The organism is Actinoplanes sp. NPDC049118 (genome assembly GCF_040648555.1).
In the GTDB taxonomy this organism is placed as follows: domain Bacteria; phylum Actinomycetota; class Actinomycetes; order Mycobacteriales; family Micromonosporaceae; genus Actinoplanes.
Genome location: NZ_JBEZDY010000004.1, coordinates 259,807 through 317,477, shown reverse-complemented (window position 1 = coordinate 317,477; position 57,671 = coordinate 259,807). Strand labels below are relative to the sequence as shown.

Annotated in this window: 47 protein-coding genes, 2 tRNA genes and 2 pseudogenes (1 of these 51 running past the window's edge); 30 read left to right on the top strand and 21 right to left on the bottom strand. The window is 71.0% G+C overall.

Features of this window, described 5'->3' with window-relative positions; translation table 11 throughout:
* From rsgA to AB0B58_RS08330, 5 genes are all read left to right on the top strand, one after another.
* Positions 1-418, top strand: partial view of a ribosome small subunit-dependent GTPase A gene (gene rsgA, locus AB0B58_RS08350; RefSeq protein ID WP_360219900.1) — the 3' end only. It extends 635 nt beyond the left edge of the window; 418 of the gene's 1,053 nt are visible here — the last part of the coding sequence; its start codon lies off the left edge, out of view; it ends in the stop codon at positions 416-418.
* 63 nt (positions 419-481) lie between these two features.
* Positions 482-1,285 (top strand): histidinol-phosphatase, encoded by an 804-nt coding sequence (hisN, locus tag AB0B58_RS08345; protein WP_360219563.1) that lies wholly within the window; start codon positions 482-484, stop codon positions 1,283-1,285.
* Between the two features lie 48 nt (positions 1,286-1,333).
* A complete protein-coding gene (locus AB0B58_RS08340) occupies positions 1,334-2,233 on the top strand; it encodes a hypothetical protein (RefSeq protein ID WP_360219560.1) in 900 nt (299 codons plus the stop codon).
* 142 nt (positions 2,234-2,375) lie between these two features.
* Entirely contained in the window at positions 2,376-3,149 is a 774-nt protein-coding gene (locus tag AB0B58_RS08335) for an ATP-binding protein (protein WP_360219557.1), read from the top strand.
* Positions 3,150-3,159: 10 nt separating this feature from the next.
* The gene (locus AB0B58_RS08330) at positions 3,160-3,717 is read left to right on the top strand and encodes a DUF5709 domain-containing protein (RefSeq protein ID WP_360219554.1); all 558 of its coding nucleotides are present in this window, start codon (positions 3,160-3,162) and stop codon (positions 3,715-3,717) included.
* An 11-nt stretch (positions 3,718-3,728) separates the two neighbouring features.
* Here AB0B58_RS08330 and AB0B58_RS08325 read toward each other — a convergent pair whose 3' ends face one another.
* Both AB0B58_RS08325 and AB0B58_RS08320 read right to left on the bottom strand, forming a co-directional pair.
* Positions 3,729-4,358 (bottom strand): response regulator transcription factor, encoded by a 630-nt coding sequence (locus AB0B58_RS08325; protein WP_360219897.1) that lies wholly within the window; start codon positions 4,356-4,358, stop codon positions 3,729-3,731.
* Between the two features lie 36 nt (positions 4,359-4,394).
* Complete coding sequence (locus tag AB0B58_RS08320) at positions 4,395-5,516, bottom strand: MacS family sensor histidine kinase (RefSeq protein ID WP_360219551.1); 1,122 nt, start codon at positions 5,514-5,516, stop codon at positions 4,395-4,397.
* Positions 5,517-5,739: 223 nt separating this feature from the next.
* Here AB0B58_RS08320 and AB0B58_RS08315 point away from each other — a divergent pair, with 223 nt between their 5' ends.
* The 3 genes from AB0B58_RS08315 (at position 5,740) to AB0B58_RS08305 (ending at position 10,615) form a co-directional block, all read left to right on the top strand.
* Positions 5,740-6,783 carry a carbohydrate-binding protein gene (locus tag AB0B58_RS08315; RefSeq protein ID WP_360219548.1) on the top strand — a complete coding sequence of 348 codons (1,044 nt, stop codon included), beginning with the start codon at positions 5,740-5,742 and terminating at the stop codon, positions 6,781-6,783.
* 111 nt (positions 6,784-6,894) lie between these two features.
* Positions 6,895-8,130 carry a family 16 glycosylhydrolase gene (locus tag AB0B58_RS08310; protein ID WP_360219545.1) on the top strand — a complete coding sequence of 412 codons (1,236 nt, stop codon included), beginning with the start codon at positions 6,895-6,897 and terminating at the stop codon, positions 8,128-8,130.
* A gap of 127 nt (positions 8,131-8,257) precedes the next feature.
* A complete protein-coding gene (locus AB0B58_RS08305; protein WP_360219542.1) occupies positions 8,258-10,615 on the top strand; it encodes a transglycosylase domain-containing protein in 2,358 nt (785 codons plus the stop codon).
* Here AB0B58_RS08305 and AB0B58_RS08300 read toward each other — a convergent pair.
* Both AB0B58_RS08300 and AB0B58_RS08295 read right to left on the bottom strand, forming a co-directional pair.
* Positions 10,612-11,856, bottom strand: a complete 1,245-nt coding sequence (locus AB0B58_RS08300; protein WP_360219539.1) for a chitosanase — start codon at positions 11,854-11,856, stop codon at positions 10,612-10,614. The two genes, AB0B58_RS08305 and AB0B58_RS08300, sit on opposite strands and share 4 nt — an antisense overlap.
* A gap of 23 nt (positions 11,857-11,879) precedes the next feature.
* Complete coding sequence (locus AB0B58_RS08295) at positions 11,880-12,131, bottom strand: hypothetical protein (protein ID WP_360219536.1); 252 nt, start codon at positions 12,129-12,131, stop codon at positions 11,880-11,882.
* Positions 12,132-12,227: 96 nt separating this feature from the next.
* On the opposite strand from AB0B58_RS08295, the gene malQ reads away from it, so the two are divergent.
* Positions 12,228-14,174, top strand: a complete 1,947-nt coding sequence (malQ, locus tag AB0B58_RS08290) for a 4-alpha-glucanotransferase (RefSeq protein ID WP_360219533.1) — start codon at positions 12,228-12,230, stop codon at positions 14,172-14,174.
* Between the two features lie 15 nt (positions 14,175-14,189).
* Here malQ and AB0B58_RS08285 read toward each other — a convergent pair whose 3' ends face one another.
* Positions 14,190-14,579, bottom strand: coding sequence for a hypothetical protein (locus tag AB0B58_RS08285; RefSeq protein WP_360219530.1), 390 nt, complete (start codon positions 14,577-14,579; stop codon positions 14,190-14,192).
* Positions 14,580-14,923: 344 nt separating this feature from the next.
* On the opposite strand from AB0B58_RS08285, the gene AB0B58_RS08280 reads away from it, so the two are divergent.
* The 3 genes from AB0B58_RS08280 to AB0B58_RS08270 all read left to right on the top strand — a co-directional run bounded on the left by AB0B58_RS08280 (position 14,924) and on the right by AB0B58_RS08270 (position 19,375).
* Positions 14,924-17,293: a polyketide synthase dehydratase domain-containing protein gene (locus AB0B58_RS08280; protein WP_360219527.1), complete on the top strand. Its 2,370-nt coding sequence runs from the start codon at positions 14,924-14,926 to the stop codon at positions 17,291-17,293.
* Between the two features lie 69 nt (positions 17,294-17,362).
* Positions 17,363-18,214: a fused MFS/spermidine synthase gene (locus AB0B58_RS08275; RefSeq protein ID WP_360219524.1), complete on the top strand. Its 852-nt coding sequence runs from the start codon at positions 17,363-17,365 to the stop codon at positions 18,212-18,214.
* 168 nt (positions 18,215-18,382) lie between these two features.
* Complete coding sequence (locus AB0B58_RS08270) at positions 18,383-19,375, top strand: translation initiation factor 2 (RefSeq protein ID WP_360219521.1); 993 nt, start codon at positions 18,383-18,385, stop codon at positions 19,373-19,375.
* Between the two features lie 237 nt (positions 19,376-19,612).
* On the opposite strand, the pseudogene AB0B58_RS08265 reads toward AB0B58_RS08270, so the two are convergent.
* Together AB0B58_RS08265 and AB0B58_RS08260 are read right to left on the bottom strand one after the other, a co-directional pair.
* Positions 19,613-20,593: pseudogene (locus AB0B58_RS08265) on the bottom strand (TerC/Alx family metal homeostasis membrane protein); the annotation flags it as partial.
* A 109-nt stretch (positions 20,594-20,702) separates the two neighbouring features.
* Positions 20,703-21,467 (bottom strand): pentapeptide repeat-containing protein, encoded by a 765-nt coding sequence (locus AB0B58_RS08260; protein WP_360219518.1) that lies wholly within the window; start codon positions 21,465-21,467, stop codon positions 20,703-20,705.
* A 206-nt stretch (positions 21,468-21,673) separates the two neighbouring features.
* Here AB0B58_RS08260 and AB0B58_RS08255 point away from each other — a divergent pair, with 206 nt between their 5' ends.
* The 3 genes from AB0B58_RS08255 to AB0B58_RS08245 all read left to right on the top strand — a co-directional run bounded on the left by AB0B58_RS08255 (position 21,674) and on the right by AB0B58_RS08245 (position 23,876).
* Positions 21,674-22,813 carry a lamin tail domain-containing protein gene (locus AB0B58_RS08255; RefSeq protein ID WP_360219515.1) on the top strand — a complete coding sequence of 380 codons (1,140 nt, stop codon included), beginning with the start codon at positions 21,674-21,676 and terminating at the stop codon, positions 22,811-22,813.
* Positions 22,814-22,879: 66 nt separating this feature from the next.
* Complete coding sequence (locus AB0B58_RS08250) at positions 22,880-23,770, top strand: DUF2199 domain-containing protein (RefSeq protein ID WP_360219512.1); 891 nt, start codon at positions 22,880-22,882, stop codon at positions 23,768-23,770.
* 32 nt (positions 23,771-23,802) lie between these two features.
* Positions 23,803-23,876, top strand: a tRNA-Met gene (locus AB0B58_RS08245).
* A 633-nt stretch (positions 23,877-24,509) separates the two neighbouring features.
* On the opposite strand, the gene AB0B58_RS08240 is transcribed toward AB0B58_RS08245, so the two are convergent.
* Complete coding sequence (locus AB0B58_RS08240; protein WP_360219509.1) at positions 24,510-24,974, bottom strand: LIC_13387 family protein; 465 nt, start codon at positions 24,972-24,974, stop codon at positions 24,510-24,512.
* Positions 24,975-25,053: 79 nt separating this feature from the next.
* On the opposite strand from AB0B58_RS08240, the gene AB0B58_RS08235 reads away from it, so the two are divergent.
* The 7 genes from AB0B58_RS08235 (at position 25,054) to AB0B58_RS08205 (ending at position 34,978) form a co-directional block, all read left to right on the top strand.
* Complete coding sequence (locus AB0B58_RS08235) at positions 25,054-25,695, top strand: TetR family transcriptional regulator (RefSeq protein ID WP_360219506.1); 642 nt, start codon at positions 25,054-25,056, stop codon at positions 25,693-25,695.
* 600 nt (positions 25,696-26,295) lie between these two features.
* Positions 26,296-27,174 carry a glycosyltransferase family 2 protein gene (locus AB0B58_RS08230; protein WP_360219503.1) on the top strand — a complete coding sequence of 293 codons (879 nt, stop codon included), beginning with the start codon at positions 26,296-26,298 and terminating at the stop codon, positions 27,172-27,174.
* Entirely contained in the window at positions 27,171-28,142 is a 972-nt protein-coding gene (locus AB0B58_RS08225; protein ID WP_360219500.1) for a glycosyltransferase family 2 protein, read from the top strand. Before AB0B58_RS08230 ends, AB0B58_RS08225 begins: the two co-directional genes overlap by 4 nt.
* The gene (locus AB0B58_RS08220) at positions 28,139-29,914 is read left to right on the top strand and encodes a glycosyltransferase (RefSeq protein WP_360219497.1); all 1,776 of its coding nucleotides are present in this window, start codon (positions 28,139-28,141) and stop codon (positions 29,912-29,914) included. The genes AB0B58_RS08225 and AB0B58_RS08220 overlap by 4 nt, the downstream gene beginning before the upstream one ends.
* A gap of 2 nt (positions 29,915-29,916) precedes the next feature.
* Positions 29,917-31,185, top strand: a complete 1,269-nt coding sequence (locus AB0B58_RS08215) for a glycosyltransferase (protein WP_360219494.1) — start codon at positions 29,917-29,919, stop codon at positions 31,183-31,185.
* The gene (locus tag AB0B58_RS08210; RefSeq protein WP_360219491.1) at positions 31,182-33,455 is read left to right on the top strand and encodes a hypothetical protein; all 2,274 of its coding nucleotides are present in this window, start codon (positions 31,182-31,184) and stop codon (positions 33,453-33,455) included. Before AB0B58_RS08215 ends, AB0B58_RS08210 begins: the two co-directional genes overlap by 4 nt.
* Positions 33,452-34,978, top strand: coding sequence for an oligosaccharide flippase family protein (locus AB0B58_RS08205; protein ID WP_360219488.1), 1,527 nt, complete (start codon positions 33,452-33,454; stop codon positions 34,976-34,978). Before AB0B58_RS08210 ends, AB0B58_RS08205 begins: the two co-directional genes overlap by 4 nt.
* A gap of 7 nt (positions 34,979-34,985) precedes the next feature.
* Here the strand turns inward: AB0B58_RS08205 and AB0B58_RS08200 are convergent.
* Positions 34,986-35,738, bottom strand: a pseudogene (locus AB0B58_RS08200) (glycoside hydrolase family 16 protein); the annotation flags it as partial.
* A 718-nt stretch (positions 35,739-36,456) separates the two neighbouring features.
* On the opposite strand from AB0B58_RS08200, the gene AB0B58_RS08195 reads away from it, so the two are divergent.
* Entirely contained in the window at positions 36,457-37,023 is a 567-nt protein-coding gene (locus tag AB0B58_RS08195) for a hypothetical protein (protein WP_360219485.1), read from the top strand.
* A gap of 128 nt (positions 37,024-37,151) precedes the next feature.
* Here the strand turns inward: AB0B58_RS08195 and AB0B58_RS08190 are convergent.
* The 3 genes from AB0B58_RS08190 to AB0B58_RS08180 all read right to left on the bottom strand — a co-directional run bounded on the left by AB0B58_RS08190 (position 37,152) and on the right by AB0B58_RS08180 (position 41,447).
* Positions 37,152-37,225, bottom strand: a tRNA-Met gene (locus AB0B58_RS08190).
* Positions 37,226-37,343: 118 nt separating this feature from the next.
* Positions 37,344-40,310, bottom strand: a complete 2,967-nt coding sequence (locus AB0B58_RS08185) for a UPF0182 family protein (protein WP_360219482.1) — start codon at positions 40,308-40,310, stop codon at positions 37,344-37,346.
* A gap of 108 nt (positions 40,311-40,418) precedes the next feature.
* Positions 40,419-41,447, bottom strand: coding sequence for a PDZ domain-containing protein (locus tag AB0B58_RS08180; protein WP_360219479.1), 1,029 nt, complete (start codon positions 41,445-41,447; stop codon positions 40,419-40,421).
* 90 nt (positions 41,448-41,537) lie between these two features.
* Here AB0B58_RS08180 and AB0B58_RS08175 point away from each other — a divergent pair, with 90 nt between their 5' ends.
* The gene (locus AB0B58_RS08175) at positions 41,538-42,764 is read left to right on the top strand and encodes a zinc-dependent metalloprotease (protein ID WP_360219476.1); all 1,227 of its coding nucleotides are present in this window, start codon (positions 41,538-41,540) and stop codon (positions 42,762-42,764) included.
* 194 nt (positions 42,765-42,958) lie between these two features.
* On the opposite strand, the gene AB0B58_RS08170 is transcribed toward AB0B58_RS08175, so the two are convergent.
* Both AB0B58_RS08170 and AB0B58_RS08165 read right to left on the bottom strand, forming a co-directional pair.
* Complete coding sequence (locus AB0B58_RS08170; protein ID WP_360219473.1) at positions 42,959-43,552, bottom strand: hypothetical protein; 594 nt, start codon at positions 43,550-43,552, stop codon at positions 42,959-42,961.
* On the bottom strand, positions 43,549-44,100 hold the full coding sequence (locus tag AB0B58_RS08165) for a M48 family metallopeptidase (protein ID WP_360219470.1): 552 nt from the start codon (positions 44,098-44,100) through the stop codon (positions 43,549-43,551). The genes AB0B58_RS08170 and AB0B58_RS08165 overlap by 4 nt, the downstream gene beginning before the upstream one ends.
* A gap of 465 nt (positions 44,101-44,565) precedes the next feature.
* Here AB0B58_RS08165 and AB0B58_RS08160 point away from each other — a divergent pair, with 465 nt between their 5' ends.
* The 3 genes from AB0B58_RS08160 to AB0B58_RS08150 all read left to right on the top strand — a co-directional run bounded on the left by AB0B58_RS08160 (position 44,566) and on the right by AB0B58_RS08150 (position 47,439).
* Positions 44,566-44,727 (top strand): DUF5679 domain-containing protein, encoded by a 162-nt coding sequence (locus AB0B58_RS08160; RefSeq protein WP_015625326.1) that lies wholly within the window; start codon positions 44,566-44,568, stop codon positions 44,725-44,727.
* Positions 44,728-44,961: 234 nt separating this feature from the next.
* A complete protein-coding gene (locus AB0B58_RS08155) occupies positions 44,962-46,014 on the top strand; it encodes a hypothetical protein (RefSeq protein WP_360219466.1) in 1,053 nt (350 codons plus the stop codon).
* Positions 46,015-46,092: 78 nt separating this feature from the next.
* Positions 46,093-47,439 carry an AarF/ABC1/UbiB kinase family protein gene (locus AB0B58_RS08150; protein WP_360219463.1) on the top strand — a complete coding sequence of 449 codons (1,347 nt, stop codon included), beginning with the start codon at positions 46,093-46,095 and terminating at the stop codon, positions 47,437-47,439.
* 378 nt (positions 47,440-47,817) lie between these two features.
* Here AB0B58_RS08150 and AB0B58_RS08145 read toward each other — a convergent pair whose 3' ends face one another.
* The 3 genes from AB0B58_RS08145 to AB0B58_RS08135 form a co-directional block, all read right to left on the bottom strand.
* A complete protein-coding gene (locus tag AB0B58_RS08145; RefSeq protein WP_125807464.1) occupies positions 47,818-48,180 on the bottom strand; it encodes a WhiB family transcriptional regulator in 363 nt (120 codons plus the stop codon).
* Between the two features lie 141 nt (positions 48,181-48,321).
* On the bottom strand, positions 48,322-48,660 hold the full coding sequence (locus AB0B58_RS08140) for a hypothetical protein (protein ID WP_360219459.1): 339 nt from the start codon (positions 48,658-48,660) through the stop codon (positions 48,322-48,324).
* Between the two features lie 75 nt (positions 48,661-48,735).
* Positions 48,736-50,880: an ATP-dependent DNA helicase UvrD2 gene (locus AB0B58_RS08135; protein ID WP_360219456.1), complete on the bottom strand. Its 2,145-nt coding sequence runs from the start codon at positions 50,878-50,880 to the stop codon at positions 48,736-48,738.
* 81 nt (positions 50,881-50,961) lie between these two features.
* Here AB0B58_RS08135 and AB0B58_RS08130 point away from each other — a divergent pair, with 81 nt between their 5' ends.
* Complete coding sequence (locus tag AB0B58_RS08130; RefSeq protein WP_360219453.1) at positions 50,962-51,204, top strand: mycoredoxin; 243 nt, start codon at positions 50,962-50,964, stop codon at positions 51,202-51,204.
* Between the two features lie 58 nt (positions 51,205-51,262).
* Here AB0B58_RS08130 and AB0B58_RS08125 read toward each other — a convergent pair whose 3' ends face one another.
* The 4 genes from AB0B58_RS08125 to AB0B58_RS08110 all read right to left on the bottom strand — a co-directional run bounded on the left by AB0B58_RS08125 (position 51,263) and on the right by AB0B58_RS08110 (position 55,833).
* Positions 51,263-52,144 carry a phytanoyl-CoA dioxygenase family protein gene (locus AB0B58_RS08125; RefSeq protein WP_360219450.1) on the bottom strand — a complete coding sequence of 294 codons (882 nt, stop codon included), beginning with the start codon at positions 52,142-52,144 and terminating at the stop codon, positions 51,263-51,265.
* Positions 52,145-52,247: 103 nt separating this feature from the next.
* Positions 52,248-53,228: an NAD(+) diphosphatase gene (gene nudC, locus AB0B58_RS08120; protein ID WP_360219447.1), complete on the bottom strand. Its 981-nt coding sequence runs from the start codon at positions 53,226-53,228 to the stop codon at positions 52,248-52,250.
* Complete coding sequence (locus AB0B58_RS08115; protein WP_360219444.1) at positions 53,225-54,541, bottom strand: pitrilysin family protein; 1,317 nt, start codon at positions 54,539-54,541, stop codon at positions 53,225-53,227. The genes nudC and AB0B58_RS08115 overlap by 4 nt, the downstream gene beginning before the upstream one ends.
* Complete coding sequence (locus AB0B58_RS08110; RefSeq protein ID WP_360219894.1) at positions 54,538-55,833, bottom strand: pitrilysin family protein; 1,296 nt, start codon at positions 55,831-55,833, stop codon at positions 54,538-54,540. The genes AB0B58_RS08115 and AB0B58_RS08110 overlap by 4 nt, the downstream gene beginning before the upstream one ends.
* Positions 55,834-56,006: 173 nt before the next feature.
* Here AB0B58_RS08110 and AB0B58_RS08105 point away from each other — a divergent pair, with 173 nt between their 5' ends.
* Both AB0B58_RS08105 and AB0B58_RS08100 read left to right on the top strand, forming a co-directional pair.
* Positions 56,007-56,360 (top strand): hypothetical protein, encoded by a 354-nt coding sequence (locus AB0B58_RS08105; RefSeq protein WP_360219441.1) that lies wholly within the window; start codon positions 56,007-56,009, stop codon positions 56,358-56,360.
* 7 nt (positions 56,361-56,367) lie between these two features.
* Complete coding sequence (locus tag AB0B58_RS08100) at positions 56,368-57,639, top strand: YqgE/AlgH family protein (RefSeq protein WP_360219438.1); 1,272 nt, start codon at positions 56,368-56,370, stop codon at positions 57,637-57,639.
* The last annotated feature ends 32 nt before the right edge of the window (positions 57,640-57,671 follow it).

Here is a 57,671-nt window from a genome sequence, read left to right as displayed (position 1 = left end):
CGGCCACTCGGGCGTCGGCAAGTCCACCCTGGTCAACCGGCTGGTGCCGGACGCGCTGCGGGCGGTGGGCGTGGTCAGCGCGATCGGCAAGGGCCGGCACACCTCGACCAGCGCGGTGGCGCTGCGACTGCCCCGGGTCAGCCGGAAGGGCGACCCCGGCTGGATCATCGACACGCCCGGCATCCGGAGCTTCGGGCTCGCGCACGTGAGCGCGGAGAGCCTGCTGCACGGCTTCCAGGACCTGGTCGAGGGCACGATCGACTGCCCGCCGAACTGCGGGCACGCCGCCAACGACGCGAACTGCGCCCTGGACGCCTGGATCACGGCGGGCAAGGCCGACGCGCGGCGCCTGGCCTCGTATCGGAGGCTGCTGAGCTCGCGCGCCGGCGAGCCGGACCCCCGCGATCAGATCGGGTGACGCCGGCCGGCGTTGAGCCGCCCTTCGGCCGCGGGGCCGACCGGATCGGCTAGCGTGCCCGGCATGGCCGCGTATGCCGATGATCTCGCCCTCGCCCACCTGCTCGCCGACACGGCCGACTCGATCTCCATGGCCCGGTTCCGCGCGCTCGACCTGCACGTCGAGGCCAAGCCCGACCTGACGCCGGTCTCCGACGCGGACACCGCCGTCGAGAAGGCGATCCGCGGGACGCTGTCGCGCGCCCGGCCCCGCGACGGCGTGATCGGCGAGGAGTTCGGCATGTCGACCCCGCCGGCGGGACAGGGCAACCGGCACTGGGTGATCGACCCGATCGACGGTACCAAGAACTTCATCCGGGGCGTGCCGGTCTGGGGCACCCTGATCGCCCTGATGGAGGGCGAGCGCCCGGTCGCCGGACTGGTGTCCGCGCCCGCGCTGGGCCGGCGCTGGTGGGGCGCGGTGGGCCACGGCGCATTCGCCGGCCGGCACCAGCGCGCCGCCGCCAAGATCTCCGTCTCCGCGGTGCGGAAGATCGGCGACGCCAGCTTCTGCTACGCGAGCCTGCCGAGCTGGGAGGAGACCGGCCGGCTCGACCCGATGCTCGGCATCATGCGCGACGCCTGGCGCAGCCGGGCCTACGGCGACTTCTACGGCTACATGCTGCTGGCCGAGGGCGCCCTCGACATCATGGTCGAGCCCGAGCTGTCGCTCTGGGACGTGGCGGCGCTGATCCCGATCGTCACCGAGGCCGGCGGCGCATTCACCGACCTCGGCGGGCAGCGCGCGCCGGGCGACGGAAGCGCCATCGCTACCAACGGTCACCTGCACGAGGAAATCCTCGGACGACTGGCCCGTGGAAAGGCCTGACGCACCGATAGTCCTGAGGGGTTGCCGAAGCTGGTCTATTCTCGCCGGGTGATGTCGTCAGGCTGGTTCTTTCTCGCCGCGATGATCCTCGCGTACGGTGTCGCCAACCTGTTGCAGTCCGTGGCGGCCGCGCGTACGACCGTGCATCACACCTTCGACCCCCAGCTTCTGGTCCGGCTCGCCTGTCACCGCACGTACCTGCTCGGGCTGTTATGCCAGGTCCTGGGCTTCGTGCTGGCCTTCCTCGCGCGCCGGGACCTGCCGCTGTTCCTCGTGCAGGCCAGTGTCGCCGCCGGGCTCGGTGTGACCGCCCTGCTCGGCGTCCTGCTGCTGAAGTGGACCCTGCCGGTGGCGGAGGTCGCGCTGCTCGCCCTGCTGCTGGTCGGGATCACCGCGCTGGTGCTCTCCGCCCAGCCGGCGCCTTCGCGCCCGCTGGGGACGGCGGGGATGATCGGGCTGGCCGTCACGCTCCTGGCCATCGCGGTGCTCGGCTTCTTCGCGGTACGACTACATGGCGTCGTCGGCTCCGTCGTGCTCGGTTCCCTGGCCGGCATCGCGTTCTCGGCGGCGGCCATCGCGGCCCGCCCGCTCGCCGCCGAGACGACGCTCGGCGGCTTCTGCACCCAGCCGCTGCTCTACCTGCTGATCGCCCACTCGATCGTCGGCCAGCTGCTGCTCGGTCTCGCCATGCAGCGGGGCTCGACGACCGCCGCGGTGGCCGCGATGGACGCCGCCGGCGCCGTGCCCGCGGCCATCGTCGGCCTGCTGTGGCTCGGCGACCAGATCCATCCGGGCCGGGAGTGGATGGCCGCGGTCGGCTTCGTGGTCACGCTGGGTTCGGTGATCGCCATGACCCGGTACGCGGAGCCGCAGCACCACCACGCGACGGCGCACCCGCATCCGGACCGGCCGAAGGGCAGTACGCGATTGCACCCCGCGGGTCGCTGAGGTGCATGAGACTCCGGCTACTGGGTACAACCTGCACGGGTCGTTCTGTCCTTAATTGGGCATATAGCCCGAAACCCCGCACAATGGGGCAGCTACGCGCCGGAATGCGGGGGCGACCCGCGTTATGCACAATGGAGCGATCATGCCGAGCGAGGTCGAACACCTGGTGGACGACGGGCAGGCCTATCCGGTCGTCCGGCTGACCGGGGTGCTCGACGCCGCCACCGCCCCGCTCGTGCGATCCATCCTGCTCGACCTGCTGGCCGGCCAGCCGGAGGCGGTCGTCGTCGACGTGGCCGACCTGAGCGTCCGCGATCCGGCCGCCGTCGCCGTGCTGAGCGGCATCGCCGAGGAGATCGTCGACTGGCCGGGCAGCAGCCTGATGATCTGCGCGGTCGCGGAGGGCGAAACCTGGCACGGCACCGGGCTGCCGGTCTGGCCGACCCCGGCGGACGCCTTCGCCGCGCTCGGCCCGCCGGCACCGGGGCACTTCCTCGACCTGGCGATGGAGCCGCTGGTCGGCGCGGCCAGACGCTCGCGCGAACTGGTCACCGAGGCGTGTCGCCGCTGGGACCTGCCGGACCTGGCCGGGCCCGCCTCCACGGTGGTCACCGAGATGGTCAACAACGTGGTCGCGCACGCCCGCACGCCGATGACGGTCCTGCTCGGGCTGCGCGGCGACACGGTGATGGTCGCCGTCCGCGACCACTCGGCACACGTGCCGCGCTTCTCCGGCAACCCGGTGCCGGTCACCTCGTACGGGGGCCGTGGCCTGCTGCTGATCGACTCGGTGGCACGCCGCTGGGGCAGCCTGGCGCTCGCCGACGGGAAGGTCGTCTGGGCCGTGCTCGACGGCGAGCAGGAGCAGCCGACGGAAGTCTCCAGCGTAGGTATGGCCGGGCACGCCCGCGGGTAGATTGCGGAACATGCGAGACAACGACTACCCGACCGAAGTCTCCGACCCGGAGGCGTCCGGCCTGCCCGAGACCGCCGACGACGAATCGAACGCGTACGACTCCGTGAACAGCACCCGGTGGGCCGACGGCCGCGATCCCGCTGCGCTGCCCGGCGTCGGGCCGGGCGGCTCCAACCGCTTCGGCGACACCCCGGCGGAGGCGCGCCAGGGCGAGTCCCTCGCGTACCACCTGCGCCAGGAGGAGCCCGACTTCGGCGCCAAGGACCCGTCCCCAGACGCCGACCACGCGTACGACGTGACCGTCGAGGACTCCGAACAGCTTCGCTTCGACGCGGACGTGTGGGGCGCCGGCCCGACCTCGGACCCGAACTCCGCGGTGTCGCTCTACGACGACGGCCAGCTGGACGAGGAGGCACCGCAGCCGGTGGGGCGCCTGGTCGCCACGGACGAGGGCTACGGCTTCGACGACGAGGCCGACAGCGTCGCCTACGACGCCGGTGCGGCGGGCGGCGGAGCCAGCGCCGAGGAGCTGGCCATGCACGAGACCAACGCGCCCGATTACCGGTAGGCCCGTAGCGGCTAGTCCAGGCCCTGCTCGATCGCGTATCGGGTCAGCTCGACCCGGTTGTGCAACTGCAGCTTGCCGAGCGTGTTCTGGACGTGGTTCTGCACGGTGCGGTGGCTGAGGACGAGCCGCTCGGCGATCTGCCGATAGGACAGACCCTTCGCCACCAGGCGCAGCACCTCGGTCTCGCGCTCGGTCAGCTTCGGCGTCATGGCGTCCGAGGTCTCCGGCTCCACTGCCAGCCGGCGGAACTCGCCGAGCACCAGGCCCGCCAGACCCGGCGTGAACACGGTGTCGCCCGCGGCGGTGCGGCCCACCGCGTCGAGGAACTCGGCCTGTGCGGCGGACTTGAGCAGATAGCCGCTCGCACCCGCCTTGACCGCGTCGAGCACGCTCTGCTGCTCGCCGCTGGCCGAGAGCATCAGCACCCGGACGCCGGGCACCGCCTCGAGCAGGCCGTTGATCACTTCGACCCCGGAGACGTCCGGCAGCTGAAGGTCAAGCACGACGACGTCGGGGCGCGCAGCCGCCGCGATGCGGACCGCCTGCCGGCCCTCGCCCGTCGTGGCCACCACGTCGTAGCCGGCGGCCGTCAGGTCGCGGCTCACGCCCTCGCGCCACATCGGGTGATCGTCGACGACCATGACCCGGGTTCTGGGTGCCTCTGTCACGGGCTCAGCCTATCGGCGCGGCAGCGTGAGCTCGACCTCCGTGCCCTGCCCCGGCGCCGAGGTGATCCGGACCGTGCCGCCGAGATCGGCGATGCGGCCGCGGATCGACTGGGCCACCCCGAGGCGACCCTGCTCCTCGGCCTCGGCGAGCCGCTCGGGCGCGATGCCGCAGCCCTCGTCCCGCACGCTGACCGTCACCTCGGCCGGCTCGTCCTCGACCAGCACCCAGGCCTTCGTGCCGGGCTCGCAGTGCCGCACCACGTTGTCCAGCGCCGCCGCGACGGCCGCGGCGAGCTCCGCGGCGACGCGGGCGGGCAGCCGGACCGCTCCGGCCGGGGCCGCGACCGAGACCGTCGCCGACGCGTACGGCTCCAGCAACGTCATCAGGTCCGCCTCGGCGTGCTCGTCCAGGCGTTCGGCGCCGCGGCCGGTGACCAGGGTGCGCAGCGCCACCTCCTGCTCGCCGGCCAGCCGCGCCAGCTCGCCGGCCTCGCCGTCCAGCCCGGCGCCGCGGCGCTTGACCAGGGCCAGCACCTGGAGCACCGAGTCGTGGATGTCGCGGGCGAGCCGCTCCCGCTCCCTGGTCGTCGCCTCCAGCTGGATGGCGCGCTCGAGCCGCTGCTGCGACACCTCGGCGAGCCCGACCAGGTATCCGACCGCGGTCGCGGCCAGCAGCATCAGCACCGTGCCGGTGAGCGCGGCCTGGTCGTAGTGCGCGCGGACGGTCAGGTCGGTGACGCCCATGGCGAGCGCGGCGGCGATGCCCCAGCGCCGGCCGCCCGCGACAGCCCACGCGATCACCGGGGCCACGTGCCAGGCCACGGCGAGCGTCGGGCGGCCCTCCTCCAGCGCGGCCCGGCCGACCACCCAGATGCTGGCGGCCATCACTGCCATGGTGATGAGCAGGTCGGCGATGAGCAGTGGAGGCCGGCGCCGGGCCGGCACGGCGTAGGCGTACGTCGTGAAGACCGTCCAGCCCGCGACCACCGCGAGCACCGGCCAGGCGAGCATCGGCCGCTCGTACGCGCCGACGTTGCGGACCACCAGGATGGCCACGTAGACGAGCGCGGCGATCCGGAACACCGCGATCGCCCGCCAGAGCGGGGTCTGCAGCCCACTCGATTCCGCCATGCGCCGACGATCCCACACGACGGCTCCCGGGCCGGAAGACCGGTATCGCCGCCAACGCGATCAGAAACGGACTCCCCGGTACGGCCACCCTCATTTCGAGTCGCCCCGACGGCTTGAATTCTGAATCTTCGTTTAATTTCATCGGCGCGCCTTGACGTTTCGACGCAGATCTTCTTAGGTCTCTGCTGACGCATCAGCACCTTTGGCCCCCGGAGGTATCCCCGTGCCGCGACACAGCCTGCCGCAGCAGCCCACCTGGCTGCGCCCCCGACTAGTCGTCGCATTCGTGGTCGCGAGCGCCGGACTGGCCACCGCCATCTGGCTACCGACCCGCAACGACAGCGCGGACGCCTCGGAGCGCAACCGAGACGGGAGGGACCGCAACCGGAACCCGTCGCTGACGGCGTTCGCCGACGAATTCGACGGCAGGCGCGGCAGCACCGTCGACCCGGCGAAGTGGTCGCTGGACACCGACGAGGCCGCCAACGGGGTGGACTTCCGCGAGAGCACCCGCAACGCGCGGCTGGACGGCGACGGCAACCTGACGATCGTCCTGCGCAGGGAGGACGAGGGCGGATTCTCCTCGGCCCGACTGCTCACCAGGGACAGGCTGCGCGGGGCCGCCGGGCACGTCGAGGCCCGGATCAAGACGCCCGAGGGCGGCGACCCGAGGCCTGTTTTCGAGCTGATCGGGGCCGACCGGCAGAGCGTCCGCTCGTTCGACGTGCTGACGGAGCCGCTCTCCGACGACTACCACACATACGCGCTGGACTGGGCGCCCGGCGAGGCGGTCCTGTCGGTGGACGGCGAGGAGGTCGACCGGGTCGACCTCGATGACGATGGCCTGGGCACCGACGAGCCGTTCCGGCTGGCCCTGAGCCTCGCCCTCGAGGACGACCGGACGGGCGACGACTTCCCCGCGCGGATGCACATCGACTCGGTCAGCTTCTCGGCCGCCGACGCCTCCGCGCCGCCGACCACCGCGCCCCCGACGGAGCCGACGACCCCGCCCACGACCGAGCCCACCGCGGAACCCACGACCGCGGCGCCGACCAGCGCACCGACGACGTCCGCGCCGGCCACCACGCCGCCGACGACCCCGCCGACGACCGCACCCCGGGCCACCCCCAACTGGGCGCCATTCGCCGACTACGTGGCCGGCCAGCCCGTAAAGTTCAAGGGTGTCGAGTACCAGGTGCTTGAGACGCACACGTCGTTGCCGGGCTGGGAGCCGACCGCGCTGCCCGGCCTGTTCAAGAAGTTGTAACAAGGGGTGGCCCCCGGGGGTTCCGGAACCAGTCTCCCTTGACTGGTGAAGGTCGATCTGTAAACACTGCTAAAAGTGTTAACAACCTCTTCCCCCGGAGGCCCCATCCCCATGCGTAAAACCCGGATACTCCTCGCCGCGGCGGTGGTCGCGACAACCCTCACCGGCGGCCTCGTCACCGCCTCCCGCAACGACAACGCCCGGGCCGCCATCGGCGGCATCACCTGGCAGGACGAGTTCAACGGCGCCGCCGGCGCCCCCATCGACGCCTCGAAGTGGAAGTTCGACATCGGCGGCGGCGGCTGGGGCAACAACGAGCGGCAGTACTACACGAACTCCACCAGCAACGTCTCGCAGGACGGCCAGGGCCACCTCGCTATCACCGCGCGCAAGGAGAACCCGGGCAACTACCAGTGCCACTACGGCACCTGCCAGTACACGTCGGGCCGGATCCTGACCGCCGACAAGTTCAGCCAGCGGTACGGCCGCTTCGAGGCCGGCATCAAGGTCCCGAAGGGTCAGGGCATCTGGCCCGCGTTCTGGATGCTCGGCGGCAACAACTGGCCCACCACGGGCGAGATCGACATCATGGAGAACGTCGGCAAGGAGCCGAACACGGTCTACGGCACCGTGCACGGACCCGGCTACTCCGGCGGCGAGGGCATCGGCGGCAACCGCAACATCGGCGCCCCGCTCAGCAACGCCTTCCACAACTACTCGGTGGAGTGGTCGCCCAACCTGATCGTCTGGTTCCTGGACGGCAGCGAGTACTTCCGGGTCACCCCGGCCAGCCTCGGCGGCGACCAGTGGGTCTTCGACCACGCGTTCTTCATGATCCTGAACGTGGCGGTCGGCGGAAACTGGCCCGGCTACCCGGACGCCAGCACGGTGTTCCCGCAGACGATGCTCGTCGACTACGTCCGCGTCTCGGCGTGGACCGACGGCCCCACCCCGCCGCCCAGCGGCAGCACCGCGCTGCGGTCGAACTTCAGCAACCGCTGCATCGACATCCCGTCGGGCAACGCGACCGACGGCGCCCGGCTCCAGCTGTGGGACTGCAACGGCACCGCCGCGCAGAAGTGGTCGTTCGCGAGCGACGGCACCGTGCGGGGCCTGGGCAAGTGCATGGACCCGGCCGGCGGCGCCCTCGCCAACGGCACGCCGATCCAGCTGGTCACCTGCAACGGCAACCCGGTGCAGCGCTTCACCCTGTCGGGCTCCGGAGACCTGGTGAACGTCTCCGCCAACAGGTGCGTCGACGTCAAGGACTGGAACAGCGCGAACGGCGCCCAGCTACAGCTCTGGGACTGCGGCGGCACCACGAACCAGAAGTGGACCAAGGCCTGACCCAGGCCGTACGCGAACGAGGACCGGCGGCAGCGACGGCCGCCGGTCCTTCGCTTGCGCATGATCGCTAAAGTCCACCGGGGTCGCCGCCCCCGCGGTGCACCGAAGCCTGCGAACGGACATCCTGATGCGCGGACGCGATCACCACTTCGTCACGAACGTGACCTCGCTGCTGATCTGTGGCCTGTTGGCCGGAATCGCCGTGGCCGCGGCCGCCTTCCCCGCCGTCGCCATGTCCGGGCTCGCGGCCAAGGCCGGCAGCGAGGGCTTCGCGAGCCTGCCCGGCGAGCTCAAGCAGGCGACCGCGCCGCAGCTGACCCGGGTCCTCGCCGCCGACAACAAGACGCCGGTCGCGGTGTTCTACGACGAGTTCCGCAGCGATGTCCCGCTCAAGGACATCTCCGTCAACATGCAGAACGCGATCGTCGCGGCCGAGGACCACGAGTTCTACACGCACAACGGCGTCGACCTCAAGGGCGCCGCCCGCGCGATGGTCAACAACTCCGGCAAGAGCAACTCGAAGCAGGGCGCGTCCACGCTGACGATGCAGCTGGTCCGCATGTCCCTGTCCTACTCGGCGACCTCCCCGCAGGAGGTGGTCGACGCCACCAAGGACACGCCGACCCGCAAGATCGCCGAGATGAAGTACGCGATGCAGATCGAGAAGGAGCTCACCAAGCAGCAGATCCTGGAGCGCTATCTCAACGCGGCGCCCTTCGGCAACGGCGCGTACGGCATCTACGCCGCCAGCCAGGTCTACTACCGCAAGCCGCCCAAGGACCTCACGGTCCCCGAGGCCGCCCTGCTCGCCGGCATGGTCAAGGCCCCGACGGGCTTCGACCCGACCACCACGATCGGCTATCCCAAGGCGCTGGACCGGCGCAACTGGGTCATCGGCAACATGCGCGACCTCGGCTACATCACGCCGCAGGCGGCGACCGACGCCATCAAGGTCAAGCTCGGCCGGACCACCCAGCGCACCGGAAACGGCTGCGCCGCCGTGAAGACCAACAGCTGGGGCTTCTTCTGCGACTACTTCTACCGCTGGTGGCTCAGCCGGCCCGAGTTCGGCCCGACCCCGTACGACCGGGAGCGCCGGCTGAAGAGCGGCGGCTACCGGATCCAGAGCTCGCTGGACATCAAGGCGCAGGCGGCGGCGCGGGAGAACATCGCGGACCAGATCGGCGTCAAGGACCGCGACGCGCTGCTGCTCGCCGCGATCCAGCCGGGCACCGGCCGGGTACGCGCCCTCGCCGCCAACCGCCGGTTCAAGCTGGACGACGGGCACAACAAGCTGTCCTCCGACCCGGCCAAGGCGGCCAAGGACATCCGCGGTAGCTACCCCAACACGACCAACCCGCTGCTCACCGGCGGCGGCGACATCACCGGCTACCAGGCCGGCTCGGTCTTCAAGATGTTCACCATGGTCGCCGCGCTCGAGAACGGCTACCCGCTGGCCTACCCGATCAACACGACGTACCGCTACAAGTCCGGCTACCGCGACTCGCCGGGTTGCGGCGGCGGCTTCTACTGCCCGACGAACGCATCGAAGAGCGAGAAGGGCCCGTACAACATGTGGACGGGCTTCGGCAGCTCGGTCAACACGTACTTCGTACCGCTGGAGGAGCGCGTCGGCGCCGAGAAGGTCGTCGACGTGGCGCAGCGCTTCGGCGTCCAGTTCCGGGCGCCGCAGGACAAGGACCTGGCGACGAAGTACGCGAAGGACTGGGGCGCGTTCACCCTCGGCGTCTCGGCGTCGACCCCGCTGGACATGGCGAACGCGTACGCGACGCTGGCCGCCGACGGCAAGTACTGCCCGCCGACGCCCGTTCAACAGATCACAACGCTGACCGGCGAGAAGCTTGACGTCGGCAAGCCGAACTGCCGGCAGGTCACCAAGCCGGACGTGGCCCGGGCGGCCCTCGACGCGGCCCGCTGCCCGGTCGGCGACTCGGCCCAGCTGGGCAGCTGCCGCGGCTCGACCGCCGGATCCGCGCGCGGCGTCGTCGGCCACCCGATCTTCGGCAAGACCGGCACCACCGACAACGACAAGACTGCGTCGCTGATCGTCGGCACCAGCTCGATGGTCGTCGCCGGGTACCTGGTGAATCCCGACTACCAGAACCACCCGTACCGGCTAAGCCACGACGTGGTGAACCCGGCGGTCGAGAAGACCCTGCGCGACGTCATGAAGGGCAAGCCGAGGGTCCAGTTCAAGAGGCCGTCCGGCGACAAGATCGCCCAGGGTGAGCAGCGCTCGATTCCGGACGTCGACTGCCTCAGCGTGGCGGACGCGACCGCCCGGCTGGAGCGGGCCGGCTTCACGGCGACGCCGGGTGCCGAGGTCGAGTCGAACTGCCCGGAGGGGAGTGCGGCCGGGACGGAACCCTCGGGCCGGACCATCAAGGGCGGCTACGTCAACATCCAGATCAGCAAGGGCGAGCCGGCGAAGCCGGGGCAGAGCACGCCGGCCGCCCCGCGTTAGCGGATCACGAAGTTGTCGCCGTAGACCTGCCAGGTCAGCGGGGTGTTCAGGTCGAGGTTGGAGTCGCGCAGGAAGGTACGCTGCGCGGTCTCGACCCGGGAGACGTCTCGGTGCGCCGGCTCGGTGCGCATCTCGGCGACCCGGGCGTCCATGAACGCGTTCAGCCAGTCGATCTCGTCGCCGGTCGGTTCCTTCGGGATCTGCGCCTTGTGCAGCGCCTCGGCACGGATGCCGCGCAGGCCGGACATGCCGTGCATGACGGCCGCGTCGTAGTAGGCGAACTGCCCGAGCGCCCGCACCCCGTCGGCCGTGGCCAGGGCGACCGCGGGGTCGAAGTACATCCGGTCCCGCTCGTCCTCCTGCGTCTTCTGGAAGACGGGGTCGGCGGCGGCCGCCTTCCAGGCGGCCGGGAATCCCGGGTCGAGGCCGGCGTGCGAGTCCGACCCGTCGACAGCGCGCAGGGCCGGCAGGTACGGCGCCAGCCTGTTGCCCGGCGACCGCTTCGTGTACTCGGTCACCAGCGCCAGCATGTCCGAGGTGCCGGAGGTGAAGCCGACGATGCCACCCGTGTAGCCGCGCCCGTCGTGCAGGTCCTCGATGTAGTCGTACTCGCCGCGCCAGTCCAGCGTCGAGTTCTCCGCGCTGGAGACCAGCGCCAGGGCGGACGCCTTCTTCGCCGGATCGTGCAGCCCCGCGGCCAGCGGCGACACGGTGGCGGATCCGGCGTTCGTCTTGACGACCGGCGCCGCCGGGCCAGGGCCGTAGGCCTGCACCTCGTATATCGAGTAGGCCTGCGGGGTACCCCGCCGGGTCCCGAGCACCCGCAGGTAGCGGCCGGCGCCGTCGAGCTTCCTGAGGTCGTCGGTGCCGCCGTCGCCGTTCGTGGTGGCGTAGAGGTCCCGGTAGGAGGCACCGTCGTCGGAGAGCTGCACCCGGTACGACTTCGCGTACCCGCCCTCCCAGTGCAGCCTCACCCGGGTGACTTCCTGGGCCTTGCCCAGGTCGATGAGCAACCACTGGCTTCCGGCGCCGAGCGTCGCCTCCCACCAGGTGTTCGCGAAGCCGTCGACGGCCTTCACGGCGTCATGGGCCGCGTCGGCCGCGGTCGATGCGACGACCGGGCGTCCCTTCGAGAGCAGCACATCGGGAGCCGCATCGGCGGTGACCGAGATGACCAGCGGCACCGTGCACACCGCGGCGATCCCGGTGCCCAGCGCGATCGCCTTGGCACGGATGCTCACCCCTCAAACCTAGGCGGGCACGATCAGCGACGTTTACGGTTCCGGGAAATCAGGATGACGGCCAGGACTATGCCGCCGACGACCACCAGGCAGCACAGGAGGCTGAGAATGCCGAAGAAGCCGAAGCCGCCGCGCCGCCGGGACCTCGCCGCCTCGAGGGCCACTTCCGAAACGCCGTTGCTCGCGGCCCAGGCGTGCACGGGCACGACCAGGGTCAGTACGGCTCCCGTAACCACCGCGCCGAGCCGGGACCACCACTTCGCTGCTGAAGACATGTCGTCCATCTTGTCGAACCCCCGCAAGACCCGCTTGCCCGAAACACCCCCGGACAGGGCAGGGTAGTAGCAGCGGAGTCGAGCGAAGGGGCCAATATGGACGCAGATCTCACTGCTCTTGCCGAGGCGCACGGGGTGGCCACCTGGTACGAGGACTGGCACCGCGAACGGCGCGAGGTGGCGGCGGAGTCGGTGATCGGCGTGCTGGGCCTGCTCGGCGTCGACGCGACCACGCCGGAGGCGATCGCCGAGGAGCTGGCCGGGATCCGGGCCGCGCGCGAGCAGCACCGGCTGCCCGGCACGGTGATCGTCCGGCAGGGCGCCTCCCGGCCGCTGACCGGGACGATCCACCTGGAGGACGGTTCGGTGGCGGAGGCCGCCGGACGGTTGCCGGAAGACCTGCCGCTGGGCTGGCACCGGCTCGTCACGGCCGACCAGGAGGTGGCGCTGGTCGTGGTGCCCACCGAGCTGCCCGAGCCGCCGGAGGTCTGGGGGTGGATGCTGCAGCTCTATGCCCTGCACTCGGCCGCGTCCTGGGGCGTCGGCGATCTCGGCGATCTGCGGACCTTCGTCGAGGGCAGCCGCGGCGCCGGGCTCATCCTGCTGAACCCGCTGCACGCCATCACCCCGACGCTGCCGGTGCCGCCGTCGCCGTACTCGCCGTCGAGCCGGCGCTTCGCGAACCCGGTCTATCTGCGGGTGGCCGACACCCCCGCGTACCGGCGGGCGGATCCGCCGCTGCGGGAGCAGATCGACGCGCTGCGCCCGGCGCCCGCCGCCGACGGGCTGATCGACTACACCGCCGCCTGGCAGGCCAAGCGCGCCGCCCTGCGGCTGCTCTGGCCGCTGGCCGGCGAGGTGGACCTGGACGCCGATCCCGGCCTCACCGACTTCGCGACGTTCTGCGCCCTCGCCGAGCTGCACGGGCCGAACTGGCGGGAGTGGCCGGCCGAGTTCCGGCGCCCGGACTCGCCGGCGGTGCTGGCGGCCCGCGCCGGTGATCAGGTCGCCTTCCACGTCTGGCTGCAGCGGCTGCTCGACGATCAGCTCGACTCCGCCAACCGGGCCGCGCGGGACGCGGGCATGCCGGTCGGGATCGTGCACGACCTCGCCGTCGGCATCGACCCGAACGGCGCCGACGGCTGGCTGCTGCAGGACGTGCTCGCCGCCGGGGTGCACACGGGCGCGCCGCCGGACGCGTTCAACCAGCTCGGCCAGGACTGGGGTCTCGCCGCCTGGCGGCCCGACCGGTTGATCGAGACCGGCTACGCCGCGTACCGGGACATGCTCCAGCGGATCTTCCGGCGGGCCGGCGGCCTGCGGGTCGACCACGTCGCCGGGCTGTGGCGGCTGTGGTGGGTGCCGCCGGGCCTGGGCCCCGCCGAGGGCACGTACGTCAGCTACGACCCGGAGGCGATGCTGGGCATCCTGGCGCTCGAGGCGCACCGGGCCGGCGCCGTCGTGATCGGCGAGGACCTGGGCACGGTCCAGCCACTGGTCACCGAGACGCTGGAGCGGATGAACATGCTCGGCTCGGCCGTGCTGTGGTTCACCCGCGACTACGAGAACGACCCGACCGAGCAGTACCTGCCGGCGGCGGACTATCCCCGCAACGCCCTCGCGACGGTCTCCACCCATGACCTGCCGACCGCCGCGGGCTTCCTGGTCGGCGAGCAGGTCCGGGTCCGCGCCGGCCTGGGTCAGCTGATGGGGACGATCGAGGAGGAGCACGAGTACGCCGACAAGGACCGGGCCAAGCTGCTGTTCCGGCTCACCGAGGAGGGCCTGATCACCCCCGACACCGCGCCCGAGGAGATCATCGTGGCGATGCACGAGTTCCTCGCCCGGACCCCGTGCCGGTTCGTCACCGCGTCGCTGTACGACGTGCTGGGTGAGCTGCGCCAGCCGAACCTGCCCGGCACGTCGGACGAGTACCCGAACTGGCGTATCCCGCTGGCGGCCGGGCTGGAGCAGATCCTGGCCGACCCGCGGATGGACCGGATCGCCGAGGTGCTGAGCGAGCGGAAGGGCGCGGCCCGCTGAGCCTCGGCGGCGGCCTCAGTGCGCGAACGGGCTGGGCGGCGGGTCGTCGTCCACGGCGAAGAGCATCGGGTGTACGGCAAGCCGCTGGTCCCGTTCGCGGCAGCGCACCGGCGGCAGCAGGGACGAGCGGTGCTCCGGGTGCTCCCGGCAGTGCCGCTCGGCCCGGTTGATCGCGTCGGCGTGGTGCCGCCCGCCGCCGTACTCGCCGCAGCTCTCGCAGTCCCACCGCCAGTACGCGGGCCCGGCGTCCGGCGACCCGTGCCGGCGGATCTTCAGCAGCGGTCCGGCCCGGTGCTGTGCCGCGGCGAGGACGGCCGCCATGTCATCGGCCGGCGGCGGCCCGGCGGTCCACGCCGGCCCGCCACCGATGATCTCGGGCAGCGCGCTGGTCGGAGTACCCGACACCACTCACCTCCGCGTTGGTCTGGTCGGCTCAGTGTGGACCGCCCCCGCGGGCCCGGACGGCGGGTTTCACGTATGAGGGCGGCCTCGTTCACCCGCACTGGTAAACCAAACACGCTCGGCACTCGCAGCGTCGACGCGGTGTTACGGTGGTCGATCGGCGCCTCCCCTGGCGATGTCCGTCCGTTGCGGACCCGGGGCCGCGCCGCTTCGCGTTGCGCGGCGGCATCGCCCGGGCGAGGTGAACCCGGCACGTTTCCGCAGCGTCGCGACGTCCGCTGTGTCCAGATTGGGGTGGTCGGGCGGGCGCTTCCCGCCCGGAGCCGCGCCGATCGAGGAGAGAATCCGTGCCGTCCAGCCCACACCTCCCCCAGTCCGACAACCCGCCGCCGCCGGCGGCGGCCGACGCGCCGGGTTGGGAGGTGCTGGAACTGGCCCGGCGCAGCGCCGAGGCGCATGCGACCTTCCAGCGGTTGATGACCGAGGCACACCTGGAGTACCTGCGCGTCACCGAGACGATCCTGACCGGGCGCCTCGCGGCCCAACCCGCCGGCGCGGCGCCGGCCGCGCCGGCTCCGGCTCCGGCTCCGGCGACCGTTCCGACGCAGCCGGACCGGCAGGGATCGCTCGCCGCACCGCCGGCCCGCCCGGTCCCGGAGCCCGGCGGCCGGGCCGTCGTCGTGCCGATCACCGCAGCGGTGCCCGGCCGGCCGGTGCCCGCGGCGCCGGCCGGCGAGGCCGATGTGCTCGTGCGGCCGGCACCGTCCTGGGTGGAGACCGCGCTCAGCGGGCGCCCGCTGAGCGGCCTGGACGCCGGGCCGGTGCACGTCGTCGACGGCGGCAGCGGCCTCGCCGCCGCGGTCGCCGCCGAACTCTCCGAGCGCGGCATGGCCGCCGTGGTCGGCGACGGGCGGGGGCCTGGCGGCGTCGTCCTCCTGGACGGCATGGCGGGCCCGGCGACCCCCGGGGAGGCGATCGAATCCCAGCTCGCCGGCCTCCGGCTGGCACGCGAGAGCCGCCGGCGCGGGGTCTTCGTGATCGTCGCGGACACCGTGGTCCGGCCCGCCGGCGCCTGGCTCGGCGGCCTGAGCGGCCTGGCCACGGCGGGCGACGGGGAACGCAACCCGGTGTACGTGGAGTGCGAGCGTGGCGACCGGGGACCCGCCGCCCTGGCCGTGCTGATCGCCGACGAACTCACCCGGGGCGGTGGGGCGCAGCGCGTCCGCCTGGCCGCGGACGGCACCCGCAGCGTCGGCCACCCGGCCGGACCCGAGCCGTCGGCCTGGCCCGGTCTCCTCCTCGGATCGGAGCACCGGATCGGCGCGGACTCCGTGCTCCTGGCCCACGACTGCGGCGCGGCCCTGGTCGACGTGGCCCGCGAGACCCGGTGCCGGCTGATCCTGCTCGGGAACACGCCGCTCAACGAGGAACCGCCCGGCCTGGCCGACGCCCGCGACGAGCGGGCCATCCTCCGCAGGTTCGCCGCCGGCACCGGCGGGCCGGACGGCCTCGCCGGCATGCGGGCCCGGGCCCGCGCGGTGCTGACCGTGCGCGAGATCCGCGCCACGATCGAGGCCTGCGAGGCGGCCGGCGCCCGGATCCGCTACGTGTGCGCCGACACCGCCGAGGCGCTCTCCGCCGCACTCGACCGTGTCCGGGCCGACTGGGGCCCGATCACCGGCCTCCTGCACGGCCCGGTGCTCACCCCGGCGGCGAAGTCCGACGTCGCGGCCGGTGCACAGCTCACCGAGCTGGCGGCGGTGCTCGCGGCGACCGCGCGGGATCCGCTCGACACGATCGTCCTGCTCTCCGGTACGACGGATCACCCCATGGTCGGTGCCGCGCTCGATCGCGTCGCCGAGGCCGAGCAGGAGCTCCGCCCCGGTTGCCTCGTACGCTCGCTGACCTGGAACTCCCGGCGTACCGCCGAGGCGCGGCCGGAGCACGTGCGGCCCGGCACCGTCGCGGTGAGCGCGGCGAGGTATCCCTGGATCGACGATCACCGGCCGCAGGACATCGCGATCCTGCCGCCCGCCGCCGGCCTGGGCTGGATGGCCGCGGCCGTCCGGGCGCGCGAGCCCGAGGCCGTGCTCACCGGCTTCCGGGTGCTGCGCCCGGTCGCTACCGCGGAGCCGCAGACGATCTCGATCACGACCTCCGGCCGCGAGGTGTCGCTGGTCAACGCCGCCGGCGAGCCGTGCTTCCGGGCGCGGTTCGGCGCGCCCGGCCGGGACCGCGAGTGGCGGCCGACCGGCGACCCGGCGCGGTTCCCCGGCAGCTCGGTCTACGCCGGCCGGCCGCTGTTCCACGGGCCCCTGCTGCGGACGATCCGTTCGCTGGGCGAGATCGGCCCGGCGGGGGTCGTCGGCACGGTGTTCGGCGCCGGGCCGATGGGCTGGGCCGACGACGACCTACCGGTGGATCTCGCGGCGCTGGACGGCGCCGTGCAGCTCAGCGGGGTCTGGGCGATGGACGAACACCGCCCGGTGCTGCCGATGGGCGTGGCCGAGTGCCGGATCCACCGGTGGGGGCGGCTGCCCGGCCCCGCCCTGTGCGTGGTGGCCGACGGCCGGCGCGACGACCTCGGCGCCCGCTGCGACACCGCCCTGGTCGGCCCGGACGGCGAGCTGTGGATGGAGCTGCTCGGCATCGAGTTCGTCGCGCTCACCGCGGACGCACCCGCGCTCAGCGCGCCGAAGCCGGCGAGCTGGACCTAACGCCGAGCTCGTCGCCCCGGCCGGGTTCCCGCGACCCCGCCGCCGCACGGCAACCGACATACTGCTGCCGTGGCACAGCGCAGGCGGGGTGAGCGGCGGGTCGAGACCGTCGGCTCGGGGGTGGCCGAGCTGGTCGGGGACCCGGACCGGGCGTCGGGCTGGACGCTGCTGCTGGACGGCGCGCCGCAGTCGCATGTCGACCTGGCCGATCCGACCTACCTCGAGTTCGAGTACATCCGGCGGATGGCCGCCGCGATCGACCTGATCGCGCCGCCCGGAACGCCGCTGCGGGTGCTGCACCTGGGCGGGGGCGCGCTGACCCTGCCGCGCTACGTCGCCGCGACCCGGCCCGGCTCGCCGCAGCGGGTGGTGGAGATCGACGGGCCGCTGGTCGAGCTCGTGCGCAAGGCGCTGCCGTGGGACCCGAAGGCCAAGCTCCGGGTCCGGGTCGGCGACGCCCGCGAGGCGGTCACCGGAATGCGAGACGCCGGGTACGACCTGGTCGTGGTCGATGTCTTCGCGGGCTCGCGCACGCCCGCGCACCTGGCGTCGGTGGAGTTCGTCCGGGAGGCGGCACGGGTGCTGGCGCCGGGCGGGTGGCTGATCGCCAATGTCGCCGACGGGCCGCCGCTGCGCTATGCGCGTACCCAGGTCGCGACGATCCGGGCGGTGCTACCGCAGGCCTGCCTGATCGCGGACGCCGCGATGCTGCGCGGCCGGCGCTTCGGCAACCTGGTCGTGCTCGCCGGGCGGACGCCGCCGCCGGTGACGCAGCTGAGCCGGCGGGTCGCCGGTGACTGGTTCCCCGGCCGGGTCGAGACAGATCTCGATCGATTCACCGCGGGGCAGGCGGCGGCGACAGACATCGACGCGGTTCCCTCTCCGGCCCCTCCCGAGGGACTGTTCAGCTCGCGGTCCTAGACCGGTGGACGGTCGATTCGGCCGAAGGTTCAGGTGCACCCCGGCCTCGGGTGCCGACCGTTTCGGCGCGCGACAAATTCAGCGCCGCACGACTTGTCTGTGTGGACACCGGCCCGGTCTAATCGAGGGATGCTGGACCGGCATTTCCTGTCTGTTTCCGGATCACCGTTGCCCCGGACCGACGTGTTCGGGCCCCTGCAGGGCGGCGAGCGCAAGCTGTGGCGCGGCCGCTGCGCCGTCGCCGAGTACGCGTTCGACAAGGCCGCCTCCCTGCCGCGCTGGGCGCTGCCCGAGACGACCGAGGTCCTCGTCACCGACCACCGCGTGGCGTACGCGTACACCTCCTCCGCGTCGCCCGACGACGTCGAGGTCACCTCCGGTGAGCTGCGCTGGCTCTGGCCGCAGCACCTGCGGGTGCAGCCCGGCTCCCGGGCTCCGGGCCGGGCCGCCTCCGCCGCGCAGATCCAGCTGGTGTGCGCCGCGTCCGACGACTCCTTCCCCGCGCTGGTGTTCGCGGGTGGCGAGCTGGCGACGGCCGCCGACGCCGACCGGCTGGCGAACCTGATCCGGCACGCGATCGCCCGCTTCCGGGTGGACAACGCGGAGAAGCTCGGCCTGTCGACCCCGCAGGCCCGGATGCTGTCGCGCCTGCTCATCGGCCCCGAGTTCAACAACTACCAGGGCGGCGAGGGCCAAACGGTGACGCTGCTGGGCGCACTCACCCTGACCCGCCCCGCCCGGTCCGCCGAGCCCGACCTGACGCCCGAACCCGGCGACGGGCCCGTCGGGGACGACGGCCCGCGGCCGGCCGCCGCGAGCGACGGCACCGCCCGGCCGCGCGGCCATCGGCCCGGTCTGGCCGCCGACGACGCCCGGGCGCTGCGGGCCGCGGAGGCGGAGGCGGAGGCACAGGTCTCCGAGCCCGGCCTGGCGACCCGCGCGGCCGACCTGGCGGCCCGGGTGGCCGACCTCGTCTCGGGCGCCCCTGCCCCGGCGGCGCCGGCCGCCGACGACACTCCGACCACTGACCTCGCGGCCCGTGCCGCGAACGTGCGCCGCGCGGAGGCCCGCTTCGTGGCGAACTCGGCGAAGGGAAAGGCCGCCGCACGCCGCCCCGAGCGCGGGATCGGCTCGGGCTCCCGGGGCAACCGCACCCCCTGAGCCACGCGACCGTCAGGGTGCGACGCTGAAGCACGACCCGGCGCTGACCCGCCGCTCGTGCAGCACGTGCGCCCGGTTCAGCAGATCCATCAGCTCGGACTCCTGGCGGATCCGGGCCCGGTACCGCTCCGGCAGGCTCTTGAGGTGCGCCTCCTCCACGACGAGCCGGTGGTAGATCTCGTCGCAGTACTTCGGGTCGGTCTCGATGTCGAGGAACTCCTTGGCGTGCCGGCGCGCCGCGGCGACGTACGTCTGTGCCCGGCCCTTCGGGCTGAGCAGCGAGGCCACCACCGTGATGATCAGTACGCCGATAATGAAGGCCAGCGACACGCCGGTGCTGATCTCCACCACCTCGATGTGCTCGCCGCCGTTGATGAACGGGACGTTGTTCTCGTGCATGGCGTGCAGGATCAGCTTCACGCCGATGAATCCCAGGATCGCGGCCAGCCCGTACGACAGGTAGATGAGGCGGTCCAGCAGGCCGTCGAGCAGGAAGTAGAGCTGCCGCAGGCCGAGCAGCGAGAATACGGTCGCGGTGAAGACCAGGTAGACGCTCTGGGTGAGGCCGAAGATGGCCGGGATCGAGTCCAGCGCGAACAGGATGTCGGTGCCGCCGATGGCGACCATGACCAGCAGCATCGGAGTCAGGACCCGCTTGCCGTCCCGGACGGTGAAGAGCTTGTCGCCGTCGTAATCGTCGGAGGTGCGCAGGAACCGCCGGGCGATCCGGATGATCACGTTGTCCGCGGCGCGGTCGTCACCGTCGTCGCCCTTGAGCAGGCTACCGGCCGTGATCAGCAGGATCAGGCCGAAGAGATAGAAGACCCAGGCGAACGAGTTGATCAGCGCGGCGCCCAGGAAGATGAAGCCGGTCCGGGCGATCAGCGAGAACACGATGCCGAACAGCAGCACCTTCTGCTGGTCGGCGCGCGGCACCTTGAAGCTGTTGAGCAGCACCAGGAAGACGAAGAGGTTGTCGACCGACAGCGCCTTCTCGGTCACCCAGCCGGCGAAGTACTCGGCGCCCATGTCGACGCCGCCGAAGACCAGCACGCCGAGGCCGAACAGGACGGCGAGGCCCACGTAGACGGCGGACCAGGCGGCCGCCTCCCGCAGCGACGGGATGTGCGCGCGCCGGACATGGAAGTAGAAGTCGAAGGCGATCAGAGCGACGACCCCGACGACGGTCAGCGACCAGACCAGGCCGGACACCTGCATGACAACACGCTCCAGGAGAGGCCTCGGTCTTCGCCGAGATCCATCTTAGGGCCGGGCGGGTGCGTGCGCAGTTCTCCCCGTTCACATTGGACGGGGTACGGCGGCGGCCTCACCGCCGGGTCGTCTCGTCGGTGACCGCGGCCTTGACCTGCGACTCGGTGAGGAACAACGCCCCGCTCAGGTCGGCGCCCCGCAGGTCGGCGCCGCGGAGATCCGCACCGGTGAGGTCGGCCGTCCGCAGGTCGGCGCCGCGCAGGTCGGCGCCGATCAGCACGGCTCCGCGCAGGCTCGCGCCCCGCAGGTCGGTACCCCTCATCCGGCGCCCGATCAGGTTCGCGCCGCGGTGATCGGCACGCCGGCTCCCGGCCCGGGCCAGCTCGCTCGCCTTCAGCAACAACGGGTTGACCCGGCTCCGGTACGCCGAGAGATCCAGGGCGAGCAGTTCCTCGGGAGTCCCGCCGGCGAGCGCGGTGGTCTCCTCCAGCGCCGCCTGCAGCCTCGGCCGCAGCCCGCGCGCCGCCGGCAGTTCCAGCGCCTGGCTCACGTACCAGGCGAGTTCGTGAATCTGCCGCATGACCGGCAGAACCGCGAACATCTGCCCGGCGGCGCCGGGCGCGCCCCGCCAGTCCCGGCCGCCGAAGGTCACCTGGGTGACCTGCTGGCCGGCGCCGAAGCAGTCGAAGACGACGCAGCCGCGGAAGCCCTTCTCGGGCAGCCGCTCGTGGATGCCGCACCGGAAGTCCTCGGCGAGGTTGGGGCAGGGCCGTCCGGCGGGCTTGTCGACGGCGAAGTCGGCGGACTTGGCGAAGGCGGGCGCGACGCAGCACAGCCCGGCGCACCGGCCGCAGTCCGCACGCAGCTCGAGGGTGACCACCTGACGACCGTATACCGGGCCGCATTTCTGGTGCGGAGTCCGAGATGCCAGTAACCTCCCGTCACCACGCCGCATGACTGAATGTAACTGTGCGTTGCCTGAACGCTCACCAACCAGTCAAGATCCGCGCCCGTCCGGACGGGTGACTACGTTCCGTAATGCTTACTACGCTGCGCTGGACCCCAACCCTTGAGGAGATCCTGCTGATGCGTGCACGTATTACGGCGATATTCACGACGATCGGCTGTGTAGCCGCCCTCGGCCTGACCGCCCCCGCGGCCGCGGCCGACGCGGCACCGACCATCTCGGCGCCGGCGAGCCGCAACGGCTTCGGACCGATCACCATCACCGGTAAGGCGCCCGCGGGCGCCACGGTCGAGCTGTACGAGTCGGCGTACATCTTCAACGACTTCTACCCCGCGCCCGTCTTCGGCACCGGCGGATACGTCACCACCACGGCGAGCAGCTCGGGCAGCTACACGCTGACCCGCATGGTCGACTCCGGCTTCCGCTTCTACGTGAAGGCCAACGGCGTCGAGTCGAATCGCATCACGGTCGCGATGGGGATCATCCCGACCATGACGATGACCGCCTCGAACGGCACCGTCGGCGTCGATGTCGCGGCCGACCCGGCCCAGCCGGGCCTCAGGGTGCACGTCCAGCGCAACGACAGCGGCGCCTGGACGGACGTCGCGGGCGGCTACACCTCCGACCCCGCGGCCGTCTTCACGACGACCCTCAACGGCCAGGGCTCGGGCACCAAGACCTACCGCGCCGTGATCGACGCCGACACGGACAACAACCTGCTGGCCGGCCAGACCACCTCGATCTCGCTCAACGTCGGCAACGGCACCGGCGGCGGCACCGGCGGCGGGACCACCCCGACCCCGAACCCGACGCCGACCACACCCACCCCGACCCCCAAGCCGACCACGCCGGCGCCCAAGCCCACCACGCCGGCGCCGAAGGCCGGCGACGTGCAGTTCTCGAAGATCGTCTACAACTCACCGGGCAAGGACACGGGCAGCAACACCAGCCTGAACGCCGAGTACGTCCGCCTGCTCAACAAGACCAAGGCGACGATCAACCTCAAGGGCTGGACGATCCGCGACGCGGCCGGGCACGTCTACACGGTCAACACGGACCAGCGCGTCGCCGCCGGCAAGTACGTCTACCTGCACACCGGCAAGGGCACCAACGGCAAGCCCGACTCGCGGCACCGCTACTGGAACCGCACCGGCTACGTGTGGAACAACGGCGGCGACACCGCGTACCTGCGTACGTCGAGCGGCAAGTCGATCGACTCCTGCAAGTGGACCAGCGGCAAGGGCCAGACCTACTGCTGAGCGTGACGCCAGGTGCGGCCCTCCGGCTCCTGCCGGAGGGCCGCGTCTTGTGGGTAGGGTGCGCGGGTGTCTGATCACCTGCCTGACTGCCCATGCTGCGGCGGCACCCTGTCCCCGGTCGACCTGGCGGTCCGCTCGGCCTGGCCGGACCCGATGCTCACGCTCTCCGAGCCGGAGCGGGAGGCCACCTGGGGCAACCACCACCTGCGCCAGGCCGACGGCATCGGCGCGTTCGTCCGCTGCCTCATGCCCGTGCGCCTGACCGGCGGCGGCAGCATCGAGTTCTCCGTCTGGCTCCGCGTCGGCCCGGACGCGCTGCGGCACGCGCACGAGATCTGGGAGACCCCCGCGTACGCGGACCTGCGGCTGGAGGGCGTCGTCTCGAACGGCATCAAGCCCTGGGACGACCTGTACGGCGCGCCGGGCCGGGCCGAAGTCCGCGACCCCGAGTCGATCCCGTACCTGGTGGCGGACGAAGGCACCCCGCTGTACCGCATCCTGCACGAGGAGTGGGACCGCGACGAGGTGCTGAGCCGCCTCACCTACGCCCTGCCGACCCCGGTGCGGCAGCGCATCACCGAGCGCTGGTCGCTGGAGCGCTCGGCGGGCCTGGAACTCAGGTGGCACGAGAACCGGCTCTACTTCGCCGGCCCCGGCCGCACCGTGCACCTCGACTCGCTGGGCCCGCCGCCCGGACTCTCCCCCGCCGAGGTGATCACCGCGCTGACCGAGGACGCACCGCGGGACCGCGACGGCGAACTCACGGAAGAGGACGGCGACCTCCGCCGGCACGCCTTCTGGCGCCCGGCCCTCGGCGACGGCCGCATCGTGCACAACCTGCACGGCTTCGTCGCCGTTCCGGGCGCGGTCCTGCACCTGGTCTGCGTCTACGACGACCCGGAGTCCCTGGAGTGGGCGCAACGCGTGTGGCGCTCCGTGCGCCCCGAGAAGGGCTGACGGCCTGCGGCGTGCTAGCGTTGCACAAGCGACGCGGGGTGGAGCAGCTCGGTAGCTCGCTGGGCTCATAACCCAGAGGTCGCAGGTTCAAATCCTGTCCCCGCTACGAGGGAAGAGGGCTCTGTCCGCGGGATGCGCGGACCGGGCCCTCTTCGTTATTCCTGCTCCGGGGCCGCGCCCCGGAAACCCCACGGTGTGGTGGGCGCCGTGGGTGCTGCGGTGACACGGCCGGCTTCTCGATCGGCAAAAGTGCCACCGTGGTGCCGGTTATTGGTTCTGGGCTGGGTCACATCGCCTCGGGGGCCTTCGTGTTCTCCGTGGTCGCGCCCATATGCCGCGAAGGGTTGCGAAGGCCTCGTCGACGGGAATTGACCGACGAGAAGCCGTCGGTGCGTCATGCAGTACCGGTCCACTCGGATCCGTTCCTGGCTGGGCTGCGTCACAACCGGCTCGGTGCCGAGAGCCCCGGCAGAATCCGGAAGAGATTGCCGCAGCCTGGCGGCTGCTTCGCGTTCATCCGGTTCTCGACGGTTTTCTGGCATCGGTCATCCCTGCATCTGGCTCCGGTGAAGATTCAGTGCGTCAATGCCTGGACGATCTGCCAATTCGCTGCGCAGACCCGAGAGAGACGCTCCCTGGTTCACGGTCCGGACACCGCCGGCCCGGGACCAGGTTGAAATTGCTCGTTGGTGGTGCATCCGGCTGTCGAGCCCGATGACCCTGACCCGGGCCGAGCAGATCAAGCCGGTGGCACCGTCGGCACGGTCGCCGGGCCTGGGCGGGTGAGGGCGAAGCCGAACCCCGCGCAGGCGACGCCGAGGAGCGCGATCGGCGGCGGCGGGAACAGCAGGGTCGCCAGCACGAACGCCGGCAGCACGACGGCGAGGTTGAGCCACAACGCCGCGCGCGTGTCGAACAGGTGCGGCGCGCGGCGCAGGGCGAGCAGGTTCAGCGCTCCGAGGCCGGCGATGAACAACGCCATCGACAGGCTGAAACCCATGAAGAGCTGCCACAGGGTGCGGTCGAGCCCGCCGATGTCGACGTGCGTGGCGGCCATCGCCTCCCGGGTGGCGCGCTCGGCGGCGGGGGTGGCCGTGGCCGCGCCGACGGCGACCGCCACGCCGTGGGTGACGCCGGCGATCAACAGCGACCAGGCACCGATGGCGCAGGAACGTCCGCGCGCGGACGGGGATGCGGGGATCATCGTTCCTCTACATTCATAGAGCCGGACGCTACAGCTGTAGAGTCACCGGCCGCAAGCTCTACAGCGGTAGAGTGTGTCGATGGTCTCCAACCGCCACCGGCTCGTCGCCGACGCCGCCCTCGTCGTGCTGGCCGAACAGGGCTCCCGCGGCCTGACCCACCGCGCGGTCGACGCCGCGGCCGGCCTGCCGCCCGGGTCCGCCTCGTACTACTACCGCTCCCGCGCGGCGCTGCTGGCCGCCTGCGTCCAGCGCCTGATCGACCAGGACCACGACCAGCTGGACGCGCTCACGCCCATGGCCACCGCCACGGGGCCGGCCGCCCTGTCCGAAGCCCTCGCCGGACTCCTGCACCACTGGTTGACCACCGACCGGCGCCGGCACCTGGCCCGCTACGAACTCACCATGGAGTCGGTACGCCGGCCGGAACTCGCCACCGAACTCCACGCCGCCGGAAGCGCCCTGCGCCAGCGGATCGCCGCGGTGCTCGCCGGGCTCGGCGCACCGGACCCGGCACGCCAGGCCAGATTGCTCGTCGCCTGCATCGACGGCATCCTGTTCGACAACATCGCCGGCGCCAACGCGAGCAGCCCCATGAGCGCCGCGGACCTGCACGCCGCCGCGCGCGATCTGATCGGCGCCGCGTTGCCAGGGCCCGTCGATGGCCCGCCGACCGCCGTTCCGCACCGCAGGGCGGGCTCTGCGCCGACTGCGATGTCGTGATGCATCGCCCTGGCCGACTGTTCACCGGTCCCGGGCGTCGTGGCATAACCACCGTTTTCGGCTCCGACGGCAACTACCTGCTCGGTGCGCGATGTGGGCGCGGTCGGCGAATCGACTGACGTCACCGTTGTCGCCCAAGTTTCCATACTGTGAATTGAACAATATCTGCGTATCGTGGACGGTGCCGGCTCGTTAATGGCCGCCATATCCGTTCCTGAGTTGCCGGTCGGCGGCGATCGGCGAGAATCTCTCATGGAAGACGGTGGCGGCGTACCTCGTTCGGGTTGAGGGATCCTGTCGAGATGAATAGACGCCATTGTCGGCTTTGCAGTGGTTCCACGCGCGTCCTACGCGTCGACACGCCCACCTTCGTGGTCGGCTGTTGAGATAAGCGTAGGTGTTTTGCCTCTTTCTTGCGTGATCGATCTCGTGGTGAGCAATTGGCCACGGTTGACGCCTTACCCAATTTCGGAAAATCTGTGCCCACGACATCGCGGACGGGTGTGAAGCGCCATTCGTGAAACCGTCGCCTTGGGTCAAGATCATTTCCAGACTCTGTACTGATCATGCGAAACCCAAGGTACTGAATATGGGGAGGCAGTGCTGAAATCACGTCGATCGTGTCCGACGGTCAGTGTCATCGTGCCGGCGCTGAACGAGGGGAGGAACCTCCCTCACGTGGCGGCACGCATGCCGGACGTCGACGAACTGATCCTTGTCGACGGTGGCTCCACCGACGACACGGTGGAGGTGGCGACCAGGCTGTGGCCCGATGTACGGGTCGTGCAGCAGAACCGAACCGGTAAGGGCAACGCGCTCGCGTGCGGCTTCGCGGCCGCACACGGCGACATCATCGTCATGATCGATGCGGACGGGTCCACCGATCCGGCCGAGATACCGATGTTCGTCGAGGCGTTGCGCAACGGTGCCGACTTCGCCAAGGGTTCACGTTTCCTGTCCGCCGGCGGCAGCGCGGACATCACCCGTCTGCGCCGACGCGGCAACAAGATCCTCAACGGGTTCGTGAACGTGCTTTTCCGGACCAGCTACAGCGACCTCTGCTATGGATACAACGCCTTCTGGGCCGACTGCCTCTGGGTCTTCGACCTCGACCACACCAGCCCGCCGCTGGCCGGCGGCGCCAAGCGCTGGGGCGACGGCTTCGAGATCGAAACACTGCTCAACCTGCGCATCGCGCGCGCCAAGCTGCGTGTCGCGGAGGTGGCGAGCTTCGAGCACGAACGCATTCACGGCGTCAGCAACCTCAACGCGATGACCGACGGCATTCGGGTACTCCGGACGATCATGCGGGAGTTTCCCCGGCGTGCGCGGCCGGCTCCGGCCACCTCGGCATTCGCCACGGTGGAGGTTCCGCAGGCCCGACGGCCGTCCTCCGGGACCCCACAAGCCGCCACCTCGCAAGCCGGCACCCCGCAAGCCACCACCCCGAAACCAGCCGCGATGCGGAGAGCGTCGTGACCACGACCGCACGCCGTGGGACGGCGTCCCGGAAGCCGGCGGCGGCGCCCTCGATGACCGTGGTGATCTGCTGCTACACCAACCAGCGCTGGGCGGAGATGCGGGCCGCGTGCGCCGCGGTCCGCCGTCAGCTCGCCGCCGGTGACGAACTCGTGGTGGTGGTCGACCACAACGACGACCTCTTCCGCCGGGCGGCGGGGGCGTTGACCGACGCACGCGTGCTGCGCAGCCAGGGACCGCGCGGCCTGTCGGCAGCGCGCAACACCGGTGTCCGGGCCGCCACCGGCGATGTCGTGGTCTTCCTGGACGACGATGCCGAGCCGCGGGCCGGTTGGCTCGATGGGCTGCGGGAGGTGTTCGGCGAGCCGGACGTCGCGGTCGCCGGCACCACCGTGACGCCGCGTTGGGAGGGCGGCACAGCGCCGGCGTGGTTCCCGGTGGAGTTCGGTTGGGTGGTCGGCTGCAGCTACCGCGGTCAGCCGACCCGGCGCAGCGAGGTACGAAATCCGATCGGTGCGTCGATGGCCGTGCGCCGCGCGGTGTTCGCCAAGGCCGGCGGCTTCTCCGAGGCAATGGGACGGGTCGGCACGCTGCCGGTCGGCTGTGAGGAGACGGAGTTCTGCATCCGGGCGGCGCGTGCTCGCCCGGGTGACCGGGTGGTGCTGGAACCGGATGCGTACGTGGACCACTTCGTGCCGGTCGCCCGGCAGACGGTCGGCTACTTTGTGCGCCGCTGCTATCACGAGGGCCGTTCCAAGTACGCGGTAGCGCAACTGAGCGGACACCGGGCCGCATTCGCCACCGAGCGGCGGTATGTGCGTGCCGTGCTGCCCGCCGGTGTGCTCCGCGGCGTCCGAGAAGGCCTCCGGCAGCCGTACGCGCTGCTGCGCTCCGGCGCCATCGTGCTCGGCCTGGCCGCCACCGTCACCGGATTGGTGGCCGGGCGGATGCGGGCGGTGGCACGTTGAGCCGACCCATCGTGTTCAGCATCGTCGTGCCGACCTTCAACCGGTGCGAGGTCCTGATGCGGAGCATCGAGTCGATCGTCGCGACCCGCAGACCATGGCCCTGCGAACTGATCGTGGTGGACGACGGGTCCGAGGACGGCACCTTCGAAGCCCTCACCGCGCTGACGTTGCCGCTGCCCTTTCATCCGATCCGGCAGATCAACAGCGGCGCGGCCGCAGCGCGCAACCGCGGGACGCTCGCCGCCAAGGGCCGCTATCTGCTCTTCCTCGACGATGACATGATCGTGGACGAGAACATCCTGGTAGAACACGAGCGCTCGCTGGCCGGCGGCGCGGACGCCGTCGTCGGTGACATCCCGCTGCACCCGGAGCTGCCACGGACGGTGCTCACCCGTGGCGTCGGGCGGTGGGCCGAGCAACGCCGCCGTCGGTTGGAGAGCGAACCCGGCCGGCTTACGGTGTCGGACTTCCTCACCGGCCAGTTGTCCGTACGTGCCTCCTGTTTCAGGTCGGCGCGCGGGTTCGACGAGGATCTCACCGCGGGCGGATCGTTCGGCGGGGAGGATACCGATCTGCTGCTCCGGCTCCGGGCGGCTCAGGTCCGGCTCGAGTACAACGGCGCGGCGATCTCGTACCAGCGGTACGTCGTGACCCCCGAGCAGAATCTCCGGCAGTGGCAGGAGGCCGGCCGCAACGATGCGACCCTGTCGCGCAAGCATCCCGGCATCGGTCGGGTGCTGTTCCGGCAGCATCACGGCGGCACCGCGACGGGACGGCTCACCCGGGCGGCGGCCACGTTGCCCGAACCGGTGCTACGCCGGCTGCGAACTGCGATCAGCCGCCGAGCGGCGGCGGGCCGGACCGATCCGCCGACCGAATGGGCGTACGCCCGGATGCGCGACATCGGCTATTGGGCCGGTGCGCGGACCGGCGGCGGGATTCTCCGGAACAGCTTGTCCGACGTACGCATCTTGGCCTATCACGCCGTCGACCACCTCGACGATCCGGTGATCGGCCGCTGGACGGTGACGCCGGAGGACTTCGAGGCGCAGGTGACCGAGTTGCTCCGGCGAGGCCACACCTTCATCGGCGTCGACCAGCTTCTCGCCCATTTCGACGACGGGGTGCCGCTGGCCAGCCAAAGCCTGCTCCTGACCTTCGACGACGGCTACGAAAGCCTGATGGAGTATGCCGCGCCGATCCTTGCCCGGCTCGGCGTACCCGCGGTGGTCTGCGTGGTAAGCGGCCAACTGGGCGGACACAACGCGTGGGATGTTCGGTCCGGCGCGACCCGGTTGCCGCTGCTCACCGTCGAGCAGTTGAGCCTGCTCAGCGACGCGGGGTGGGAGATCGCCGCGCACACCCACACCCACGCGCACCTCACGTCGCTGCTCGGTGGCCGCCTGCGCGACGAGTTGATCCGCCCGAGGACGACTCTCGCGGCCAACGGCCTGCGGCCGCCGCGCCTGCTTGCCTATCCGCACGGAGAGCATGACTTCCGGGTACGCGCCTACGCCAAGCGCGCCGGATATGACGCCTGCCTCGCGCTCAACGGCGCCGGGGCGTCGCCGACGGCGACCGATCGTTTCGCCCTACCGCGCGTCGAGGTCCTCCGCGGGATCACCCCGGAACACCTGGCCGGCATGCTCGCCGATGCCGTACCGCCGTCTTCGCCGGAGGTCGGCCGGGAGATGAAGGCGGTGCTCCGGATGGCGCTCGACGGCGTGCCACGGCAGCGCCGCAGGCAGCCCGAAGCAGCGATGAGGAGATGACGATGACCATGGGGATCTGGTGTGCGGAGTTCGAACTGTCCGGTGACACCGGGCCGACCGGCGTCGTGCCCTACGCCGGCGAGGACACCCAGCGTCTGCTGGTCCGGCTGCACGGTGAGCCGATCGGATACGTCACCCTGAAGGCGGCCAGTGACCCGCTCGAGGTCGCATGGCGAGAGTTGCACGGCGCCATCAGCGACCACCTGCGGAGCGAAGGCATTTCGGTGGCGGACGCGCCGGTCGCCACCCGGGTCCTGGCGGCCACGGACAGATGCCCGGACCTGCCGGTGGCGGCGGGCGGGGTGTCGGTCGTGGTCTGCACCCGCAACCGGGCCGCGATGCTGGCGTCGTGCCTCGACCGGCTCGGACTGATCGATTACCCCGACGTCGAGTTCATCGTCGTGGACAACGCGCCCAGCGACGACTCCACTCTCCAGCTGGTCCGCGAGGTGCAGGCCCGCGATCCGCGGTTTCGCTACGAGCTCGAGGAACGGCCCGGCCTGTCGTATGCCCGCAACCGGGGACTCGCCGCGGCGCGGGGAAAGTACATCGCCTACACCGACGACGACGTGTCCGTCGACCCGCACTGGGTGCACGGCATCGTGAAAGGGTTCCGCCGGAACCGCGACGTTCAGTGCGTCACCGGCCTGGTCTGCACCGCGGCCATCACCAACGACGCGGAGGCGTACTTCGACGCCCGGACGTCGTCCTGGTCGTCACGGTGTGCGCCACAGCTTTTCGACCTCACGCCGGAATCACGCCCGAACTCGTTGTATCCGTACTCGGCCGGGATCTTCGGCACCGGGGCGAGCTTCGCCTTCGTCCGGGACTCGCTGATCGAGATCGGCGGCTTCGATGAGGCGCTGGGCGCCGGCACGGCCACCCGCGGCGGCGAGGATCTGGACATTTTCGTACGCGTCCTGAGGGGTGGCGGGAGCATCGCCTACGAGCCGTCGGCGCTTGTCTGGCACCACCACCGTGCCGACGACAAGTCGCTGTCCGATCAGATGTACGGCTACGGCGCTGGACTCACCGCGTACCTGACGAAGCTGCTGTTGCAGCGCTCCACCGGGTTCGATGTGATCTCGCGGGTGCCCGCCGGACTGATCCGGATCGGCATGATCCGGAGGGGCACGGTCAAGCGGATGGCCTCACCGGCGAGCCGGCCGAAGCGCATGCTGAGCCGCGAATTCGCGGGCTACCTGGCCGGTCCGATCCTGTACGCGCGAGCCCGCCGGACGGCCGCCCGCGCCGGATCGGCGGCTCGGTGACCACGTTCCGTGGCAAGGCCACGGCCGCCGTGCGGCTGATCCCGACTCAGATACGCCACGCCGGTACGTTGCGGTTCACGCCGGACCCGGCGCCCGGCCACGTGTACACCGCGGCCGGGCGCCGGGACTGGAACTTCACCACCCGACTCTCCGCGGCCAGCAACGGGGTTCGGTTCGCCAGCGACACCTCGGACCACCGGTTCGTCATCTCCGGGCTGAGCCTGGTGATGCTGCTGGTCGGCGGTGCCGGGTTCCTGACCGGACAACACGACGCGCAGACGGTCGGGCTGGCCTTCTACGTCTTCGTCGGGATCGGTGGCGCGCCTTGGGTGCTGGCGAAGCGGACCCGCCTGCCGACCAGGCTCGCGATGACGGCGCTCACCTCGTTGTGCGTTCCGACCGTGGTCGGTTTGACGATGATGGCCCTCGGCGACTGGCGGCCGGCGGCCGTGTTCGTCGGACTTGTGGTCCTCAGCGTGCCCCTGCACGTGTACGGATGCGTGACGGCCCGGCAGGACCGCAGGATGCGCGGTGGTATCGACGCCGGGCCCCGTGACGTCGCGGCGCGTGCCCGGGCGTCGCGGCTGTCCCGGCTTGCGCGCAAGCACGGCAGCGTCTCGCTGCTACTGGCACTGGCCGGAGGCGCGATGTGCCTCGTCGCGGCGCTCACCCACCGGCACGTAGACCCGGGACTCTGGGGTTTCCTGTCGGTCATCGGCCCGCTGTGGTACGTCGGGCTCGCGCTGGTGCTCGTGTCGTTCGCGGTGTCCCGGGCGGACAGCGACGCCTCGGTGGCGGTCGCCGTGACGATCCTCGTGCTCGTTCTCACCGCCACCCCGGCGCTGGTCTACGACGGTCCGCGGTCGCAGTCCGCGGCCAAGCACGTCGACTTCATCCAGCAGATCCGTACGCTGCACCGGCTCGACACCGCGGTGCCGGTCTACAACGCGTGGCCGGGCTTCTTCGCGGCCATGGCCTGGGTCTGCGATGTCGCCGGTATCCGGGACCCGATGCGGCTCGCCATCTGCTGGCCGACGCTGATCGGCCTGTTCAAACTGGCCGGCCTGCGGTTCCTGGCCGGTACCGTGCTGACCTCGCGGACCGCCGCGTGGGTCGCGGTGGCGCTCGCGGTACTCGCCGACCCGATCGGCGCTGACTACTTCTCCCCGCAGTCGGTCGGTTTCGTGATCGGGCTTATCTCCTTCGCGATAGCGCTGTCGCACTATCACACCCCGCTCAAGGTGATCGCTCTGACGATGGCCGGCTGCGCGCTGGCGGTCTCGCACCAACTCAGCCCGTACCTGGTCGGTGGGACGCTGGTGATCCTCACGCTGTTCCGTCAGGTGCGGCCGTGGTGGCTCCCGGCGACCGTGCTCGGCCCGGCCGCGATCTGGGCGCTGCTGAACCGCGGTGCGCTGGCCGGTTTCCTGGACATCGGCGAAGTGGGCAACGCCAGGAACTTCCGGCCACCGCCGACCGCCACAGCGAACGGGCTGGACCGGCTACCGGTCGTGACGTTGAGCGCGTGGGCGCTTGCCGCCGGTATCCTCGTGCTGGCCGTCGTGGCCGGCCTGGTGGTACTCCGGCGCTGGCGCAGCATCGAGGCGTGGGCGCTGGCGGCGGCGCCGGCGGCCGGACTCGCGATCATCGCGGTCAATCCGTACGGTCAGGAGGGGATCTTCCGGGCCGCTCTGTTCGGCATTCCCTGGCTGGCCCTGCTCGCCTCGCAGTTGTTCCGCCGCGGTGACGAACGCAGGCCGAACCGCCCGCTGCTCGCGGTGCTGAGCGTCCTCTGCGTCACGTTTCTCACTGCGGCGTTCGGCCTGGACGCCACGAACGTCATCCGGCCCGGCGACCGCCTGGCGTTCCAGTACTTCGCCGCACACGGTGTGGCCGGACGGACGACCTATCTCCTCCAGATCGGCCCGGGCGACCTGCCCAGCACGCCACCGGGCGCGGACAGGTCGCACGTCGCGGTCGCGGTCGAGGAGCTGAGGCCGTTCGGCCCGGGTGGCCCGGACGAGCCGGCGGAACAGACGTGCCGGAGGCTGACCCGCGGCATCCTGGCCAAGTCCGGCGACACCCCTGCCAGCGCGTCGATCTATGCGCTCTGGTCGCCGACCTCGTCGTACTACGGCTGGGAATACGGCATCGACCGCCCCGCGCACTTCGCCGAGCTGCGGGACGCGTTCCGGCGATCCACGAACTGGACCGTGGTGTTCCAATCCGGCGGCAGCGTGCTGTACCGCTACCGCCCCGGAGTGACATGACCACGCAGATCGATCAGCAGGTGTCCCGGCTGTTCGGCCGGGACTCGGTCTACATGCTGCTCTGGGCCGCGCAGCTACTCTGCGCGGCGGGATTCACGCCGGTCATCACCCGGCTACTCGGCACCGGCGAGATGGGTGTCGTCGCCTCCAGCATCGCCATCATGCAGGTGCTGTTCGTATTCGCCGGGTCGTTCCTGGCCACCGCGGTGCAGCGGGAGTACGAGCGGGCCGGCGGCCGGGTGAACGCGGCCCGGATCCTCACCGTGGCGATGTTGATCGCGGCGCTCGTAGCCCTGCCGGCCGCGGCGACGATCGGATGGTGGGCCCGGCCGCTCGGGCTTGCCGGTGAGGGAGTCGCGCTGCGGCTGGCCGTGGCGTGGGCGGCCGGTTCGGCGGTGACCGCGGTGTCACTCGCGTTGCTGCGTAGCCAGGACCGGCTGCTCAGGTTCGCGCTGGTCAGCCTCACCCAGTCGGTGCTGGCCGAGGCCGCGAGTCTCGCGATAATCGCCGGTGACCGCCGGACGGGTGCGGACTTCCTCTATGGCCGTGTGCTCGCCCAGGGCGCGGCGCTGCTGCTCGCCGTGCTGCTGACCCGGCCCCGTGCGGTACGGCTGCGTGACCTGCCGATGGTCCGGGACGCGATGGGATTCGCGCTGCCGCTCGTGCCGGCCGTTCTGGGCACGTTCGTGCTCTCCACGGCGGACCGCCTGATCGTGCAGGGCTTGATGGGCAACGACGCGGTCGCTCGATACCAGGTGGCCTACAACATCGCATCCGCGCCGATGCTGCTGTTGGCGATGCTCTACTCGATGTGGATGCCGCGGTTCTTCGCGGTGTCCGGACAAGCCGAGCGTGCCGCGGTGATCGCGGCCGGCCGCGATGTGTTGTACCGCCTGATGGTGCCGCTGATCGGAGGGCTCACCATCGGCGCCCCGATCATTCTGCGGTTGTGGGCGCCACCTTCGTACCGGATGGACGAGCTCGCATGGACCGTGCTGATCGTGGTGGTGACCGCGGTGCCGTTCTCCAGCCAGCTCGCCGCGTCGCAGGCGTTGACCACCCAGGGCCGGACCGTCGGCATCGCGGTGGCGACGCTGGTCGCGGCGCTGGCCAACGTCCTGCTCAACCTGGTACTGGTGCCGCGCTACGGGCTCACCGGCTCGGCCGTCGCGACTCTCGCCTCGTACGGCCTGCTGGCCGCGTTCCTAGGCCACCGGGCGCGGCTGCCCGCTGCGCCGTGGCTGTCGCCCGTGCGGCTCGGCGGCGCGACATTCGTCGCGGTCCTGGCGACCGCCGCACCGACCACCGGATGGGCGTTCTGGATCAGGGCCCTGCTGGTCGTGCTGAGCGTGGCATGGTTCCTGTTCATCCTGGCCGGACTACGGGAGGCACCCCGCCCGCCCACACGGAGATGGTCCCGACGGTCATCGTCTTCGGAAATCCCGCGTGCACGCCGGGCGGCACCGCGACATTCAGCAGCAGCCGCTGAGGCCGGGCGAACGGCCAGGCATACCCTGCCTTGATCGCATCGTCGGCCCAGACCGTCATGGTCGGCCGGCGGTCGATGTAGAAACGCACCAGGCGGCCGTCGAAGTACACCCCGTACCGGTGTGGCCTGACGTCGACCGTCTCGCCGAGGTCGGTGCTTCCGCCGGGCTCGGTCCAGCCGTACTGGTGATGGGCGTGCGGATCGGTGCGGGCGCTCAGGTGGATGGCGCTGTGCGCGATCGTCGGGCGTGCCCCCCAGCCTTCGAAGATGTCCAGCTCGCCGCAGGCCGGCCAGCCGACACCGTCGATGTCGTTGCCGACCGTCCAGAAGGCCGGCCAGATTCCGTCCCCGACGGGTGCCTTGATCGGAGATTCGATGTACGAGCCTGGCGCGATCGCGATCTGGTCCCGGCCGGCGATCCTGGCGCTGGTGAATTCGCGGCTGATGCCGTCGGTGCCCCTGAGACGTTCCGCGCGGGCGGTGATCACCAGGTGGCCGGCACCGTCCAACTGGACGTTCGACGGGCGGGACGTGTACGTCTGCAACTCCTCGTTGCCCCAGCCGTGGCCACCGGTGTCGTGTCGCCACACCGCCGGATCAGGAGGACTCCCGCGGGGGCCGTCGAACGCGATCGTTCTGGTCGGGGCGCCCGTCGCGACCGGCGGAAGCGGCACGTCCACCTCACGGAGGCTCGCCCCCTTGATCTGTACGGTGAACGCCCCGTCGCTGGGCAGTCCGAAGTAGAGCCCGGTGTCCGTGTGCGCTCGGCGCACGCAGATGAAGGTGCGGCTCATGAGGTGCCAGCCGCGGTCGCGGTATCCGGCGTACTGGCTGACTTCGGTCGGCCGGTGGGCGAACTCACCGTTGGCGAGCAGCATGCCGACGGGGGCGCCGGTGCCGGAGGTTTCGCGTACCCACGCCTGCATGCGGTAGGTGTGGCCGATCTTGAGCCGGGTCCCGGGCGAGCGCAGGGTGGCCATTGCGTAGGCCCAGTCGCCGCTGCCGGCGGCCCGGCTGACCTTGATCGTCTGGCCGGTGTTCGTCAGCTGGACCGGCCCCGCCGCGGACGCGGCGGTCCACCCGGCGGTGCCCGCGCCGGCCGAGCCGTTGACGACCAGTTCGGGCAGGGATCGCACCTTTTCAGAATGATGCGCGGCAATGAACGATACGAGTGAAATGCACGCGGCGAAAAGGGCCACCATTCGTCTAGAAAGCATGAAGGCCTTCACTCATCGGGTAATTGATATGAACCTAGCGCATTTCTCTACCCATCGGGCAACTCGTCCGAGTGCGAAACCGACTTCCCCCGATCGCGTTAATGGATCCGTCCGCGCCCGCCTCCGATCCGGGCGGGCGGGGTGGCCTGCCCGGGTCAGTCGTAGTAGCGGCGGGCGCTGGAACCGGCCCGGGTGATGTCGGTGCCGTAGATGTGCACGCTGATCGCGGTTTCGCTGCCGTCGTTGCGGACACGGTGCATGTCTCCCGGAGGCGCGAAGCCGCTGACCTCGCCCGGTGGCTGTCGCGCACACCGACCGGGTTGAGCGATTCGTCGAACGGTTCTTCGTGCTCGACGCCCGCCAGCACGCCCACGACACACCAGGTGATGTGGTCGTGGACCCGGGCGCTCTGGCCGGGCCGCCAGACCAGGCCGAGGATGGAGAACTCGCCGTCGGGCTCGGCGTGCAGCAGGTGGTCGACGTATCCGCCGGGATCCCCGAGGCGCTGGTCAGGGGTCAGGACGTCCGGGCCGGGCAGGTGCGCGCGGAGCTGGTCAGCGACCAGCTCCGCGGTGTGCGCCCAGTCCGCTCGCCCATCTGTCACGTGGCGCACGGCCGCGACGAGTTCGGTGACACTGGCCGACCACCACGACTCGAACTGGCCCTGCGCACCCACCGGGCGCCCGGCATCCAGGCAACCCCACCTGGACGGCTTCCGCAGACGCATCCACCTGGCCACGTACGGCGATCCGCCGGCGCCCCCGCGACGGCGGCCTTCATCACGGCACTACACCGCGCTGTCCACCAGATCCACCCCGACCCGGCGACCTCGGACGATGCGACTTCACCCCGAACCAAGTGATCGGCACGACGGTGCTCACGGCACGACGGTGCCCACGACACCGTGGGGCGTCCGGGGCGCGGCCCCGGAGCAGGAATAACGAAGAGGGCCCGGTCCGCGCTTCCCGCGGACAGAGCCCTCTTCCCTCGTAGCGGGGACAGGATTTGAACCTGCGACCTCTGGGTTATGAGCCCAGCGAGCTACCGAGCTGCTCCACCCCGCGTCGGTAAGAACAGCCTAGCCTGCGGCTGGACCGACATGCAAAACGGCCCCGCGTAACCTGCCCCACACACGCTCGCGGCCCGCCGGTAACCCGGCGGGCCGCGCTGTCTGCGGTCAGGTCAGCCGCTCGCCGTCGGCGCCGGCACCGACGCATTCACGGACGGGTTCGTCGACGGCTGGGTCGACGGACCCTTCGTCGGCGGGGTCGCCACGCCCGCCGCCTTCTGCGCGTTCTGGAAGTTGGTCATCGCCACGTCCAGCGCCTGCAGTGCCGCGCCGTACTTCGCGAAGTCGCCCGACTGCTGGGCCACCTTCACGTTCGCGATGGCCTTGTCCAGGTCCGCCGCCGCCTGGGCCAGTTGGCCCGTGAGGACCGGCTGGCCGTTGCCCGGCGGCGGCTGCTCGGTGCCCGGCGGGGTGCTCGTCGTGGGCTGGTTGGTCTTGCCCTGTTCGACGAGCTTGTCCAGGCCTTCCTTCAGGTTGTTCGCCAGCACGACGTAGGTGCCGCCGTCGCCGTACGACATGAGGACCTTCTGGAGCAGCGGTACGGCGTCCTGTTGCCCGCTCTTCACGTACACGGGCTCGACGTAGAGCATGCCGTCGCCGACCGGCAGCGAGATGAGGTTGCCGAACAGCACCTGTGACTGGTTGCTGTTGGACAGCAGCGTCAGCTCCGACCGTACGGTCGCGTTGTTGGTCATCCGCTGATGGACCTGGACCGGGCCCTGGATGGCGGTCTGGTCCGGTAGCTCCAGGATCTCCAGGCGGGGCTTGTCGTCCACGTACGACCCGGAGATCAGCGCCGCCAGGTTGTCCCGGTTGTTCGGGGTCACCGCCGACGTGAGCTGGAACCGCGTGCTGTCCTGCCCCGGCAGCTGCACGTTCAGGTAGAACGGCGGCTGCTTGACCTCGCTGTCGGGGTCGTCGGGCACGTTCGGCACCTGCCAGAAGTCCTGGCCGCTGAAGTACTCGCTCGGCTCGGTGACGTGGAACCGGGCCAGCAGGTTGCGCTGCACCTTGAACATGTCGGCCGGGTACCGGAAGTGCGCGGCCAGGGCCGCCGGGGTCTGCGCCTTCGGCGTGATCAGCTTGCCGCCGAACGCCCGGTTCCAGGCCTTGAGGACCGGGTCCTGGTCGTCGAACTCGTACAGGGTGACCGTGCCGTCGTACGCGTCGACGGTCGCCTTCACCGAGTTGCGCATGTAGTTGATGTTGTCGCGGGCGAGCGCGACCGTGCCCCGGTTGGTGAGCTCGTCGGTCGTCTCCTCCTGCAGGTTGATCCGCTGCGAGTACGGGTACGTCGCCGCGGTCGTGTAGCCGTCGAGGATCCACTTGACCCGGCCGTCGACCACGGCGGGGTACGGGTCGCCGTCGATGGTGAGGAACGGCGCGACCTTCTCCACGCGGGAGCGGGGGTCACGCACGTACATCAGGCGGGAGTTGTCGTTGACCGCGTCGGAGAGCAGGAAGTTGCTCTCGGTGTTCTTGATCGCGAAGACCAGCCGGCGGAAGAACGAGCCGATCGGCACGCCACCGGCGCCCTCGTAGGTGTAGCGCTCCTCGGCGTTGTTGTTGTTCGGCTGGGGCCGGTCGAACTCGGTCTTCTTGGTCTCGTCGGTCTGGCCGACGATCGCGTACTCGGTGGACTGCTCGCCGAAGTAGATCCGGGGCTGGTCGACCTTGATCTCCTCGGTCGCCGAGGCGCAGCCGGGCTGCTGGTCGTCGCCGAGGAAGCCGGAGACGAAGTACGGCAGGCCGCCGCAGACGACCTGGTTGGCGGGGGCCGCGACCATGCCGTAGCCGTGGGTGAAGACCGTGTGCCGGTTCAGCCAGTTCTGCTGCTGGGTGGTCAGCGCGTTGTCGTTGATCTCACGGACGCCGACCACGTAGTCCTGCGGCTTGTTGTTCGCCAGCGTGTAGCGGTCCACGTCCAGCTTCGGGCCGAAGTCGTAGAAGCCGCGGACCTGCTGCTGCTGGGTGTACGCCTCGGAGACCAGTTGTGGGTCTATCAACCGGACGTTCTGGGCGCTGGTGTCCGAGGCGAGCGTCGCCGGCGGTCTCGTCGACGATGCCGCGTACGGCCGGACCTCGGTCTCCGAGAGGCCGAACGCGGCCCTCGTGGCCTCGATCGACCGGGCGATGTACGGCGCCTCCTTGTCCGCGAGGCTCGGCTGCACCTGGAAGTTCTGGACCGCCAGCGGGTAGATGCCGCCGATCGCGACCGCGGAGATGGCGAGCAGGCCCAGCGCGACGCCGGGCCAGACCAGGTTCCGCATCACCGCGTTGGAGAAGACGATGATCGCGATCGCCACCACGATCGAGATGTAGGCCAGGATCTCCTTGGCCGGCATGAGCGCGTTGACGTCCGTGTAGCCGGCGCCGTACAGGCCCGGGGAGACGTGCTGCTCGAGCAGCAGCGCCCGCCGGTCCAGGATGTAGGCGACGGCCTTGAGCAGCACGAAGAACGCCACCAGCGTGGTCAGGTGCGCCCGCGCCGCCGAGGTCATCCGGTCGCCGACGCCCTGCAGGCGTACGCCGCCGAAGATGTAGTGCACGGCGAGCGCGCCGATGACCGACAGGACGATCGCGGTGAAGCCGACGCCGAGCAGATAGCGCCAGAGCGGGTACTCGAAGATGTAGAAGCTGATATCGACCTTGAACTCGGGGTCCTTGGTGCCGAACGGCTGGGAGTTCTGGAAGAGCACCCAGTCCTTCCAGCGGCTCTGCGCGGACAGCCCGGCGAAGAAGCCGATGACCGCCGAGACGACCGTGATCCAGGTGCCGAGCCGCGGCTGGATGACCATCCGGTAGCGCTCGAGCGTGGCCTGCTCCGCCGAGTGCGGCCGCAGCAGCGGGCGGAGCCGGTAGGCCAGGTAGAGGTTCGCTGCGATCACCAGCGCCATCGAGACTCCGATGACGAGGAAGAGCAGCAGCCGGGTCACCAGTACGCCGGTGTAGACACCTGTGAAGTTGACCTCGTCGAACCACAGGTAGTCGGTGTACGCGTCGATGCCCCAGCCGAGCAAGGTGAAAAGGAGGAAGACCCCCACGAGGACGCCGACGGTCACGCGACCGCGCCGGCTCATCCTCGGTAGAGGACTGTTACGCATGACCAACGTGAACCCCACAAAGTCGGACCGGTATTTCACATTACGGGTGTTGCGCTGTTCCGTCTGGGGCGCCTGCGCCGATTGTTACGCAGCCGGGCAGGGTTTGGGGGTACCGCCGCTGGTGAAGGTCTGCAGTGCGGTCAGGGCGTCATCCACGGTGGCCACCTCCGCCATGGGCAGGCCGGGCACGGCATTGCGCACAGCTTCGGCGCAATTATCGGCCGGTACCAGGAAGAGTTGAGCTCCCGCCTCCTTGGCGCCGACGAGCTTCTGCGGGATGCCACCGATCGGGCCGACGGCGCCCTCGTCGTCGATTGTGCCCGTACCGGCGATGATCTTGCCGCCGGTGAGGTCCGCCGGCCGCAGCTTGTCGATGATGCCGAGGGTGAACATCAGGCCGGCGCTGGGTCCGCCGATCTCGTCCAGGTCGATCGCGACGTCGAACGGGTGCGGCTGCTTCTTGTCGATGCCGACGCCGATGCGGGGCGTGGCCGTCTTGCCGTCGGACTTCGTGACGATCTTGACGGTGGCGGGCTTCCCGGCCCGGGTGTAGCCGATCGTCAGCGTGGTGCCGGCCGGCTTGGCCTGGATGAGCTCGGTGAGCTGCCCGGGGCTGGTCACCTCGACGCCGTCGACGGAGGTGATGAGGTCGTCCTTCTGCAGGTGCCCGGACGAGGGACCGTTCGGCGTCACCTCGGTCACGAAGGTCTGCACCGGGTAGCCCAGCTCCCGCAGCGCGACGGTCACCGCGCTGTGCTGGGAGGACTTGAACTCCTCGGCGTTCTGCTCCTCGACCTGCTGCTCGCTCTGGTCGGGCGGGTAGATCAGCTCGCGCGGGACCACGGCCTGCTCGTCGCTGAACCAGCCTCGGATCGCCCAGACCAGTTCGACGCTCGGCTGCACCCCGACGGTGGTCAGCCGGAGCTGGCCCTTGGAGGTCGAGGTGTCCGCCTTCGTCACCTGAATGACCTCTTTGCCGTTGTCCGAGCCGAGCGTGTTGACGGTCGGACCGGGCTTCAGCACGACATACGGCAGGGGGATGACCATGACACCTACTGCCAGCAGTGCGGTGATCAGGGCGCCGAGAATGACCGTGACACCGCGACGTCTCATGCGCGTGACCGTACCAACCGATCCTGAGTTCTCTCTGAGCTGACACCGGCATTGGTCACTAAGGCCGCCAACGCGCGTACGGTTGGGTACGTGCCTGATATCCCGTTCGGCTTCAGCCTGCCGGGCGCCCAGCCGCCCGATCCCTCCGACCCGCAGCAGATGCAGCAGTTCATGAATCAGCTGCAGCAGATGTTCGCCGCGCCCGGAAGTGGCCCGGTCAACTGGGACCTGGCCCGCCAGGTGGCGGCCAGCCAGCTGAGCGCGACCGGCGACCCCGCGGTGAACATGTACGAGCACAACGCGGTCTCCGAGGCCCTGCGCCTCGCCGACCTGTGGCTCGACCCGGCGTCCGCGCTGCCGTCCGGCGTCCGCGACGCGACGGCCTGGAACCGGAACGAGTGGGTCTACAACACGCTCGACGTGTGGAAGAAGCTCTGCGACCCGATCGCGGGCCAGATGGTCGGCGCCATGGGTGACCTGGTGCCCGAGGAGGCCCGGGCCCAGCTCGGCCCGATGCAGTCGATGGTCGCGACGCTCGGCGGCGCGCTCTTCGGCGGCCAGCTCGGCCAGGCGCTCGGCCAGCTCGCGGCGGAGGTCCTCTCGGCCGGCGACATCGGCCTGCCGCTGGGCCCGGCCGGCACGGCCGCGCTGGTCCCGGCCAACATCAAGGCGTACGGCGACGGCCTGGAGCTCCCGGAGGACCAGGTCCGGCTCTACGTGGCGCTGCGCGAGGCGGCACACCAGCGGCTGTTCCAGCACGTGCCGTGGCTGCGCGCGCACGTGCTGAGCGCGGTGGAGACCTACGCGAACGGCATCACGGTCAACCGCGAGGCGATCGAAGAGGCGATGAGCCGCGTCGATCCGTCCGACCCGGAGTCGATGCAGCAGATGGCGCTCGAGGGCATCTTCACGCCCGAGGACACCCCGCAGCAGAAGGCCTCGCTGGCGCGGCTCGAGACGGCGCTCGCGCTGATCGAGGGCTGGGTCGGCCACGTGGTGGACAGCGCCGCGGGCGAACGGCTCCCGTCGGTGGCCGCGCTGGGCGAGGCGTTCCGGCGCCGGCGCGCGGCGGGCGGCCCGGCCGAGCAGACGTTCGCGGCCCTGGTCGGCCTCGAGCTGCGACCGCGCCGGCTGCGTGAGGCCGGTGCCCTGTGGGCGGCGGTGACCGAGCACCGCGGTGTCGCGGGCCGCGACGCGCTGTGGGATCACCCGGACCTGCTGCCGACGGACGAGGATTTCGCGGACCCGCAGAAATTCGCCGAGTCGCGGCTGGACTGGGACATCTCGGAACTCGACAACCTCGGCAAGGACGAGTAGAGCATCAGGATCAACTTCAAGATCTAATTCATGTCGTGCCCGGTTGCATGGATCTGACCGTCGCTCCCGCCGAGACCGGGCGCGGGGATCCAGTCGCTGGCGCTCCTGAACGGATCCCCGCACCCTGCCAGGTCCGTGCTTCCCAACCCCGACCCCAGCCAACCCGACCGAGGCGCCGCGCGACGGTTCAGGACTCAGCCGCCGAGGATGGTCCGGGTGTTCTCCCAGCCCTCGAGGGCCGGGTCAAGGGTTGCCAGGTCCGCCGGGCCGCGTAGGCGGCGCCAATCGGCCGTCGATTGGATGTCGCCGGGGTTCGGGGCCGACCTTCTCAGGCTCATCGGGGTTGCCGTGTCCAGGTCGTGGTCGGGCAGCCAGTCCGGCGCGGGCAGGCGGGCCGCGACCCCCAGCAGGCCCGAACCGCCACCCGGCGCGACCGCGACGGGCCTGGTCGTCAGGGGGCGCAGGAGTTTGCCCAGGATCATGCCGGGCACGTCGGCCGCGTCCGCCGCGATGACCGCCGCCTGATCGAAGCCGTCGCCCGCGGCCGCCCTCAGCACGGGCAGCACCGTTGCCGTCGGCACGTCGTAGATGCGCATGCCGGGCCAGGCGATCTCCTCGGCCAGGGCCCGGTCCTCGGGCCGCGCGGCGATGGCGGGCTCGGCCTGCGCGAGCATGGCGAGCAGGTCGACGACGTCCTCCGCCAGCGCGGTTCGCCACTTCAGCAGGTCGACCCCGGGCGGGCTCCAGCTCACCGGGGTCAGCAGCGCCACTACGACACGTCTCGTCACCCCTGAAGGGTAGGGGTGTCGTCGGCCAGGACCAGCCCCGTCGCGGCCGAGATGCCTTCCAGGTAGCCGCGGGCGCGTTCCGCCCTCGGGTAGCGGTTGACCAACTCCCAGAACTGCGCGTTGTGGCTCGGCACGACCAGGTGCGCCAGCTCGTGCAGCAGCACGTAGTCGATCACCCAGTCCGGCATCTCCTGGATGCGGTGCGAGATCCGGATCGTGGCGTCCTCCGGGGTGCAGGAGCCCCAGCGGCCGTTCTGATTCGTCACCCAGCGCACGCTCGCCGGCACGATGTCCTCGGCGTGGTCGGGTAAGTACCGGGAGATCAGGCGCCGGGCACGGACCAGCAGCTCGCTGTCCGTATGCCGGATGCGCTCCTCCCGGGCCGCGAGGCGGGCAAGCATCCGCGCCACCCACTCGGTCTCCTCGGCACGCGAGAACCGGTCGGGGATGAGGACGACGACCCGCTCGCCCTCTCGATACGCGGACACCGTACGACGACGGCGCTGGCTGCGCCGCACTTCGACGACAGGCTTGCGCGTCCTGGCCATTACCGGCTCGCGCGGCCCACAGTAGGGTTCACATTGCGACGTTAATCTGTCAGGGCCAGGTCACCGCAAGGGTACGAGAAACGACACGCGCCCAAAATGTGAGCTACGTCCCTAAAAATCCGAAAATATTTTCCACGGCCGCAACATGCCTCCCGGCATAACCTGCGTAAGGTCGGGAACGAGGCGGCCTGAACGTCCCTTTTCTGGCGTTCTGCAGCACTTCGTCGGCGTGTCCATCCGTATCTGCCCAAAAAGGGGCATCTCGACCGGCACACTCAGGCCGTCGACGACACCGCCGACGCCGCGCTGACATGGAAATGGCCGGACCTGGGTAGTGACCGCCCCGAGCGGGGGTGGCCACGTTCACTTGGTCGCGGAGCGGTCCAGCGCCGAACACAGATCGCGGCCTGTCGCCGCGAGCAAGGCACCGGGCCGACCCGGCCGACAACATGACGAGGAGGAATCGTGGCCGACAACACATACAACGGCTACTGCGTTAAGTGCAAGGAGAAGCGCGACTTCCAGGGCACCGTCGAGGTCTCGAAGACCGGCATGAACATGGCCAAGGGCAAGTGCCCGGTCTGCGGCACGACGGTCAACCGGATCCTGGGCAAGGCCAAGGCCTGACCGCATCGAACGACCGCGACGGGGGCGGCCGCTGGTCGCCCCCGTCGACTCGAACCCGCGCGGTCACCCGGCCGTGTCATAACCCGTGTGCATCCGCACACGTTGAGTAAATAGCCGACTCCCCACCGAGCTGTGGATAACTCCGCCGTTCCTGTGGATAACCCTGCTGCCGGGCGAGCGGGCCTGTGGACAGACAATCCTCAGCGCGTCCGTGTCATGACACCGTGTCACTTCATGAGCCGCACGCCGCTGCCCCGTCCCACCCTGCTGCCGGGCCTCCCGCGCATCTGGCGCGCCCCGCACACGCTGCAACTCGGCCTCGACCCGCCCCGCGCCGTCCTGATCGACCTGCCCGAGCCGAGCGCCGCCGGGCTGCTCGACCTGCTGGACGGCTCCCGCTCGGAGCGGCTCGCCCTCGCCCGGGCCGGCTCCTTCGGCATGCGCCCCGACGAGGCGCGCACCCTGCTCGACACCCTGCACGCCGCCGGGCTGGTGGTCCCGGCGCAAAGCCTCTTCCCGCCGGCCATGCCGGAGCGCCTGACCGGCGAGGCGGGGGCGCTGGCGCTCGCGGCCGGCACCGCGTCCCCGGCCCGGACGCTGCGCCGCCGGGCCGCGGCCCGGGTCGTCGTCACCGGCCGGGCCCGCCTCGCGCCCGGCGTCGCCGTCGCCCTCGCCGCCGCGGGCGTCGGCCACGTCCATCCGGACCTGACCGGCCGGGTCGACCGGCACGAGACGCCGGGCGGCCCGCTGACCGCCGCCGACATCGGCAGACCCCGGGCCGAGGCCGCGGCGGAGGCCATCCAGCGTGCGGCGCCGGGCACCGAGACCCGCACGGTACGGCGGGGAGCCGCGTCCCTGGTGATCCGTCTCGGCGCGGACCAGCCTCCCGCCCTGCCGGCGATCAGCCGCGCCCAGCGCCGCCGACCCTGCCTCGCCGCGGAAATCCGCGAGGGCAAGGTACTCGTCGGCCCGCTGGTGCCACCCGCGACCTCACCCTGCCTGGGCTGCATCGCCCTGCACCGCCGCGAGCGAGAGCCCGCCTGGCCGGACGTGCCCACCCCGCCGATCCCCGGACCGGGCCCGGCCGAGCCGTGCGCCGCGGCGACGCTGCTCGCCGCGACGGCCTACCTGGCCGCCGAGGCGCTGGCCTTCCTCGACGGCGACACCCCGGAGACCCTGGGCGCCGAGGTGGAGATCAGCAAACCGGGGCGCTTCCGCCGCCGCACCTGGGCGCCGCACCCCGCGTGCCCTTGCGGCCGCCGATCGATGCCCGACCACGGTCGGTAACCGGACTTTCAGCTCACTAGGTGACGGACGGCCCCATCCAGGGCGGTCGAACTCCGCCACGTCGGTCACAATGATCTGGTGACCGACATCCCGCGGCGTGCGGCGTCCCGCACCGCTAAACTCGCCGCCCTCCCCCTCGGCTTCGCGGGACGTACGGTGCTCGGGCTCGGCAAGCGGGTGACCGGCATCGCCACGGACGTCATCTCCGCGGAGATCCAGCAGCGCACCGCCGAGCAGCTCTTCAGCGTCCTGGGCCAGCTCAAGGGCGGCGCGATGAAGTTCGGGCAGGCCCTGTCGGTCTTCGAGGCCGCGATGCCCGAGACGATGGCGGCGCCGTACCGGCAGGCGCTGACCAAGCTGCAGGAGGCCGCGCCGCCGATGCCGGTGGCGAGCGTGCACAAGGCGCTGGCCGAGCAGCTCGGCGCGGACTGGCGGGAGCTGTTCGCCGAGTTCGACGACAGCCCGGCCGCCGCCGCGAGCATCGGCCAGGTGCACCGCGCGGTGTGGAAGCGGCCGCCGACCCTCGACGGCGACCTGCCGAGGATGGTGGACGTCGCGGTCAAGGTGCAGTATCCCGGCGCTGGCGAGGCTCTGATCGCCGACCTCAAGCAGCTGGGCCGCCTGGCCGGCATGTTCAAGATCATTCAGCCGGGCATGGACATGAAACCGCTGCTCAACGAGCTTCGCGCGCGGATCACCGAGGAGCTCGACTACGCCATGGAGGCGGAGGCGCAGACGGCATTCGCCGACGCGTACGCGGACGACCCCGAGATCTACGTGCCGAGGGTCATGGCCGCGGCACCCCGGGTGCTGGTCACCGAGTGGGTCGACGGCACCCCGCTGTCCAAGGTCATCAGCGACGGCACCCCCGCCGAACGCGACGAGGCCGGTCGCCTGACGGCCACGCTGCACTTCTCGGCGCCGGCCCGGGCCGGGCTGCTGCACGCCGACCCCCACCCCGGCAACTTCCGCATCCTGCCCGACGGCCGCCTCGGCGTGATCGACTTCGGCGCGGTGGCCCGGCTGCCCGACGGCCACCCGGAGCCGATCGGCCGCCTGGTCCGCCTGGCGCTGGGCGGCGATGCCCAGGCGGTCGTGGACGGCCTGCGCGCGGAGGGCTTCATCAAGCCCGACGACGACCTCGACGCCGAGGCGGTGCTGAGCTTCCTGCGCCCGATGATCGAGCCGGTGGCGGTGGACGAGTTCCGCTTCACCCGCTCCTGGATCCGCGGCGAGGCGACCCGCCTGTCCAGCCCGAAGTCCCCGGCCTTCCAGCTGAGCCGCAAGCTCAACCTCCCCCCGTCGTACCTGTTGATCCACCGGGTGACGCTGGGCTCCATCGGCGTGCTGTGCCAGCTGGAGGCCCAGGCGCCGTACCGGTCCATCCTGCAGAAGTGGCTACCCGGTTTCGCACCCGTCGCGTGAGCGAGCTTGCGAGCGGGTGCGTAAGAGCTCACCCACCAGGGTGAATCGGTCCCTCGATCTGCGGGGGACGTCCGGAACCCGGGGACCACGCGCTGTGATGCTCGCCCGGTACGAGAATGGGCCCGCCCGCGAAGAACGCGGACGGGCCCTGCGGATTCATTTGTTCAGAGGCGTCCACCCAGTTCACGGGCAGCCCGGTGACGGGCCTCCATCGCGATCTGACGGGCGGGTCGGTGTGCCTCAGGGTGATGGTCGGCCTGAGGCCGACGCATTCGTGCTCGCGAAAGCGCTTCTTGGATGAGTTTCACCTTCGAAGTTCCGTTCGTGTTCACAGCGATGTCTTCCGTCTCTGGTTAAGGGGTGTGTTCGGTCGTTTTCTCAGGCCGCGAGGCGGACCGAGTTGCGGGACTCGAGACCGTTCGCGGCGAGCCGCTCCTCGACCTCGACCTGGAGCTCGGCGTCGCGAGCGACGTCGACCTTGCGGGGACGGCCACGGGGCCGCTTGCGCGGCACGACGGCGCCACGCTCAAAGATCTCGCCGCCCCAGACACCCCAGGGCTCGTTCCGCTCGACCGCACCGGCGAGGCACTCGACGCGCAGCGGGCAGTCCCCGCAGAGCGACTTGGCCAGCTCCAGCTGGGCCGGGGAGTCCGAGAACCAAAGGTCCGGGTCGAACTTCCGACAGGGCAGGTTTGCCTCAAGCTCGACGCTCACGTCGAGTGGGGCCAGCGCCAGACTCATAAAGCCCGGTCACCTCTCTCTTCTTCTCGATCTTCTGGATCGCGATACAGGTCGTGCACCGGCCGGTGAGCCGGCAAAAAAATTAAGGCCGCGGATCCCGGTTACGGGTTCCGCGGCCTCGAGGTGAGCCGGTTGGTCTGTTTAGACCGGCCTTCCTCGAGGCGGGACACCGCTGGCACCATCCGTCATGCGCTTGGAGGTGCCGTTGCTGCCCACGAACCCAGTGGTCCCGTAGCTTCCGTCGACGTCCGCCAGAGTCCTGACCAGCTCGGCCTGGATCTGGACCTGGTGCGCCTGCGAAGCCGGGGCCCGCTCAACGGCCAGGAGCGCCACGGGGGCGGACTCCGGGAGCCACGAAGCGGACGGAGCGCAGACAGCAGCAAGCAGCGTCGACGGTCGCTCGATCGTGTGGTTGAGCTTCATCGGTGCCACCTCCTCCATCGCCTTGCGCTCGGATGTTTCCTCGGACCTGATGAACATGGTTTTAACCCGCGCTCATCTGGTGTGCACTGAGGCTAAGCCCGCCTGCCCGGGGAGGGCAAACGAATTAACGGACTAGTTTTCAAAGTTTTCTGAGCGGTCGCCCGCGGGTGTGTCGCCGCTCACCAGAGCGAACACGGCGGCACCGTACTGGCCGAGTTTGCGGGGGCCTATCCCGGCGATCGCCAGCAGCTCCGGCGGGGTGCCGGGCCGGCGCTCCGCGATCGCCACGATCGTGGCGTCGGTGAACACGACGTATGCAGGGACTTTCTGCTCGGCCGCGGTGGCGGCGCGCCACGCCAGCAGGCGTTCGTAGAGCTCCTCGTCGAGATCGGACGGGCAGGTCGGGCAGCGGCCCAGCTTGCGGTCGGCGCCCGCCAGCAGGGTCCCACCGCAGATCCGGCAGGAGACCACGAGGTTCCGTCGATTGACGGGTTTCCGACTCGCGCCGGCGACGCCCGCCTTCTCCAGCCCGTTGCTGCGCTGGCCGAGCTGCGGCAGGAACCGGCACGGCCGCCGGGCGCGGCCGCCCGGCGAGCGGGACTGGCCGTAGGAGAGCCAGAGCCACTGCCGGGCCCGGGTCACCCCGACGTAGAGCAGGCGGCGCTCCTCCTCGATCTGTTCGGGGGTCTTCGCGTACGTCGTCGGCAGGGTGCCCTCGGCCAGCCCGACGAGGAAGACCGCGTCCCACTCCAGGCCCTTCGCCGAGTGCAGGGAAGCGAGCGTCACCCCCTCGACCGTCGGGGCGTGCTGCTGCTCGGCGCGGCGGGACAGCTCCTCGCAGAACGCCGACAGCGACAGGTCGAGCTGGACCGCGCCGGCCTGGCCGAGCGGCAGCAGGCCGGGCGAGCGGGCGTAGTCCTCGGCGAGGGCCACCAGCGCGGCCAGCGCCTCCCACTGCTCACGCTGCGCACCGCCCGGCGGCGGCCGGTCGCGCGCCCAGCCGGTCGCGGAGAGCGCCTCGACGACGGCCTGCACCAGCGGGGTCTCCCCCGGCGTCGAGCGCACGGCCGAGCGCAACGCGATCATCGCCTGTCGCACCTCGGTGCGTTCGAAGAACCGCTCGGCGCCGCGGATCACGTATGGCACCTCGAGCTCGGCGAGCGCCTTCTCGTACGCCTCCGACTGCGCGTTCGTCCGGAACAGCACCGCGATCTCGCTCGCCGGCGTGCCCGCGGAGATCAGGTCGCGGCAGCGACGGGCGACGGCGACGGCCTCGGCGGGCTCGTCCGGGAAGATCTTGAGGTCGGGCTCGGCCCCGGGTGGGCGCTGCCCGACCAGTTCGAGCCGCAGCTTGGCCTCGGTGCCGCGGGCCTGCTTGATGACCGCGTTGGCGAGGCCGACAACCTGCGGGGTCGAGCGGTAGTCACGGACCAGCCGGACCACCACCGCCTCGCGGCGCTGCCGCGGGAAGTCGACCAGATACGAGGAGGTGGCGCCGGTGAACGAGTAGATGGTCTGGCTGGCGTCGCCGACGACGGTGATGTCGTCGCGGCCGCCGAGCCAGGCCTCGAGCAGCCGCTGCTGCAGCGGATTGACGTCCTGGTACTCGTCGACCACGAAGTGCCGGTACTGCGAGCGGACCTGCTCGGCCACGTCCTGGTGCTCCTCGATGCCCCAGACGGCGGCGCGGAGCATGTCCTCGAAGTCGATGACGCCCTGGCGGCGCTTCAGGGACTCGTAGGCACCGAAGATCTCGGCGACCTTCGCGGCCTCGTAGGGCGGCTCGCGCAGCGCCTTGGCCGCGGCGACGACGTACTCCCCGGGCTCGATCAGGGAGGATTTCGCCCACTCGATCTCGCCGGCCAGGTCGCGGGCGGCCGTGCGGTCGGCGCGGACGCCCACCCGGTTCGCCGCGAGCGTGACCAGGCGGGCCTTGCTCTCCACCAGCTCGGGCATCGCCCGGCCCTCGAGCAGCCGCGGCGCGAAGTAGCGGACCTGGCGCAGCGCCGCGGCGTGGAACGTGCGGGCCTGCACCCGGCCGGCGCCGAGCCCGGTGAGCCGGGCCCGCATCTCGGCGGCGGCCCGCGCGGTGAAGGTGACGGCGAGCACGTGCCGGGGGCTGATCTCCCCTCGCAGGGTTCGATAGGCGATGCGGTGGGTGATGGCACGCGTCTTGCCCGTGCCGGCCCCGGCGAGGATGCAGACCGGCCCCGCGGGGGCGGTCACCGCCCTACGCTGATCGGGGTCGAGACCGGCGAGCACACGTTCGGCTGTCACAACCGGGAATCATGGCACCCCCGTCCGACGTTTCCCGTGATGGCGTACCGCCCTGTGATGTCTGCGAAGGAGATCCGACCGATGTTGACCATGTACTCGACGTCCTGGTGTGGCTACTGCCACCGGCTCAAGTCCCAGCTCGACCGGGAGGGAATCGGGTACGAGGTCGTCGACATCGAGCAGGACCCGGCCGCGGCGGAGTTCGTGATGGGCGTCAACGGCGGCAACCAGACCGTGCCGACGCTGCGTTTCCACGACGGGTCGGCGCTGACCAACCCCTCGATCGTGCAGGTCAAGCAGCACCTGGCCGCCATCGCCGCCTAGGGGACACCGGGGCGCTGAGGGCGGGGGCCGGTCGCGGAATCGGCCGGCCCCACCCGCGTCACGGAATGAGCGCGGGAACGCTCGAGTCGAGGAGTCCCTGGCGCTTGAGCTCGCCGTAGAGCGGGGTGGTCTCGGGGTAGTGTCCCCACGCGTGGTCGCCGCTGCCGTCGCCGCAGTGGCCGAGCAGCTGCTTCTGCACCGGCGAGAACGACGCCCACTCGGCCGAACCGGGCAGCTCCGCAACCTCATCGCGGCCGGCCACCCAGCGGTAGGTGTAGCCGAAGAAGGCACCCACGCGAGTGATCGGCGAGTAGTTGTCCGACCGGGCGTGCCAAAGGCGACGGTCGAAGACGACCAGGTCGCCCGGGTTCGCGGTGATCTGGAGGGCACCCTCGGGCTGCGGCCACGGAACGCCGCGCGACGGCGGGCCCGGCAGCCAGTTCGTCAGGTGACTGCCCGGCAGCACCGTGAAGTTGCCCCGGCCGGTCTCGCTGACGTCCGACAGCCAGTAGGCGAGCTTCACCGACGTCCGCGGGCGGGGGTCGGTCTCTAGCTCACGGTTCTGCCGGCCGCCGTCCTGGTGCCAGTGCCACCAGTCCTTCTGCTTCTCGTGGATCTGCGGGTGCACGTCGACGTGCGAGTGGTAGACGTGCACGTTCCAGCCGAGAATCGACCAGATGTACTTGAACGCCTTGGGGTGATCAAGGAGGAATGCCAGCTCCGGGTTGTTGGTCACCGCGGAAAGCTGGTGCAGGGCACCGGTCGGCCCGAGGCCGCCGTCGCGCGCCGCCTTTTCCTTCGACCGCAGAATCGCGGTGCGCGCTATCGCCACCTCGTCCGGGGTCAGAACCGCCGGTATCACGAGGAAGCCGTCGCGGTCGAACTGCGCGCGCTCCTCGGCCGTCATCGGGGTCCAGGTCTGCTCCGCAAGCAGGGACATCTAGATACCTCATCTCCGTGTCTGCCCATCCAGACGCTGGAGTGTGCTCCCATCGTTGCTAAGCCGGTGTGAATAATTCTTTGATTAGAGAAATGTGAATCCCTTAACGGCGGAAATCACCCAACCATCGCTCAACGAGATAAAACGCGATGGAGGATCGCATAGGGAGATTCATGCGTACGCCGCTTTCCGGCTCCACATAGTCACCGGCGATCATGCGGGTGATGTCGGCCCGGCTGAACCACCGGGCCTCGTCGATCTCCTCCGGGTCCACTGTGATCGCCTGGTCCCGGTCCGCCACCGCGGTGAAGCCGAGCATCAGCGAGCCCGGGTACGGCCAGGACTGGCTGCCCTCGTACTGAAGGGAGCTCAGCCGGACGCCGACCTCCTCGCGCACCTCGCGCACGACGGCGGCCTCGGCCGACTCACCCGGCTCGACGTATCCGGCCAGGCAGGAGAACCGGCGCACGCCGCCGACCTCGGGCCAGGCGGCGTTGTGGCCCAGCAGGCAGCACCCCTGTTCACCCGGCCGGCCGTCGTGGACGAGCACGATCATCGCGGGGTCCGTGCGGGGCCACATCTGCTGCCCGCCGGCGTCCACCCGCGACCAGCCCGCCTCGATGACGGTTGTCGGCTCGCCATTGCGCGGCGAGAACCGGTGACTGGCGTGCCAGTTGCCCAGCGCCGCCGCGGTGGTGAGGATCCCGGCATCGCGCGGGTCGAGCCGGTGACCGATCTCCCGCAGGGTCAGCGCCTCGGCGGCGCCGGCCTCGGGCAGCGGTGCGTCGACCGCGAAGATCGGCACCCCGGCCGGGTCGATGCCGAGGAACAGCCGTTCGCCCTCGGGGGCCGCGTCGGCCGCGACCAGCACCAGCCGCGGCGAACCCTGCGCGCGGCCGGTGACCAGCGCCCGTCCGCCCTTGGCGACGTCGATGATCACCACCAGGCCGGACTTCCACGCGCTCGCGAGCCAGTCCTCGTCGCGCCGGTGGTGTGCGGCCCGGTCCAGGCTCGTCCGGGCCAGGGGCGGTCCGTCCAGGCCGGGCTGCTCACCGACGTCAGGCTGTTCCCCGGACTGACTCACTCGGCCAGTTCCACCGCGGTCAGGGCCGCCAGGGGTGCCTCGATCTTCTCGGCGTCGCCGAGCACGACCGTGACCGCGGCCGACGGCGCCAGATAGCGGGCCGCCGCCTCCGCGACCTGTTCCCGGGTCGCCGAGGCCAGCGCCGCCGAGTGTTCCCGCAGGTGGTCCAGCCGCAGGCCGAAGCTCGCGAAGACGCTGGCGAGACCGGCCAGGCCGGCCTGGGTGGACATGCCGAGGCGCAGGGTGCCCAAGGAGTAGCGGCGGGCCTGCTCCAGCTCCTCCTCGCCGGGCGGGAGGCTGGCGATGCGACCCAGTTCGTACAGGGTCTCGAGCATCGCGGGGCCGGTGACCTCGGTGGCCACCTCGGCCGCCACCACCAGCGCGGAGCCGGCGACGAAGTGCTCGATGGCCGAGTGCGGGCCGTAGGTGTAGCCCTTGTCCTCGCGGATGTTCTCCACCCAGCGCGAGGAGAAGTAGCCGCCGAAGACCATGTTGGCCAGCTGCAGCGCCGCGTAGTCCGGATCGGTCCGGGTCAGCGCCGGCAGCGCCATGCGCAACGACGACTGCACCGCGCCGGGGCGGTCGACCAGCCGCAGCGGACCGGGCTCCAGCTCCGGGGTGGGCGGCACGTTGCCGTCGCGGCTCGGGCCGATCCAGCCGCCGAGCGCCTTCTCGGCCGAGTCGATCGCCTTCTCCGGGTTGAGGTCGCCGACGAGCACCAGCACCGCGCCGTCGGGGCGGACCCGGTCGGCGTGCAGGGCCCGCAGCTGTCCCGGGCGTACGCCCTTGACCTGCTCCGCCTCGGGGGTCTGCACCGCGTACGGATGCCGGCCGTACATCCGGTGCAGCAGGGCCGTCCGGGCCAGGTGCGCGGGCTGGGTCTGCGCGACCTGGATGTGGTCGACGAGGCGGTCCCGCTCGGTAGCGACCTCCTCGGCCGGGTACGTCGGGTCGGAGAGCACGTCCGCGAGGATCTCCAGCATCCGGTCGAGGCCGGCGGCGAGGGAGTTGCCGGTGACCAGCAGCCGGTCCGGGTCCAGCCCGGCCGAGAGCCCGCCGCCGACGGTCTGCAGCTCGGCGGCGATGTCGATGCTGGACATCCTCGCGGTGCCGGTGAACAGAGCCTGCGACAGCAGCGTGGCGCGGGCCAGCGGCGCCCGGCCGAACGGCACGCGCAGCCGCACCTCGACCAGGGGCACGGCGGGGCGGCGGATGGCGATGACGGTGAGCCCGCTGCTGAGCGTGCGCTCGGCCTGCTTGGGCAGCTTGAGCTTGCTGTCCGGAATCAGCTCCGGTAGGGGCCTCACGCTCACTGGTTCGCTCCTGGGACGACCTCGATGGTGGAACGGCGCTCCGGCCGCAGGGTGGCGGCGGCGGCGAGGATCTGCGCCTCGGTGACCTCACCGACGAGCCGGGGCAGGTCGTTGAGCATCTCCGGACGGCCGCGCTGCGCCTCGAGCACGGCCATCGGCAGCGCCCGGCCCAGCACGGCGTCGGTGTCGCGCAGCAGGTGGGTGGCCATGCGGGCCTGGGTGCGGGCGAGCTCACCCGGCGCCAGCCCGCCGGTCGCGAGCCGGTCGAGCTCCTCGTCGACGGCGCGCAGCACCTTGTCGGCGTCGCCGCCGGGCGGCATGTGCGCCTGCAGGAGCATCGCGGTCGGGTTGCGGACCTGGTACTCGTCGCCCATGAATCCGATGTAGCCGCCGACGCTGGTGACCGTGCGGTCGCGCTGCACCAGCCGCTCGACCAGCCGGGACGCGTCGCCGTCGGTGAGCACCTCGGCCAGCACCACGTACGGGAGGTAGTCCTCGAAGCTGCCGATCGGGTCCGGTACCCGCCATCCGCTGGCCACCGCCGGCAGCGGAGCGAGCCGGTCGACGTAGCTCTCCCGGCGCTCGCCCTTGATGTCGGGCTCGGCGAAGTCGGGCAGCTTCGGCTTGGACCGGGCCTGCACGTCGCCGAAGTGCCGCTGCACGAGGACCGTCGCCTCGGCCACGTCGAAGTCGCCGGCGACGGTGAGCACCGCGTTGCCGCAGGCGTAGTACTTGTCGAAGAACTCCTCGGCGTCCGCGACGGTCGCGTGGTCGAGGTCGCCGAACGAGCCGTAGCCGTCGTGCGCGTTGGCGAACGTCTCGAACATCACCGGGGGCAGCCGGAGCCAGGGGAACCCGCCGTACGGCCGGTTGAGGACGTTGACCCGGATCTCCTCCTTGACCACGTCCACCTGGTTGCGCAGGTTCTCCTCCGTCAGGCGCGGGCCGCGCATGCGGTCGGCCTCGAGGAAGAGGGCCCGCTCGAGGGCGCCGGCCGGCAGCACCTCGAAGTAGTCGGTGTAGTCCAGATGGGTCGAGCCGTTGAAGCTGCCGCCGGCGCCCTGCACGTGCCGGAAGTGCGCGAGCTTCTCCAGGTTCTCCGAGCCCTGGAACATCAGGTGCTCGAAGAGGTGCGCGAAGCCGGTACGGCCCTCCGGTTCGGAGCGGATGCCGACGTCGTACACGACCGCCACCCCGACGACCGGTGCGGTGCGGTCGGGCGTGAGGACCACCCGCAGACCGTTGTCGAGGGTGAATCGTTCGACCGGATACTTCGTCGCGGGAATCTTCATTTTGCGCGCCACATCAGAGAATCTAACCCGACGAGGCGGCCGTTGACGGGTTCGGCCGCCCGACGCCCTCGATCGCGGGTACCGGGTTTGGCGTAGTGAGTCCGTGACGTCAGGTAAATGCTTCGATATCCTGTCGCGTCCGATCACACCATCACCGACGGGGAGCCGAGACTGTGCCCGTTCAGTTGCGCGTGGAGTGCGAGTCGACCGGAGACGGTGAGTCGCTGTACCGCTGGCTGCGCCGGGAGCAGGTGGTACGGGTCGAGGGCGAGCTGACCCGCGCGCCCGCCGGCGGCAACGAGACGATGGGCACCCTGCTCGACGTCCTGACCCTGGTCATCGGCAGTGGCCTGTCCGCCGGTCAGCTCGCGCTCGCCGTGAGCGCCTGGCGCGACTCCCGCCGGCCCGCGCCCAAGGTGACGATCACGCACACCGCCGCGGACGGCAGCGTCACCCGGATCGAGACGACCGACCAGCCGGCACTGGCCGCCGCGCTGACCGAGCTCCAGCAGCGCGAACAGAAGTAAGCCTCCCATGAGCGACATCGCGGACCCGGCCGCCTCCCAGGTCGTCCTGATCGGTGTGTCGGAGTACCGCCGGCTCTCCACGCTGCCGGCCGCCCGGCGCAATGTGACCGATCTGCGTGATCTCCTGCAACACGAAGATTTATGGGGTGTCCCGGCGGAGAACTGCCACGTGCTGATCGACCCGGAGTCGCCGGCCGAGGTGAGCCGGGCGATCCGCAAGGCCGCCGCCGCGACCGGGGGCGGTGGGCTGCTGCTGGTCTACTTCGCCGGGCACGGTCTCGTCGACGCCGACGACGGCAACCTGATCCTCGGGCTGCCCGGCTGCGACCCGGAGGTGCCGTACGAGCGCGGCGTGCCGTACGACTGGATCCGCCGCGCGGTCGCCGACACCCGGGCGCGCCGGCGGGTGGTGATCCTCGACTGCTGCTACTCGGGCCGGGCCGGCTCCGAGCTCGGCGGCGACGGAACGGGCACCGACTTCGTCGCCGACAAGGCTGAGGCCGAGGGCACCTGCCTGCTGGTCTCCGCGCCCGCGAACCGCCCGGCGATGGCGCCGCGCGGCGAGGCGTACACCGCCTTCACCGGCGAGCTGATCCGGCTCCTGCGCGACGGCCTGCGCCCCGCTCCCCCGGAGGCGACCCCGGCCACGCTCACCGTCCACACGATCTGGCGCACGGTACGCCGGGCGATGCTGCGCCGCGGCTTCGAACGTCCGGAGTTGCGGGCCCGCGACGCCGGCGGCGAGATCTCGCTGGTGCACAATCCGGCGGCGCCGCGGCACAACCTGGCGGGCAGCGTGCTCTACGCGGCGCCCTGGTTCGTCGACGAGGACCTGAGCCAGCGCGCGATCCTGGTGCTGCGGCACAACCAGACCGGCGCGGCCGGCGTCTGCATCACCCGGCCGGACGGCGAGATCCCGGAGGAGTTCCCGGAGGCCTGGCGGCCGCTGCTGCACAATCCGGCGGCGCTCTTCAACGGCGGGCCGGTGGCCCGCGACGGCTACATCGTGGTGACGCTGCTGCGCGCGGGCGCGAGCCAGCCGATGCGCTTCACGCCGGTACGCGACCGGCTCGGCACGATGGCCCTCTCGGCGGCGCCCGAGGACGTGGCCGGCTCGGTCGACGCGATGCGGGTGTTCGTCGGCTACCTGGGCTGGCGGGCCGGCGAGTTGGAGGAGTTCCTGGACCACGGCGCCCTGATCGCCAGCCGCCACACCTCGAGACAGGTCTTCACCGAGCGACCCGCCGAGCTGTGGCAGTCCCTGCAGGCCGTCCGATGAGCGATCCGCCGATCCGCGGCCAGGGAGCGGGG

What these genes read in the sequence shown, in the direction of transcription:
- hisN (WP_360219563.1), top strand. Translation starts at nt 482, where the DNA reads ATGGCCGCGTATGCCGATGATCTCGCCCTCGCCCACCTGCTCGCCGAC.
- AB0B58_RS08335 (WP_360219557.1), top strand. Translation starts at nt 2,376, where the DNA reads ATGCCGAGCGAGGTCGAACACCTGGTGGACGACGGGCAGGCCTATCCG.
- AB0B58_RS08330 (WP_360219554.1), top strand. Translation starts at nt 3,160, where the DNA reads ATGCGAGACAACGACTACCCGACCGAAGTCTCCGACCCGGAGGCGTCC.
- AB0B58_RS08325 (WP_360219897.1), bottom strand. Translation starts at nt 4,358, where the DNA reads ATGGTCGTCGACGATCACCCGATGTGGCGCGAGGGCGTGAGCCGCGAC.
- AB0B58_RS08320 (WP_360219551.1), bottom strand. Translation starts at nt 5,516, where the DNA reads ATGGCGGAATCGAGTGGGCTGCAGACCCCGCTCTGGCGGGCGATCGCG.
- AB0B58_RS08310 (WP_360219545.1), top strand. Translation starts at nt 6,895, where the DNA reads ATGCGTAAAACCCGGATACTCCTCGCCGCGGCGGTGGTCGCGACAACC.
- AB0B58_RS08305 (WP_360219542.1), top strand. Translation starts at nt 8,258, where the DNA reads ATGCGCGGACGCGATCACCACTTCGTCACGAACGTGACCTCGCTGCTG.
- AB0B58_RS08295 (WP_360219536.1), bottom strand. Translation starts at nt 12,131, where the DNA reads ATGTCTTCAGCAGCGAAGTGGTGGTCCCGGCTCGGCGCGGTGGTTACG.
- malQ (WP_360219533.1), top strand. Translation starts at nt 12,228, where the DNA reads ATGGACGCAGATCTCACTGCTCTTGCCGAGGCGCACGGGGTGGCCACC.
- AB0B58_RS08255 (WP_360219515.1), top strand. Translation starts at nt 21,674, where the DNA reads ATGCGTGCACGTATTACGGCGATATTCACGACGATCGGCTGTGTAGCC.
- AB0B58_RS08240 (WP_360219509.1), bottom strand. Translation starts at nt 24,974, where the DNA reads ATGATCCCCGCATCCCCGTCCGCGCGCGGACGTTCCTGCGCCATCGGT.
- AB0B58_RS08235 (WP_360219506.1), top strand. Translation starts at nt 25,054, where the DNA reads ATGGTCTCCAACCGCCACCGGCTCGTCGCCGACGCCGCCCTCGTCGTG.
- AB0B58_RS08215 (WP_360219494.1), top strand. Translation starts at nt 29,917, where the DNA reads ATGACCATGGGGATCTGGTGTGCGGAGTTCGAACTGTCCGGTGACACC.
- AB0B58_RS08205 (WP_360219488.1), top strand. Translation starts at nt 33,452, where the DNA reads ATGACCACGCAGATCGATCAGCAGGTGTCCCGGCTGTTCGGCCGGGAC.
- AB0B58_RS08185 (WP_360219482.1), bottom strand. Translation starts at nt 40,310, where the DNA reads ATGAGCCGGCGCGGTCGCGTGACCGTCGGCGTCCTCGTGGGGGTCTTC.
- AB0B58_RS08180 (WP_360219479.1), bottom strand. Translation starts at nt 41,447, where the DNA reads ATGAGACGTCGCGGTGTCACGGTCATTCTCGGCGCCCTGATCACCGCA.
- AB0B58_RS08165 (WP_360219470.1), bottom strand. Translation starts at nt 44,100, where the DNA reads ATGGCCAGGACGCGCAAGCCTGTCGTCGAAGTGCGGCGCAGCCAGCGC.
- AB0B58_RS08155 (WP_360219466.1), top strand. Translation starts at nt 44,962, where the DNA reads ATGAGCCGCACGCCGCTGCCCCGTCCCACCCTGCTGCCGGGCCTCCCG.
- AB0B58_RS08145 (WP_125807464.1), bottom strand. Translation starts at nt 48,180, where the DNA reads ATGAGTCTGGCGCTGGCCCCACTCGACGTGAGCGTCGAGCTTGAGGCA.
- AB0B58_RS08140 (WP_360219459.1), bottom strand. Translation starts at nt 48,660, where the DNA reads ATGTTCATCAGGTCCGAGGAAACATCCGAGCGCAAGGCGATGGAGGAG.
- AB0B58_RS08130 (WP_360219453.1), top strand. Translation starts at nt 50,962, where the DNA reads ATGTTGACCATGTACTCGACGTCCTGGTGTGGCTACTGCCACCGGCTC.
- AB0B58_RS08125 (WP_360219450.1), bottom strand. Translation starts at nt 52,144, where the DNA reads ATGTCCCTGCTTGCGGAGCAGACCTGGACCCCGATGACGGCCGAGGAG.
- AB0B58_RS08110 (WP_360219894.1), bottom strand. Translation starts at nt 55,833, where the DNA reads ATGAAGATTCCCGCGACGAAGTATCCGGTCGAACGATTCACCCTCGAC.
- AB0B58_RS08100 (WP_360219438.1), top strand. Translation starts at nt 56,368, where the DNA reads ATGAGCGACATCGCGGACCCGGCCGCCTCCCAGGTCGTCCTGATCGGT.